General features: G+C 35.8%; 58 protein-coding genes (1 of these 58 running past the window's edge). 15 read left to right on the top strand and 43 right to left on the bottom strand.

Going from position 1 to position 57,671, the window contains the following annotated elements:
• The 7 genes from proC to rpe all read left to right on the top strand — a co-directional run.
• A protein-coding gene (proC, locus tag G525_RS0100300; protein ID WP_027124347.1) for a pyrroline-5-carboxylate reductase crosses the window boundary here: on the top strand, positions 1-685 show its 3' portion. 119 nt of this gene lie to the left of the window's left edge; only the last 685 of its 804 coding nucleotides appear in the window; its start codon lies beyond the left edge, outside the window; it ends in the stop codon at positions 683-685.
• A gap of 2 nt (positions 686-687) precedes the next feature.
• Entirely contained in the window at positions 688-1,458 is a 771-nt protein-coding gene (gene proB, locus G525_RS0100295) for a glutamate 5-kinase (RefSeq protein WP_027124346.1), read from the top strand.
• A gap of 27 nt (positions 1,459-1,485) precedes the next feature.
• Positions 1,486-1,755, top strand: coding sequence for a hypothetical protein (locus G525_RS0100290; RefSeq protein WP_027124345.1), 270 nt, complete (start codon positions 1,486-1,488; stop codon positions 1,753-1,755).
• Positions 1,724-2,923, top strand: coding sequence for a glutamate-5-semialdehyde dehydrogenase (locus G525_RS0100285; protein WP_027124344.1), 1,200 nt, complete (start codon positions 1,724-1,726; stop codon positions 2,921-2,923). Before G525_RS0100290 ends, G525_RS0100285 begins: the two co-directional genes overlap by 32 nt.
• 111 nt (positions 2,924-3,034) lie before the next feature.
• Positions 3,035-3,409, top strand: coding sequence for a hypothetical protein (locus tag G525_RS0100280; RefSeq protein WP_027124343.1), 375 nt, complete (start codon positions 3,035-3,037; stop codon positions 3,407-3,409).
• Between the two features lie 304 nt (positions 3,410-3,713).
• Positions 3,714-4,577 (top strand): sigma-70 family RNA polymerase sigma factor, encoded by an 864-nt coding sequence (locus tag G525_RS0100275; RefSeq protein WP_027124342.1) that lies wholly within the window; start codon positions 3,714-3,716, stop codon positions 4,575-4,577.
• 882 nt (positions 4,578-5,459) lie between these two features.
• Positions 5,460-6,122: a ribulose-phosphate 3-epimerase gene (gene rpe, locus G525_RS0100270; protein ID WP_027124341.1), complete on the top strand. Its 663-nt coding sequence runs from the start codon at positions 5,460-5,462 to the stop codon at positions 6,120-6,122.
• Positions 6,123-6,226: 104 nt separating this feature from the next.
• Here the strand turns inward: rpe and G525_RS0100265 are convergent, their stop codons facing one another.
• The 42 genes from G525_RS0100265 to G525_RS0100060 all read right to left on the bottom strand — a co-directional run bounded on the left by G525_RS0100265 (position 6,227) and on the right by G525_RS0100060 (position 48,884).
• Entirely contained in the window at positions 6,227-6,643 is a 417-nt protein-coding gene (locus G525_RS0100265; RefSeq protein WP_027124340.1) for a CBS domain-containing protein, read from the bottom strand.
• Positions 6,644-6,740: 97 nt separating this feature from the next.
• The gene (locus tag G525_RS0100260; protein WP_027124339.1) at positions 6,741-9,077 is read right to left on the bottom strand and encodes a GumC family protein; all 2,337 of its coding nucleotides are present in this window, start codon (positions 9,075-9,077) and stop codon (positions 6,741-6,743) included.
• A gap of 2 nt (positions 9,078-9,079) precedes the next feature.
• Positions 9,080-9,841, bottom strand: a complete 762-nt coding sequence (locus tag G525_RS0100255) for a polysaccharide biosynthesis/export family protein (protein WP_027124338.1) — start codon at positions 9,839-9,841, stop codon at positions 9,080-9,082.
• A gap of 86 nt (positions 9,842-9,927) precedes the next feature.
• Positions 9,928-11,049, bottom strand: coding sequence for an MraY family glycosyltransferase (locus tag G525_RS19945; RefSeq protein WP_051209665.1), 1,122 nt, complete (start codon positions 11,047-11,049; stop codon positions 9,928-9,930).
• Between the two features lie 480 nt (positions 11,050-11,529).
• Positions 11,530-12,201: a sugar transferase gene (locus G525_RS0100245; protein ID WP_027124337.1), complete on the bottom strand. Its 672-nt coding sequence runs from the start codon at positions 12,199-12,201 to the stop codon at positions 11,530-11,532.
• 3 nt (positions 12,202-12,204) lie between these two features.
• Positions 12,205-13,416: a polysaccharide biosynthesis protein gene (locus G525_RS0100240; protein WP_157491841.1), complete on the bottom strand. Its 1,212-nt coding sequence runs from the start codon at positions 13,414-13,416 to the stop codon at positions 12,205-12,207.
• 246 nt (positions 13,417-13,662) lie between these two features.
• Complete coding sequence (locus G525_RS0100235) at positions 13,663-14,079, bottom strand: endonuclease domain-containing protein (protein ID WP_027124335.1); 417 nt, start codon at positions 14,077-14,079, stop codon at positions 13,663-13,665.
• A 735-nt stretch (positions 14,080-14,814) separates the two neighbouring features.
• On the bottom strand, positions 14,815-15,963 hold the full coding sequence (locus tag G525_RS0100230) for a LegC family aminotransferase (protein WP_027124334.1): 1,149 nt from the start codon (positions 15,961-15,963) through the stop codon (positions 14,815-14,817).
• 56 nt (positions 15,964-16,019) lie between these two features.
• On the bottom strand, positions 16,020-16,682 hold the full coding sequence (locus tag G525_RS19940; protein ID WP_157491840.1) for an ElyC/SanA/YdcF family protein: 663 nt from the start codon (positions 16,680-16,682) through the stop codon (positions 16,020-16,022).
• Positions 16,683-16,784: 102 nt separating this feature from the next.
• Entirely contained in the window at positions 16,785-17,510 is a 726-nt protein-coding gene (locus G525_RS0100220) for a sugar transferase (protein ID WP_051209662.1), read from the bottom strand.
• Between the two features lie 56 nt (positions 17,511-17,566).
• Positions 17,567-17,911 carry a holo-ACP synthase gene (acpS, locus tag G525_RS21535; RefSeq protein WP_051209660.1) on the bottom strand — a complete coding sequence of 115 codons (345 nt, stop codon included), beginning with the start codon at positions 17,909-17,911 and terminating at the stop codon, positions 17,567-17,569.
• Positions 17,912-17,940: 29 nt separating this feature from the next.
• On the bottom strand, positions 17,941-18,558 hold the full coding sequence (locus tag G525_RS0100210; protein WP_027124332.1) for an MBL fold metallo-hydrolase: 618 nt from the start codon (positions 18,556-18,558) through the stop codon (positions 17,941-17,943).
• Positions 18,545-19,945, bottom strand: coding sequence for an AMP-binding protein (locus tag G525_RS0100205; protein ID WP_035478709.1), 1,401 nt, complete (start codon positions 19,943-19,945; stop codon positions 18,545-18,547). The genes G525_RS0100210 and G525_RS0100205 overlap by 14 nt, the downstream gene beginning before the upstream one ends.
• A 9-nt stretch (positions 19,946-19,954) precedes the next feature.
• Positions 19,955-20,701: an SDR family NAD(P)-dependent oxidoreductase gene (locus G525_RS0100200; RefSeq protein WP_027124330.1), complete on the bottom strand. Its 747-nt coding sequence runs from the start codon at positions 20,699-20,701 to the stop codon at positions 19,955-19,957.
• A 4-nt stretch (positions 20,702-20,705) separates the two neighbouring features.
• Positions 20,706-20,948 carry a hypothetical protein gene (locus G525_RS0100195; RefSeq protein ID WP_027124329.1) on the bottom strand — a complete coding sequence of 81 codons (243 nt, stop codon included), beginning with the start codon at positions 20,946-20,948 and terminating at the stop codon, positions 20,706-20,708.
• A 5-nt stretch (positions 20,949-20,953) separates the two neighbouring features.
• Complete coding sequence (locus G525_RS0100190) at positions 20,954-22,024, bottom strand: 3-oxoacyl-ACP synthase III family protein (protein WP_027124328.1); 1,071 nt, start codon at positions 22,022-22,024, stop codon at positions 20,954-20,956.
• An 11-nt stretch (positions 22,025-22,035) separates the two neighbouring features.
• Complete coding sequence (locus tag G525_RS0100185) at positions 22,036-23,070, bottom strand: hypothetical protein (protein WP_157491839.1); 1,035 nt, start codon at positions 23,068-23,070, stop codon at positions 22,036-22,038.
• 8 nt (positions 23,071-23,078) lie between these two features.
• Positions 23,079-23,708, bottom strand: coding sequence for a NeuD/PglB/VioB family sugar acetyltransferase (locus G525_RS0100180; protein WP_051209658.1), 630 nt, complete (start codon positions 23,706-23,708; stop codon positions 23,079-23,081).
• 79 nt (positions 23,709-23,787) lie between these two features.
• Positions 23,788-24,537, bottom strand: a complete 750-nt coding sequence (locus G525_RS0100175) for an SDR family NAD(P)-dependent oxidoreductase (protein ID WP_027124325.1) — start codon at positions 24,535-24,537, stop codon at positions 23,788-23,790.
• 4 nt (positions 24,538-24,541) lie between these two features.
• Complete coding sequence (locus tag G525_RS0100170; protein WP_027124324.1) at positions 24,542-24,766, bottom strand: acyl carrier protein; 225 nt, start codon at positions 24,764-24,766, stop codon at positions 24,542-24,544.
• 164 nt (positions 24,767-24,930) lie between these two features.
• Entirely contained in the window at positions 24,931-26,073 is a 1,143-nt protein-coding gene (locus tag G525_RS0100165; protein ID WP_027124323.1) for a glycosyltransferase family 4 protein, read from the bottom strand.
• The gene (locus G525_RS19930) at positions 26,070-27,008 is read right to left on the bottom strand and encodes a hypothetical protein (RefSeq protein WP_051209656.1); all 939 of its coding nucleotides are present in this window, start codon (positions 27,006-27,008) and stop codon (positions 26,070-26,072) included. Before G525_RS19930 ends, G525_RS0100165 begins: the two co-directional genes overlap by 4 nt.
• Positions 27,002-28,081 (bottom strand): glycosyltransferase, encoded by a 1,080-nt coding sequence (locus G525_RS0100155; RefSeq protein ID WP_157491838.1) that lies wholly within the window; start codon positions 28,079-28,081, stop codon positions 27,002-27,004. Before G525_RS0100155 ends, G525_RS19930 begins: the two co-directional genes overlap by 7 nt.
• 7 nt (positions 28,082-28,088) lie before the next feature.
• Positions 28,089-29,195 (bottom strand): hypothetical protein, encoded by a 1,107-nt coding sequence (locus G525_RS0100150; protein WP_027124321.1) that lies wholly within the window; start codon positions 29,193-29,195, stop codon positions 28,089-28,091.
• 202 nt (positions 29,196-29,397) lie between these two features.
• Positions 29,398-30,528 carry a hypothetical protein gene (locus G525_RS0100145; protein ID WP_035478707.1) on the bottom strand — a complete coding sequence of 377 codons (1,131 nt, stop codon included), beginning with the start codon at positions 30,526-30,528 and terminating at the stop codon, positions 29,398-29,400.
• A gap of 141 nt (positions 30,529-30,669) precedes the next feature.
• Complete coding sequence (locus tag G525_RS0100140) at positions 30,670-31,437, bottom strand: ATP-grasp fold amidoligase family protein (protein ID WP_169514416.1); 768 nt, start codon at positions 31,435-31,437, stop codon at positions 30,670-30,672.
• A gap of 294 nt (positions 31,438-31,731) precedes the next feature.
• On the bottom strand, positions 31,732-32,976 hold the full coding sequence (locus G525_RS0100135; protein WP_027124318.1) for an EpsG family protein: 1,245 nt from the start codon (positions 32,974-32,976) through the stop codon (positions 31,732-31,734).
• Between the two features lie 45 nt (positions 32,977-33,021).
• Positions 33,022-34,062, bottom strand: coding sequence for a polysialyltransferase family glycosyltransferase (locus G525_RS0100130; RefSeq protein WP_027124317.1), 1,041 nt, complete (start codon positions 34,060-34,062; stop codon positions 33,022-33,024).
• 1 nt (position 34,063) lies between these two features.
• Complete coding sequence (locus G525_RS0100125) at positions 34,064-35,509, bottom strand: lipopolysaccharide biosynthesis protein (protein WP_027124316.1); 1,446 nt, start codon at positions 35,507-35,509, stop codon at positions 34,064-34,066.
• On the bottom strand, positions 35,502-36,179 hold the full coding sequence (locus tag G525_RS0100120; protein ID WP_027124315.1) for an acylneuraminate cytidylyltransferase family protein: 678 nt from the start codon (positions 36,177-36,179) through the stop codon (positions 35,502-35,504). The genes G525_RS0100125 and G525_RS0100120 overlap by 8 nt, the downstream gene beginning before the upstream one ends.
• Complete coding sequence (locus G525_RS0100115) at positions 36,180-37,229, bottom strand: nucleotidyltransferase family protein (protein ID WP_027124314.1); 1,050 nt, start codon at positions 37,227-37,229, stop codon at positions 36,180-36,182.
• A gap of 108 nt (positions 37,230-37,337) precedes the next feature.
• The gene (neuC, locus tag G525_RS0100110) at positions 37,338-38,450 is read right to left on the bottom strand and encodes a UDP-N-acetylglucosamine 2-epimerase (RefSeq protein ID WP_027124313.1); all 1,113 of its coding nucleotides are present in this window, start codon (positions 38,448-38,450) and stop codon (positions 37,338-37,340) included.
• A complete protein-coding gene (locus tag G525_RS0100105) occupies positions 38,447-39,463 on the bottom strand; it encodes an N-acetylneuraminate synthase family protein (protein ID WP_035478705.1) in 1,017 nt (338 codons plus the stop codon). Before G525_RS0100105 ends, neuC begins: the two co-directional genes overlap by 4 nt.
• A 2-nt stretch (positions 39,464-39,465) precedes the next feature.
• A complete protein-coding gene (locus G525_RS21530; protein WP_027124311.1) occupies positions 39,466-40,404 on the bottom strand; it encodes an ATP-grasp domain-containing protein in 939 nt (312 codons plus the stop codon).
• Positions 40,401-41,240 (bottom strand): pyridoxal-phosphate dependent enzyme, encoded by an 840-nt coding sequence (locus G525_RS0100095; RefSeq protein WP_027124310.1) that lies wholly within the window; start codon positions 41,238-41,240, stop codon positions 40,401-40,403. The genes G525_RS21530 and G525_RS0100095 overlap by 4 nt, the downstream gene beginning before the upstream one ends.
• Positions 41,233-41,697, bottom strand: coding sequence for a GNAT family N-acetyltransferase (locus tag G525_RS0100090; protein WP_027124309.1), 465 nt, complete (start codon positions 41,695-41,697; stop codon positions 41,233-41,235). The genes G525_RS0100095 and G525_RS0100090 overlap by 8 nt, the downstream gene beginning before the upstream one ends.
• Before the next feature lie 304 nt (positions 41,698-42,001).
• The gene (locus G525_RS0100085) at positions 42,002-42,883 is read right to left on the bottom strand and encodes a 3'(2'),5'-bisphosphate nucleotidase CysQ family protein (RefSeq protein ID WP_027124308.1); all 882 of its coding nucleotides are present in this window, start codon (positions 42,881-42,883) and stop codon (positions 42,002-42,004) included.
• A 550-nt stretch (positions 42,884-43,433) separates the two neighbouring features.
• Positions 43,434-44,006, bottom strand: a complete 573-nt coding sequence (locus tag G525_RS0100080) for an acyltransferase (protein ID WP_027124307.1) — start codon at positions 44,004-44,006, stop codon at positions 43,434-43,436.
• A 149-nt stretch (positions 44,007-44,155) separates the two neighbouring features.
• The gene (locus G525_RS0100075) at positions 44,156-45,112 is read right to left on the bottom strand and encodes a Gfo/Idh/MocA family oxidoreductase (protein WP_027124306.1); all 957 of its coding nucleotides are present in this window, start codon (positions 45,110-45,112) and stop codon (positions 44,156-44,158) included.
• Between the two features lie 456 nt (positions 45,113-45,568).
• Positions 45,569-46,612 carry an NAD-dependent epimerase gene (locus tag G525_RS0100070; RefSeq protein ID WP_027124305.1) on the bottom strand — a complete coding sequence of 348 codons (1,044 nt, stop codon included), beginning with the start codon at positions 46,610-46,612 and terminating at the stop codon, positions 45,569-45,571.
• The gene (locus G525_RS0100065) at positions 46,596-47,987 is read right to left on the bottom strand and encodes a UDP-glucose 6-dehydrogenase (protein ID WP_027124304.1); all 1,392 of its coding nucleotides are present in this window, start codon (positions 47,985-47,987) and stop codon (positions 46,596-46,598) included. Before G525_RS0100065 ends, G525_RS0100070 begins: the two co-directional genes overlap by 17 nt.
• A 435-nt stretch (positions 47,988-48,422) precedes the next feature.
• Positions 48,423-48,884 carry a transcription termination/antitermination NusG family protein gene (locus G525_RS0100060; RefSeq protein WP_027124303.1) on the bottom strand — a complete coding sequence of 154 codons (462 nt, stop codon included), beginning with the start codon at positions 48,882-48,884 and terminating at the stop codon, positions 48,423-48,425.
• Between the two features lie 601 nt (positions 48,885-49,485).
• On the opposite strand from G525_RS0100060, the gene G525_RS0100055 reads away from it, so the two are divergent.
• The 8 genes from G525_RS0100055 to G525_RS0100015 all read left to right on the top strand — a co-directional run bounded on the left by G525_RS0100055 (position 49,486) and on the right by G525_RS0100015 (position 56,290).
• Complete coding sequence (locus G525_RS0100055; protein ID WP_027124302.1) at positions 49,486-51,690, top strand: T9SS type A sorting domain-containing protein; 2,205 nt, start codon at positions 49,486-49,488, stop codon at positions 51,688-51,690.
• 308 nt (positions 51,691-51,998) lie between these two features.
• Positions 51,999-52,163 carry a hypothetical protein gene (locus tag G525_RS22350; protein WP_169514415.1) on the top strand — a complete coding sequence of 55 codons (165 nt, stop codon included), beginning with the start codon at positions 51,999-52,001 and terminating at the stop codon, positions 52,161-52,163.
• 109 nt (positions 52,164-52,272) lie between these two features.
• Positions 52,273-53,313, top strand: a complete 1,041-nt coding sequence (locus G525_RS0100045; RefSeq protein ID WP_027124301.1) for a phosphoenolpyruvate carboxykinase (ATP) — start codon at positions 52,273-52,275, stop codon at positions 53,311-53,313.
• Positions 53,314-53,361: 48 nt separating this feature from the next.
• A complete protein-coding gene (locus G525_RS0100035) occupies positions 53,362-54,405 on the top strand; it encodes a nucleotidyltransferase family protein (RefSeq protein WP_157491837.1) in 1,044 nt (347 codons plus the stop codon).
• A gap of 64 nt (positions 54,406-54,469) precedes the next feature.
• Positions 54,470-55,039 (top strand): porin family protein, encoded by a 570-nt coding sequence (locus tag G525_RS0100030; RefSeq protein WP_157491836.1) that lies wholly within the window; start codon positions 54,470-54,472, stop codon positions 55,037-55,039.
• 424 nt (positions 55,040-55,463) lie between these two features.
• Entirely contained in the window at positions 55,464-55,748 is a 285-nt protein-coding gene (locus G525_RS0100025) for a rhodanese-like domain-containing protein (RefSeq protein ID WP_027124298.1), read from the top strand.
• A 1-nt stretch (position 55,749) separates the two neighbouring features.
• A complete protein-coding gene (locus tag G525_RS0100020) occupies positions 55,750-56,064 on the top strand; it encodes a rhodanese-like domain-containing protein (protein ID WP_027124297.1) in 315 nt (104 codons plus the stop codon).
• A 7-nt stretch (positions 56,065-56,071) separates the two neighbouring features.
• Complete coding sequence (locus G525_RS0100015; protein ID WP_027124296.1) at positions 56,072-56,290, top strand: hypothetical protein; 219 nt, start codon at positions 56,072-56,074, stop codon at positions 56,288-56,290.
• Positions 56,291-56,579: 289 nt separating this feature from the next.
• On the opposite strand, the gene G525_RS19920 is transcribed toward G525_RS0100015, so the two are convergent.
• A complete protein-coding gene (locus G525_RS19920; protein ID WP_035478702.1) occupies positions 56,580-57,176 on the bottom strand; it encodes a hypothetical protein in 597 nt (198 codons plus the stop codon).
• Between the last annotated feature and the right edge of the window lie 495 nt (positions 57,177-57,671).

The raw sequence follows: 57,671 nt of genomic DNA, 5'->3' as shown, positions 1-57,671 counted from the left end.
AGAAACATTAAGGCAACAGCCGCAGTTTGATGTGTATAATAATCTTGATGATTGCCTTCCAAAGGCCGATCTCGTATTTATAGCCGTCAAACCATTTCATAGTGAAAATCTATTCAAGATCATGAAACCTATGCTTAACGATGATCAGATTTTTGTGTCGTTAATGGCTGGTGTTACTATAGAAACTATTCAACAACAGTTGGGCAAAAGCAAAGTGGTAAGAACCATGCCAAATTTGCCAGCTCAAGTTGGTAAAGGTGTAACATCTTACACTGAATCAGAAACGGTTTCAAAAATAGAATTGCTAATGGTGAGAAATCTATTGGACACCACAGGAACTTCGATCCATGTAGCCACAGAAAATTTCATTGATGCCTCAACCGGAATCTCTGGAAGTGGACCTGCATATGTGTTCTACTTCATGCAATCAATGCTGGAAGCCGCCTTAAAAATGGGCTTTTCAGATTACGATTCTAAGGTTCTTGTAAGCAATACTTTTGAAGGGGCTATTGAACTCTTTAATCAGAATGATATTTCACCAAAATCATGGATTGCCAAAGTCGCCTCAAAAGGCGGCACCACACAAGCTGCCATAGATTCTATGGACGACAATAATGTAAAACAACTTATCGAAGACGCCGCTTATGCCGCCTTTGATAGAGCTGTTGAATTGGGAAAAAAATAATAATGGAAACAAAACGTGTATTAGTAAAAGTTGGTACCAATGTACTGACTAATAAAGATAATAGAATTTTAGGTCCTGTTTTAAAGGAATTGGTAAGACAAATATCTGTTTTAAACGAACGAAATATCGAGGTCATCCTGGTGTCTTCAGGATCTGCCATTGCAGGAAAAGAAATTTTGGGCGAAACCAGTATAAAAGACCCGTCGATAAGACGACAAGTCTATTCATCAGTGGGACAACCCCGAATGATGCGTCATTATTATAGTCTGTTTCATGACTATGGCATGCGATGCGCACAGGTTTTGGCCACTAAAAGAGATTTTGATATTGGAAAGCACCGTGAAAACATGATCAACTGTTATGAAGGTTTGCTTTCAGAAGGGATTATTCCTATCGCCAATGAGGACGATGCGACGTCTTTGACCATGTCCATGTTTTCGGATAACGATGAGCTCGCAAGTTTAGTCTCTGAATTATTGGATGTGGATCGTTTAATTATTCTTTCAGATACTGATGGTCTGTATACAGGACATCCAGATGATGAAAACTCCACGCAATTGAAGGAAGTGAAAGTAAATCAGGCGGTAGAGCAATACGTCATGGCTTCCAACAAAAAAGAAGGTGAAGGCCGTGGTGGCATGGCGTCAAAATTAAAGATTGCAAAACATACTGCTGAAAAAAACATTCCAACCTATATCGCCAACGGAAAAAGAGCAAATGTTATTGTTGACATTATTGACAATAAGGAAGTTGGGACGAAATTTATTCATTAAAAATGTGAGGAGTTTGAAACGGGAATCATGAAGTTTGAAAACACCAAATTCTCAAAACACGCCCAAATTAAAAAGGCTGCTTCCTTCCTTTCGAAGGAAGGTGGCTCAATTCTAGAAAAGGAATTGAAGTCGGAAGGATTACAGTTCAGAATCCCAGCAAGAGGAATAATTGACGAAAGCGAACAAGAACCAGTTAACTATCCAAAGCCAAACCATAGAGCATCATGCTCTAATTCAATCATATTATTAAAATTAAACACGAACTATGAAACTATTAAAAACAGATATAAAAAATAAAGTTTTACAATCAATGATGAACATCCTTGACAGAGAGCGTAAAACTATTTTAAAAGCAAACCAAAAAGACTTGGATGCCTTTGACAAAAATGATCAAGCTCTTTACGACCGATTGGTTGTAGATGATTCCAAAATTGATGGAATGATCACTGCGATTAAGGAAGTAAAGGCTCAAGAAGACCCTGTAGGAAAAGAAATTTCAGACCTAACGTTGGACAGTGGTTTGAAAATCACCAATAAAACAGCGCCTTTTGGAACAATTATGATTATTTATGAATCACGGCCAGATGTGACTATCGAAGCGGCGGTTTTAGCCTTCAAAGCAAATAATAAAATTCTTTTAAAAGGCGGAAAAGAGGCCTTAAACAGTAATCTTATTCTTGAAAAATGCTGGCATGATGCTTTAGAGGAAAATGGTCTGTCAAAAGATTGGATCAAACTCTTGCATCTTCAGCGGGAAGAAACCCAAGAGTTTCTAAAGAATCCACCGGAGAAGATTGATTTGATTGTGCCTAGAGGTGGGGAACGTTTAATTAAGTTCGTCAAGGATCATGCTACTTGTGCCGTTTTGATTAGCGGGCGAGGCAACAACTTTTTATATGTTGCCAAAGATGCCGATTGGGAGAAGACCGTCAAGGTTATCGTAAATGCCAAAACAGATAAAATTTCAGGATGTAACGCTTTGGATAAGGTATTGATCGATAAGAACATTCCAAATTATGAAGCAAAGCTGAAAGAACTCCAAACGGTGCTACATAGCTTGAATGTTGAATTACTTGTTGACCGTAAGGTAGGAAAAGTGCTAACCGAAGAAGCTAAGATTGAAAATGATGAGACTTGGTATGAGGAGTTTTTAGCAATGAAACTCCTGATTGCGGAAACTAAAGATGAAGACCAAGCCATAGACATGATCAACACCTATTCTGGGGGACATTCCGCTTCCATACTCACTGAAGACAAAAGTCTGGCCCAAAAATTCATGGAACAAGTAGATAGTGCTGCAGTATACCATAACGCCTCCACACGTTTCACTGATGGCGGACAAATGGGTGTAGGTGCCGAATTGGCCATTAGTACAGATAAGTTGCACCATAGAGGCCCATTAGGTTTAAAACAATTGGTCACCAATAAATATTATGTATTTGGGGATGGACATGTTAGGGTATAATGAGAGATGAGGGTTCCGGTTTGAGGAATTGGTTTTAAGATGACTGTAGATTAAAAAGTTAAACCTTCACAAAAATTTGTATTTGTCCATATTTTAATTAAATTATAGGTTATGGTTTACACAGATAAAGAAAAGTATTCGGACATTTTAAGTACGTCTTTGACCTACTTAGAGAACAGTGGTTTTGAAAACATCAAAGCTGACGCAGAGGGTTATGAAACCCCAAAATCGTATCACAAAAAAGGCAGTGATATTGATGTTACCCCAGACATTGTTGCAGAAAAAGAAGGCCGAAAACATTATTTTGAATTAAGCCTAAAATCCGACAAGCCACGCCTATTGAAATCCAAATGGCTATTTTTAAACACCCTAAGCGCAATGAATTCCTCACGTTTCAAGATAATTACCACACGGGGACATTATAAATTTACCAATGAGATGCTCGACGACATTAATTTAGCGGATAAAAAACTGATTAAAATATAAATCTAATAGTGCCTTAAGACGAATCTAATTCTTAATCCCTTACAATAAAAAGGGTGTTGAGTGTAGTATTCTTTTATTGGTTACACTAAGTTTACTTAACATAGTCGCTCATGATCTATTCAGGAGCGATTCATTTAGTCTCACCCCCTACCGTGATCTATTTGCTACTGGAAAAGGACGTGGAATTCCTGGAAATTATTTATTTCAATAATATTTTTAATTTCTTGTAACATTTTAGGTATGCTTTACGTATAACCACTTACCATAAGGAATATCACTATTATAAATTAGAGAAACATTTTAAATGAGACAACTCAAAATTACGAAGCAAGTTACCAATAGGGAAACCGCTTCGCTAGACAAGTATCTTCAAGAAATTGGAAAAGTTGACTTAATTACCGCAGACGAAGAGGTAGAATTGGCACAACGCATTAAAGCAGGAGACCAACTTGCTTTAGAAAAATTGACCAAAGCCAATCTACGTTTTGTCGTTTCGGTAGCAAAACAATATCAAAACCAAGGCTTGACTTTACCAGATTTAATCAATGAAGGTAACTTAGGTCTTATCAAAGCAGCACAGCGTTTTGATGAAACGCGTGGTTTCAAATTTATTTCTTATGCCGTATGGTGGATTCGTCAATCCATTTTACAAGCGTTGGCTGAACAATCCCGTATTGTGCGCCTGCCCTTGAATAAAATTGGCTCCATCAATAAAATCAACAAGACCTTTGCGTTTTTAGAGCAAAGTCATGAGCGGCCGCCAAGTGCTGAAGAGATTGCCAAAGAATTGGACATGACCATCAATGATGTGAAAGAGTCCATGAAGAATTCTGGCCGTCACGTATCCATGGATGCGCCGTTGGTTGAAGGTGAAGATTCTAACTTATACGACGTTTTACGTTCTGGAGAGTCACCAAATCCTGATCGGGATTTGTTGCACGAATCTTTGCGTACCGAAATTGAACGTGCCTTAGAGACCTTGACACCTCGTGAGGCGGATGTCATCCGTCTATACTTTGGTTTGGGTGATCAACATCCGATGACCTTGGAAGAAATAGGTGAAACTTTCGATTTAACACGTGAACGTGTCCGTCAGATTAAAGAAAAAGCAATTCGTAGGTTAAAACATACCTCACGAAGCAAAATATTAAAAACCTATTTAGGGTAGGTTATAAAATTCTAAATTACAAGTACCAAATTCCAAACTATCGGTTTGGAATTTGGTATTTAATTTTTGGAGTTTGAAGACAACAAACAGTTAGAGATTTCTGCTTTGGCCGGAATTTAGCTGTTCGTTTTTTGATTGATGAAAGAACCCTCGGCTGATTACCGGGGGTTTGTTTTTTAATCCAAGAATCCCATCTCTACTTATTATTATCTATTGAGTAATAATATATCTGAAGACTGCCTACTGCAGACTGTCTGAACGTCCGCAGCATTTCGCGGAGGCGGGAGAACTGCACATAGAATGACAACTATTGAACCAAAGTACAGATTCTGATGAAGCCCCAATCCGGCTTTTTTTGTGAATCTAGGAATACGTTGTGGAACTTTAGGTCATAGCTTTGTCAGTTGGTAGCATGTCAAAGTTCAGAAAAATCTTTGATTCTGTTTAAACAGTTCATAGTTTATAGACATGGAAAGCAAGAAATCTGAAACCTGCTTGCCCGTCTAACCGCTCGGCTGAAGCTTTAGCTAAGATGTGGACACGCAAACACCAAATTCTAAATTCTGACCAAAACGATATCGAGTTGTTTATGAAAATTAAGCAACAAAAACCCTGTACTATAATTCGAAGGCAAGTCAGGGTGTTTTATTGGCTGTATCCATACACTATCTATGGCGTATCTATAGACTACCCATGTATTCGACCCGTTTTTTAATTTTGTTTAAATAAGCAAATGTTATTTAGGCATGAAGAAACTTGAAACAAAATTCAGACAGATTGAAAACTGAAGACTCCCAACTGAAGACTGAAGACTGCCGACTGCATACTGCCAACTGAAGACTTATTTTATCTATATTTGCAAAAACTTTACAACTACACTCTATGTCTTTAAAACTTATAGCACCTTCAATGTTAGCGGCTGATTTCGGGAACCTACAACGCGATGTAGAAATGGTCAATAATAGCGACGCCGATTGGTTTCATATTGATGTCATGGATGGTCATTTTGTACCGAATATCTCCTACGGAATGCCTGTGATTTCAGCCATTAAAAAACATGCGACTAAACCTTTGGACGTCCATTTAATGATTGAAAAACCTGAACGTTATATTGAAGAATTTGCAAAAGTTGGGGCAGATATCATTACTGTCCATTACGAGTCTACCGTTCATTTACATAGAACATTACGTCAAATTAAGGACGCAGGCTGTAAAGCAGGTGTTGTCCTTAATATCACGACCCCTCTTGTAGTTTTGGAAGATATTTTACCAGAATGCTATATGGTTTTATTGATGTCCATAAATCCTGGATTTGGCGGTCAAAAATTTGAAGAAGTAACTTACAAACGTATTAAAAACCTTCGTAAGATGATCGTTGAACAAGGTTTAGAGACCCGTATCGAGATTGATGGCGGCGTTACAGACCAAAACATCCAAAAATTGGTCGAAGCCGGTGCAGATGCCTTTGTAGCGGGGAGCCACGTTTTTAAAAGTGACAATCCAACAGAGACGATTAAAACGTTGAAGGTTCTAGCGAATTCGTAAGTCATTCGCTATCAAAAACAGTTAACACATATAAATTAAAACAGCCAAACAAATTTGGATTTAATCCCAAAATTGTTTGGCTGCTTAATATTCGTAACGTTATATTATAGATAGATAAGCAAAAAGTTAATCAAATCCGTGCTGGTCACGATCCCCACCAATTCATTATCATCAACTACCGGTAAGGCGTGAAATTCTTTTTTGGCCAATATTTGGGCCACCTCCTTGATACTGCTGGTGGAAGACACCGAAACCACATTTTTTGCCATCACTTGCTCAATCGTAAACATATTATAGACCAAGCTTTCAATTTCACCTTCATCATCAACAGCATCCACGAAGCTAATACGCAATAAATCGGTGTAACTCAACATCCCAATGATGGATTTTCCATCAACTACCGGGATGTGTCTTATCTTATGCTTTTTAAATAGATGCTCTGCTTTCTCAAGATCATCATCCTTTTTCAGTTTGATGATTTTGGTTGACATTATGGAGGATACAAGTTGGGTGTTTGTCATGGCTTTTAGGTTTATGATTCACATTAAAAGTACCCAATTCATTTCACAGAAATGATGATAAATATCACCTCGCTGCTTAAGAATTAATTACCATTGGCTAGTTATTATTTCCGTAACCGTAATTGTAACCATAGTTATAGCTATAACCATAGGACTTGCTTGCTCCTACCCCGTTGATGACATAAGCCATGTTTTTCAATTTTCCACTCTCTGATAAATCCTTCGAAAATTTTAAAAGATTTTTCTCTGTAAAATCCGCTCTTGCAATATAAACAGTTGCATCAGCCAATTGAGATATTAACATGGTATCCGTAACCAAAATTGTTGGCGCCGTGTCCACAATGACATAGTCATATTCTTCCTTGGCTTCTTCAATGAGTTTTGTAAAACGACCATTGGTAAGAAGGTGTGCTGGATTGGGAGGGATGGTTCCTGATAGCAAAATATCATGGTTGGGATGTTTATCAAAACCATTGACTAATGCATCCCTCCAATCAAAGCTAGTATCATGCAAGTAATTAGATAGGCCAGGCTTATCCTTATCTTCATTAATTTGCGTATGAATCTGTGGGTTTCTTAAATCAGCACCAATTAATAATACCTTTTTATTGATACTTGAAAGCGCCAATGATAAATTAATACTCACGTAAGTCTTTCCTTCTCCTTTTATAGTCGAAGTACAATAAATTACTTTCCCTTTCCCGTCATTCTTTAAGGGCAAGATATAATCGACATTAGAACTCAATATGCGAAAGGATTCTGCTAAAACCGATCTTGCATTGGGATCATCAAAAACAATATCCTGATCTTTTTTCATATCAGGAATTTCTCCGATGATTGGTGTCCTTTTGTTTATTTTGGTGATGTCTTCTTTACTATGTAATTTAGTATCCAATAAAAAAATGAGATACAACAATCCAAAAGGGACAAGCAGCCCACCAACGAAAGCTCCTAAATAAATAATTCTGGATTTAGGAGATATGGGCGCATTCCCCGTCAAAGCATACTCAACCACCTTAATAGACGGCTCAGTAATCGCCAGATTAATTGCTGCTTCTTCTCTCTTTTGTAATAATAACAAATATAGACTCTCTTTTATTTTTTGTTGACGATCTATGGCTCGCAAAAGTTTTTCTTTTTCAGGAATCTGAGCCACCTTTCCACTAAATCGGTCATTTCTGTTTTCTAATTGTTGACTAGAGGCTTCCAGTTGACTTACGTAATTATTGAGAGACCGATTAATGTTTGCTTTAAGTTCTTCAACTTGTGTTACCGCCTGTTTAACAATAGGGTTATTCGTCCCGCCACTGTTTAAAAATTTATCTCTAGTTAAAACAGCTGTATTGTAGGTGGCTATCAATTCATTAATGCTTCCATTATTAATTCCAATATTTGCTGGCAACAAACCAGATTCCGTCTTTCCTGTAAGGGAATTTTTTAACAGCTGAGATAGTGCTAGTTGACTCTCAATTTCAAATACTTCTTGCTCAGACTGTGTACGTTGTTGCAAGCCCAATTCAGCATCCACTTTAATGTCTACTAAATTATTACGTTGTTTAAAGTTTTGACGTCCCAATTCAATAGAATCTAACTCCTGGGCTAAAAACACAAACCGATCGTCAATAAAATCTAAAGTTCGTTTTGAAATTAATTGTCTATCATTTATTCCATCTCTATCGAACACGTCCATTAAGGTGTTTACGATATTTTCTGAAAGCGTTTTACTTTCACCTTTGGTGCTTATTTTAAGTAAATCACTTTGCTTACCAATAGGTTCAACTACAATTCTAGATTTTAAAGCCAAAGTAACATTTTCCAATGGTCTAAAAAATATGATATAAGTTTTACCAATAAAAGTGCTTTTTGCACCTTGATTATTTAGGTCTATTTCAAAAGGTAAATTATGCACTTTACTATATGTAGTAAAGTTATCAAAAGAAGACAGCACTTCCCCATCTTCATTAATAATTTCGAGTCCTTTTTCCTTGATTTTAAGTTTATAGGAGACGCTGCTTGCTATGCTATCTGGCTGAATAATTTGCTTAAAATAAAAGGGTAAGCTTTCAATTTGTGTGGTTCTTATCGTTCCTTCTTCATAGAAGCTCGTATTCAAATTTAGACTTCTCACCACCCTAGTCATCATGATGGACGAAGTCAAAATCTCAATCTCATTTTCTAAATTAATATTGGATCTTTTAAATATAAACGCCGCCGTAGGCAGCTCCAAACCATCGGATTTATCCAAAATTTTAATTTTAGAATGGGTCTGAAAAATTCTTGGAGAAAATCTTACATACAAATAAGCACTTATCAATGCAATTATTAAGCTCAAAAGAAACCAAGGCCAATATCTAAAATACCGTCTAATTTCTTGTTTTAAGTCAAGACTGTCCTCTTCTTCAAACGCGTGTATCTTATTATATGAATCCTCCATAATTATCGCGTCAATAAAATTGTTATACTTAATGCCAACGACACAATGGTGAGTACTGTTCCAACATTGCCAATAAATCCAGCTGTTTTGACCTTAGGATTATTAGGGTTCACCACAATGAGGTCATTTGGTTTAATAAAATAGTATTCGCTATTCATAAATTCTGCTGAGGTCAAATCTATATGGGTCACCTTTCGAATCCCATCCACCTCTCTAGTCATTAGAATGTCTTCGCGCTCGCCATTAATTGTCAAATCACCCGCAAAACCTAATGCTTGCATTATAGTCATATTTTCTTCAGTATAAGTAAAAGTCCCAGGCTTATTGACTTCACCAAGAATGGTTACTTTGGCATTAATCAACCGTACATCAACTCTTGCATCGGATAAATGACCTTCAGACACCAATTTATGGCCTATAAATTCCGAAAGCTCTTGTGTTGTTTTATTTTCAGTAGATATTTCACCTAAGACAGGCAAGTTAACTTTATTATTTAAGGTAACAACATACCCCTCTAATTGCATAATCTCCAAACTTGTAGCTTTTACTCCTGCAGATACAAGCTTATTATATGGAAGTGCTGCCTCTGGTGATAAACTTTCAATAGTGATTTTCAAAATATCATTAGGTTGGATGCTTGGCGTTTGATAGACAATAGCTCCGGTCCCATTCGTATCAATATCCTGCAAGTAGTGAATTTCCTTTTTTGTGACACAGGAATTCAGCATAAATAATGCCATCAAAAGCAATAGGATGTGTTTCATTAAATTGATGTTGAAATGTTTAAAAAATAATTTCTAAAAATGAAATGCAAAAGTAAGGCGTTTTATTTAGAAATGACACTAAATTCTTATGTCTGTTCTGGAATATTAGATTCGGATTTAATTTTTAAAACCCAATGGTAAAGAAAGACGATAGAATACAATACTGTTCCAATAACAAGCAAAAGAAATAATTGTAAATGAATATCAAGGTCTTTAAACAAAAGTGCCAAAACAAACAAGATTGAATTGGTGATAACAATGCATGCCGTAGTTTGTTTGTGCGAATAGCCTAATTTAATAAAACCATGGTGTAAATGGTTTTTATCTGCCCTAAAAGGACTTGTCTTATGAATGATCGCACGGATAAAGAAAATACGCAAAGTGTCCAAAAGAGGAAAAAACACGATCGCTAAGGCTAAAACAGGGGCCGAATTATAAAATGGTGAGGCACGGTAACCCTCAGCGCCACTAAGAAAACGCACCACAAAAAAAGCAATCAGAAACCCAATGATCATAGAACCGGTATCGCCCATAAAAATTTTTCGTTTATTAGAAAAATTTAAACGTAAAAATGGCACCAAAGAACCAATTGTGGCCACAGCGATGGTAATCATACTTACATCCTCAGTCTTCCAAAATAGATAAGCAAAGGCAGCACTGGCAAATAATGCCAAACTCCCTGCTAAACCATCCACCCCATCAATAAGATTATAAGCATTAATAATTAAAATATAGACGAATAATGTAAACAGAACCGAGAGCCAATATGGTAAAGTTGTCACACCAAAAACTCCGAAAAAACCAACAATCCGAGTGTCAGTAAATATAATAAGAACACCGGCGACTAATAATTGCGCCATAAATTTTGTTCTTGGCGCTAAAACTAATAGATCATCTTTTAAACCCAAAAAGAACAAAACCGTCAGGCCTCCCAACAGTAACATTAATATTTTAGTATCCAAAAGCCCACCAATGGTTGTAATCACCACAGCCAAACTAAAGAAAATAGCAATACCTCCTAGGGTAGGCGTTTTAATGGTGTGGGCACTTCTTGATCCTGGCTCATCCATCAATTGTTTGACTTCAGAAACTTTTAATATTGTCGGAAACGTAGCCCAAGAAACGACAAATGCCATTGCAAACGCCAACGCTAACCATATTCCTAAATAATCTAAAGGATTAAAATAAGCAAGAACTTCTTGAATCATGACTATATAGGTTTAACTATCAATAGATAAAATAGTGGGGGAATTTTGGCAAATATACATGTAATGTCTTACCTATCACAATCTTTTAAATTATAAACTCAATCTTTTTTTTCAATACTATTTTACGATATTGTGAAAATTAAACTTATTAACATCCTCATATTGACGCAAATGATAAAAATATTTCACTCTTATTTGAAATTATTTGAAAAATTAATAGCTACCATTAGCAAACCTACTAAGGTGCGCGTACATTTATAAAAAACACATATCGCTCTTTACAAATTGAATACTAATCACAACGGTTCACCAAGATGAACTATTTCGATCCAATGAAACTAAACATCAAATTAGGATATTTTTTAATTCGAAGCGGTGCTTTACGTATAAAGACAAAAAATTTCGCTGAAAACCGGTAAGAGTTCAATTATTCATTGCTAATGGACAGCTGCGCAACTTTAAAATTTGAGTGCCACAAATTTAAAACGGTCGTTTTGGTAAATCTTTGAACCATTTATAAACGATTTCATTGGTTGGGTTTATAATCACCCATGCCGTAATGGCTATCACTTTGATATCTGTAAAAAAGGATTCGTGTTCTTGATACCATTGTTCAACTTTACCTTTAAAAGGATAAATTTGGTTCTTATAAAATGCCCAAGTGTCTTCTCCTTTATTTTTTACTTGCGTAATGAGTTCTTCCTCATCTCTAAAAATAATAGAACCTATCCCTGTTAAACCTGGTTTGACATTATAGATTACCTTTTGGACCTCTTTGGGATAGGTTTCAAAACTAATCCGCATCAATGGCCGTGGTCCCACAATACTCATATCTCCTTTAAAGATATTGATCAACTGGGGCAGTTCATTAATTTTACTTTTTCTTAAAAAACCGCCCATCGGAGTAATGCGCGGGTCCTTTTTAGTAGTAAGAACACCGCCTGACATATTGGGACTGTCTTTAAGCATCGTTGCAAACTTCCAAATCAAAAATGGTTGGTTTTTAAATCCTACACGTTCTTGCTTGTACCAAATATACCCTTCACCAGTAAATTTCAGTCCAATCATTATCGGAATTAACAAGGGTGCCAGTATCACTAACGCAGCTCCTGACACCACAATATCACACCCTCTTTTAAATCTTCTATACATCAATTACATTTTTTGATCTAAACTCTTCCCTGTTTCAATATGCTCAAAATCTGGAAGCTGCTTTTTCAACAAACCAACAATCGCTGTTTTATCATAATTTCCTGAAGCCATTAAGTCCTTCAAGCCTAAAATCGTTTTGTTAATTTCTGGGATTTTCAACTTTCTCGCATTTTTTATAACGCCTAAGCTTGAGAAGGTCTTTTGATCAACCACATCGCCATCTGTATAAAACTCTTCGTATAACTTTTCACCAGAGGTATCCGTATCAAAAAAGTAAACGGGATAAGGGTCACCTTCTTTGGTCGTAAGTGCTTTTGTCTTTGCTTCCTCATCCGATTGACAGGCTGCAATGGCTCTACTGGAGGCTTTGAAAAAATCAATCGTAATATCTTTGAAAAACACCATCTGTTCTTCGGCTAATTTTGGAAAAAAGATATCCCCCGAATTACCAAGCATACATGCCAACATACAAATTTGACCACTTTCTTCGGGTGAAACAAAAAAGCGTTTTACATCTGAAGGGCATGAGATGGGTTGATTTTGAAATAAACGTTCAATATAACCAGCCAGTAAAGACCCATTGGAAAAAGCCACATTTGCAAAACGTGCCGTGGTAATTTGTAAATCGTCGCTATACGCCATAATAACTTCCTCCATGAGTTTTTTACTAGCGCCCATCACATTCACCGGATTCGCTGCTTTATCTGTAGATACACAAAAGAAATATTCTGGCTTATAATCCATTAATAGGTCTAAAAATGCTTTAGCTTTATACACATTGTTATCTATCATTGCTTCAATAGAATATTTATCCTTTTCACTGCGCACATGTTTGTGAGCCGCAAAATTAGCGACAATATGGAATGGGCCTTCTGCCACAAACATTTTTTCAAAAACAGGATCTCCAAAACTCATTGGGTAGGTTTTGAATATGGCAGGAACAAAGGTATTGGCATCTGAACGTAAGGTACGCGTCAACTCAGTTAATCCATTTTCATTCGTGTCTACCACAAAAAGCTTTCCCGGCTTAAACTTTAATATGGCCTTGATATACGAAGAACCGATAGTTCCGGCGCCTCCTATGACCAATACTGATTTACCAGCGATTTTTTCGCTTAAAAGGGCTGAGTTTGCTTGAATATCGTTTTCAAAAAGACTCGTTTCTCTTTTTGTAATATAGGTGCTTATAAAATTTGGAATGTCTATGATGTTCATTGTGTGTGTTTTTATGAATTTTGAGTTTTTGTGAATTTTGAAGATCTATACTTTTTAGGTTTAACCCTCCAGATGCTGAAGGAGTGTGTTAAAAAGCTTTTTATGTTATCTACTTACCCCCACCTAAAGGGGTGTAAAAAAAACTTGCTTTTTTATTATATGTTCTGACTTACCTCCCCGGTCCCTAAAGTGGTGATGAAAACATTCGACTTTTTTAAACTCCCACCTTTCGGAGTAGCTAGGAGGTTAAATTCCTTTACGTCTAGAGCTGTTGATTTTATCTATTGTTTCTTTGATTTTTGTTAAAACGGTATCTATATCAGTTAACACCTCTTCGTTTGTACACCGTATGACAGTTAAACCTTGAAACTTCAATAATTCTGTTCGTTTTTCATCAAGATCCTCCTGCTCTTTAGTTTCATGATAGGCCCCGTCTATTTCAATAATCAATCCTAATTCGTGGTAATAGTAATCAACAATAAAAAGATGTATCGGATGTTGGCGTCTAAACTTAAATCCTTCAAATTTTTTATTTTGTAAATAGCCCCATAATATTTTTTCTGAAGGAGTCATCTTATTACGCAAAAGTCTTGCTTTAAGGAAAGCACTTTTTGGTGCTCCTTTAAACAAACTTTCATCATGATAAGGATTGTCTTTTTTCACTAAAGTATTAAATTTAGACTTGGACTTTAACTTCGGCAACAATATTCTTTAGGTTTGGCTAGACCCCCGGCCCCTAAAGGGGTGAAACTGCATTTTTCTTTTTTAATATAGATATGGGCTAGACCCCCCGGCCCCTAAAGGGGAGATAAAAAAATGGGTCTTTTTAAACTCCCCTCCTTTAGGAGGGGCTGGGGGAGGTTAAATTAGGATAATAAATTGCTATTAGAAAACTTTGAATTCTTATTCTTACCCTCAGCCCCTAAAGGGGAAAAAAGGCATTTGGAGTTTTATAACATATTTTGGGCCTGACCCTCGACCCCTAAAAGGGGAGATAAAAAAATGTGTCTTTTTAAACTCCCCTCCTTTAGGAGGGGCTGGGGGAGGTTAAATTATGATAATAAATTGCTATTAGAAAACTTTGAATTCTTATTCTTACCCTCAGCCCCTAAAGGAGAAAAAAGGCATTTGGAGTTTTATAACATATTTTTGGGCCTGACCCCCGACCCCTAAAGGGGGATAAAAAAATGTGTCTTTTTAAACCCCCTCCTTTAGGAGGAGCTGGGGAGGTCAAGTTATGATAACAAATTGATATTAGAAAACTTTGAATTCTTATTCTTACCCTCAGTCTCTAAAGGGGAAAAAAGGCCTTTGGAGTTTTATAACATATTTTGGGCCTGACCCCCGGCCCCTAAAAGGGGGATAAAAAAATGCAACTAGCTATAAGAATAAATTTCTCTATCCTTCGTAAAATGTCTTTATCGTCTCCACCACCGTCTCCAATTGCTCTTTCGTTATCCCAGCTGAACTCGGGATACTAATGCTGTTGTCATAAACAGATGCTGAGACATCATTTTTAGTAATGTAAATCTCATCTTTAAACATATCTAACTGATTCATCGGCATCCAAAATGGACGGGATTGTACGCCATTGGCATTTAGATAATCTAATAATTCTCTCATACGAGACGTGCTAAAGGTAAACAACCAACAATTAGGATCGGTGCCTTCTGGGATCTCCTGAAATTTAATATCTCCAACACCTTCCAAATGAGTTCTATAAAAAGCATCCATAAATTTCTTCGCTTTTAGAGTTTCTGGAAAGGTTTCCATTTGAGCAACTCCAATGGCAGCAAGAACATTCACTAATCGGTAATTAAATCCAATGGCATCGTGGATATAATCCATGGCGCTGACTTTGGCCTGGGTCGTTAAGTGCCGTGCTTTTTTGGCGATGTCCTCATCGTTTGTCACAATTACGCCTCCTCCTCCAGTGGAGATGATTTTATTGCCATTAAAACTAAAAACACCAATTTTCCCAAAAGTTCCCGCATGCTTATTTTCAAAAGTGCTGCCAAGCGCTTCCGTACTGTCTTCGATAATCTCCAAATGGTATTTTTGAGAGATTTCCAAGAGCCGATTCATATTTCCAATATTCCCGAGGACATGCACAGGCATAATGGCGCGAACACGTTTTCCGGTCCCTTTATCAAAGCTAAAGATTTCATCATTGACCGACTTCAGTTCTGTTTGCTCTTCAAAGTAGTTTTCTAATAGATTCAAATCCATCTGCCAATTGTGAGCATCCACATCAATTAGAATAGGATGTGCTCCCGTATATTTAATGGCATTTAAAGTTGCTATGAATGTAATGTTTGGTGCAATCACGTGATCGTCCGCTGTAATACCCAATAAAATTTGGGCAATATGAAGTCCTGCCGTACCATTCATACAGGCCACACCATATTTTGCTCCAGCATATTTGGCAATCATCTCCTCAAATTGGTTGACGTAACTGCCCGCTGAAGAAATCCATCCGGTAGTTAAACAATCCTGCACATATTTGGACTCATTGCCCTCTATTTTTGGTATTGATAATGGTATCATTAATTGTGTTGTTTATATGTTTTATAATTTTTTGCTGCCAATTTTATTCAAAAAAATTACTCTTTCTTAAAAACCCTATAGTACAGTAGTTTAAGATGCGCTATATGAACCCTATTCATAAGTTCAATAGAGTTAAAGGAAGGAAATGTGATTCCATTATAACGCTGTCCGTCTTGTTTGTAATCATAGCTTGACGGAGCTGCGATGACATTCAGACCTTGATCTCTAAATATTTCAACAGCTCTTGGCATATGGACCGCACTGGTAACTAAAATAAGCTGTTTATCTGTTCCAAATTCTGTTTTAAACGCCTGAGCTTCTTCCAATGTATTCATCGGCGTCTTCAACATTTTAATATCTGAAGAATCAACGCCCAGAGAAATTGCAGCAACTTTGGCAATTTCCGCTTGACATTTATCCAGTTTTTTTGAAGCTGCAGAAGTCACCAATACAGCATGATTTAAATGCTTGTTAAGGCGAACCCCTTCAATTAAACGTTTCAATGGTTCCTGTCCTAAATTCATGGTCGGAGGTAATTTTGAATCCATGGTTGCACCCGTGCCCAATACATGTATATAATAAGCTGCGTTATTATCTAGTCCATACAAGTTAATCGGGTTGTAGGCGCTTTCAATAGAAGCAATGAGCTTTTTTGGCACGTAACTCGTAGAACAAATCAAAAATGCTATAATTCCTAGAACAACAACTAATGTAACCAACTTATGTTTGATATTTTTGAGCTAGAATACAGAAATTCCCCAAATAAAAAAGTACAAAGATATATTGGGCAATTCTTTTAAAACACTAACCATCTGATTAATTTACAGATTCTTTATGCCATTCAAAGTTAAGGATTCAGGTTTTGATGGTAAATTCTTAAACCATTTATAGACTATCTCAGAATTACTATTGACCAAAGACCAAAATGTTAAAAAGAGAATTTTAAAATCGACTACAAGGGAGCAATTATTATAATACCATTTTTCAAGTGTACCTTTATAAGGATAAATATATGCTCTATAATAGTGAACTGGATCTTTTCCAAATTCCTTATAAACCGTCACCAACCGCTCCTCGTCCCTGAAAATCAATGATCCGAGTCCTGTAATGCCCGGCCTATTTTTATAAATTAAATTTTGAACTTCAGGTGTATAATTCTGAAAACTTCTGGTCAAAAGTGGTCTTGGTCCAACCAATGCCATATCTCCTTTTAAAACATTTATGATTTGAGGTAACTCATTAATCTTTGTAATGCGCAATAGCTTACCAACTTTAGTAATTCTCGGATCGTCTCTCACAGTCAAGCTTTTGTTTCCCATAGTGGGACTATCTTTTAACATGGTAGCAAACTTGTAAATATAGAACGGCTTATTATTTAGACCCATGCGTTGTTGCAAGTAGAAAACCTCCCCTTCACCAGTTAATTTAAGTAGCAACATGATGATCAGAAAAAGTGGTGACAAACAAAGAATACCAATAAGAGATATTAGAAAATCAAAACTTCTTTTAATTAGTGGATAAACTTGTGTTTTTTGATCTTTGCTCATTTAATATTCTGATTAATTTTGATTGTCTCACGTAGAAAACTCTAAACATTTTAAATTTACATAGAGGTTATAAGTGCAACGGCGGTGGCATATTCCTTGGCATGTGCAATACTGATATGAATTACTTTTGACTCCCGTTGTTTGAAGTTTAGGAATACATAAGGTTCACCAGACTTTTTGTGTTTAATCGTAATATCCTTTATGAAGATTTCTTCTGAAGGATAGATGGCCTTTAAAACAGCCTCTTTTGCACACCAAATTCCAGTTAATGTCTGTGATGGATTTGGTTTGGTAAGCGCATATTCCCATTCATATTTATTAAACATCTTTTCAAGAAGTCTCTTTTTATTTGAATATAATTTTTCAAACCTCGCAATACTTTCAATATCAATACCAATCATTTCATTAATTCATCAAATAACCATTGCACTTATTTAATAAACGAATTATCTAAAAAAGAGGCGTCATGACCGGGATATATTGTGGTATGAGATTGTAAATTCTCCATGATTATCTTTTTTGATTTTTTATAATCCAGTTTATTACTATGAGGGAAGCTTAATGGGGTTTTTACGTTATTTAAAATAGTATCTCCTGTAAAAACGCCGTTTTCAAAGAACAAACAAATACTTCCAGGACTATGTCCAGGAGTCTCCATAACTCTTAATTGAAATCCACTAAAATTCAACATGTCATTATCTTTGACAATTATGGCTTTACTTTTCACAGCAAATGTTTCAAATTCCTCTATATAGCGTGAGTAATTTTGTTTAGGGTCGCGCATATTTATGGCACATGCTTCAGAGCAATAGAGATTAAAATCATAGTAATCTTTCAATGCGTCCACGCCGTAGCAATGATCAGCATGTTCATGTGTGAGAATAAGACCTACGATATTTTTATTGTGATGTTTTAACCAATTGACAAATTCTGTTGTTGGATAATTCCCCAAATCAATAATCAACACATCGTGTTCATCGATTTGAACCACATAGGTATTTGCGTTCTTATAAGGGTTGACAAATCTGAATATTTTAAATGTGGTCATTAAAAATCACTTTTCCAGTTTCATTTCTGGGAATATCTTCAACATAAACAACTTCAAATGATTGATGAAAAAGTCCTGTCTTGGCCACGATAAAATCCGATACCTTTTGAGTCATATCGGCTCTCGTGATTAAAACGATCATTTTTTGATCATTCCCACCACAAGCACAGTCTAGTTCAAATGAGTCATTTATCAACTTTTCAATCTCATCCAACGCAACACGTATGCCAAATAATTTTAAAAAACGACTTTTTCTTCCGACGATAAAATAATAACCATCAGCATCTCTTTCAACTAAATCGCCGGTATGTAAAATACCGTGCCGGTCGTCATCTAAATTTAAATCTTCCAAAGAGTTTGCATAGCCTAGAGTGACATTTGGACCTCTATATACTAATTCTCCAGCGGCTTCACCTTCAAAAGATTCATAACCTTGATCATCTATAATGGACAGCATACCACCAGGAATGGCCTTCCCAATACTTCCTTTTTTGGAAGTTGACATAAAAGGTTCCACAAAGGTCATTCTGGCACTACCTTCGGTTTGTCCATAGGTAGGAATAAACTCTACATTATTATTTTCGGCATATTGAAGACAGTCATCATATAATTCTTTAGATAATTTACCTCCACCTTGAGTAAGAATTCTTAAAGACGGCATTTTCATTCTAAAAAATCGTAACTTTTTTAAGATTTCAAAACTATAAGGTACGCCTGTTAAAACCGTGGGGCTACTTTCTTTTAGCAAACTCCAAAACTTAGCATCGGTCATTGCTGACTTCGTAAAGACTATAGCTGCACCAACTTTTAAATGACTGTGAATAACCGAAAGCCCCATTGTATAATACATTGGTAAAAAAAGAAATGCTTTATCAGTAGCCACTAATCCAAAAAATTGGGACACATTTTTAGCACTCATTTCCAAATTATGATAACTGTGTCTTACGAGTTTAGGACTTCCTGTTGAGCCTGACGTAGGGAGCAACAGCGAGAGTTGGTCGAATAACCGATGCGCGGGAGAGTTTAATTTTAATAATTTGTAATTTCCTCTCACTTCTACGACTTCTCCATCAAAATAATGGCAGATTCTTTCGGGGGCCACAATATAATTTGGTTGGTATTTTTTAATTAAGGAACTGATTAAATCCCGCTCGGTTTGTGGACTTAATAATAAAGGAACTGCTTTGGCATGCATACAAGCCATGTAAAGACATAGAGAATCCACAGAGTTTTCAGAAAAATGAAACACGAGAGATCGCGACGATATAGTACGTTGTAAGCCATTACAATAGAGCACTAAATCTCCATAAGAAATTTCATTTCCATCATCGTCAATGGCCGCAATGTTTGCCGCTTCCTTTGTATCAATTCCCAAAAAATAACTCATATCCCGAATTTATAATTCCGTACTTCCATCAACTCCTATAATTTGTCCAGTAACATAGCTTGACATATCAGAACTTAAAAACAAACACATATCGGCAATTTCTTCCGGTTCTGCCAATCTTCCCATTCCAATATTATTTAGTTTTTCCTGGAAATTTTTTTCAAAAACATCTTTAAACCTAACAGTCCCAACCATGCCAGGTGCTACTGCGTTCACTCTAATTTGCAAAGGTGCTAATTCTTTTGCGGCAGATTTTGTCATCGCAATTACGGCTCCCTTGGTAGTTGCATAAGATACTTGTCCACTTGCGCCCCTATCTGCAACTATACTCGCCATATTTATGATTGAACCCGATTTTTGACGTGTCATTATTCTTGACACTATTTGTAATAAGTTAAATGCCCCAACCACATTCACATCAATCATTGATTTAAAAGTACTCATTTGGACCATCGGAATCATTTCATAGGTCACCATCCCCGCATTATTGATAAGCACATCAATTCTTTTTTCAGCAGTTTTAATGGCCATCACACGTTTTCTTGCGACGTCCAAATCTGTGACATCAAAATAAACAGGAACAACTTTGGTCTGGTACTTTTCAGATAGGCTATCTGTCCACTGGTCAATGCATCCAACTGAACGAGCGTGAGCATAAACAATGGCGCCATGTTTGGCAAAAGCTTCTACAATAGCATGTCCGATACCCTTATTGGTACCACTTACCAAACACACTTTGTTTTCTAATAATTTCATAGTGTTATGCTATGGTTACATCATATTTTGCTAGAATAGATTTACCAATTTCATAGGACTTGAATCCTATAATGTCTTCAGGTTCCATCATAATGTCAAAAGTATCTTCCATAGTTGTCACCAGACTCAATTGACATACAGAATCCCACTTCTCTACTGTATCAGAATTAAAATCAGTGTCCAAAACATTTTCTTCAACTTGAAAAGTTTCTGTAAAAATGGCGTTATAAGTTTCTAATGTATTCATAAATATTAGGTTAAATTATCATATGCATCTGTGTACACAATTGGTAATATTACATCTGAATCAATCGTTATGTCGGCACAAGCCCAAGATAAACCAGCACCAAAACCTGACATAAATAACTTTAATGTCTGTGGCTCTAGGTTTGAGAAATGATCGGCCAAAACTAGTGGCACAGAATTACTACTATTATTACCAAAACGATCTAGCGAAATTGGTATTTTCTCCATGGGTATTTTAATTTTTCTAGAGAGCTGTTTCAGGATATAGTGATTGGCCTGATGTAATGTAAAATAGTCATAGTCCGCTGGTGTCTTATCCAGTTCCTTTAAAAATGTCTTGAATAGTTTGGGTACATCTGTCAAAGAAAATTCAAAAACGTCCATGCCTTTCATATGGGTATCGTAATCTGATCTTAGAATACCATCACTCCAAACGACGCGTTGCTTTGGAGCATCAAGATTTCTATAGGCTCCTGATGGCGTTATAATACTTTTAAAACGTTTTCCATCGGACTTTATCGTAAAATGAGCTTCAACATTCTCTTTAGTCTTCTCCAGCAATAAAGCTGAACCACTGTCCCCAAAGAGCATAATCATCGTTCTATCAAAGGGAGAAAGTGTTTTATGTGAGGTATCAGCAGTGATTAAAAGTGCTTTTTGAGCATCTGAATTCTGTAAGAGGGTATGAATTGAGTGCAAAGCCACTATGAAACCGGAACAGGCCAAGTTGATATCCAAACACAAACAATCTTTTGAAAGCTCCAATCGATTATGTATTAAATAGGAAGACGCTGGAGTTCTAAAATCTGGTTTTTGACTGATAAAAACTAAAATTCCAATCTCCTCTTTTTTAATTTCCGTATTTTGAAACAAATTTAATGCAGCTTCATAACCCAAATCAGATGCTGTTTGCTCTGGAATGGATCTACAAACACTCTCTACGCCTGTTGTTTCAATAAATTTTCGTATGATGTCTTCTCCAAAAGTTTCCGTATAAGACTTTACTTCAACCTTTTGGGTAGGCAAAGCTACTGAAACACCAGCGATTTTAATATTTTTAATTGTACTTTTCGTCATGTTATCAGAAATTACATTTCATGTGTTACAAAACCATTATCGTAATATATATCTGAATAAATGGATTCTAAAATTGCGGATTCATGTACTGCCAAGCTAGCAATATTTATAGAAAGTCCCTCTCCAAGTGAAACTGATATCACTTGACAATCTGTCACCTGCTTATTTCCACAGATCTTAGAAATCATTAAAGGAATTGTTGCCGCCATAGTTTGTGGGCCAAACGTACTGCTTAAATAGATATGGTCTTTATAAGGATCAGATTGAAATAATTCTACCAATCTTTTTTCCAACTCAGCATCTAGTAAATTAATTAATATAATGACGTTTGAATACGTTTCAGAATCCATCAGTTCGAGCACTTTTGTTTTGACACGCTCCATCTCCGGATGTATCGCTGAAAAAATACTTGGAAAATCAATATGTAAATGCGCCGCTGTTTGCTGCGATCTTTTAGAATTAAGATTTTCAAATACCGATTTATTATTCCTAAAACCTCCGGAAGGCAGCATAAAATAGGACCAATGCGCACTTAAGGTCAATGTAGATATCGTGGTGCCATTTGAGGTGTCTTTCTTATTAAAGAGCATTGATGTAGCGCCGTCTTGAACATTTAAAGCACCTATATCTTCCGTCGTAAACTGCTTTGAAACCGTATCCCCAAAAACAATCAAGGCATATTTCTTTGAGGAAACACTAAGCAGTGATCCTCCTAAATTTATAGCAACTTCAAAACCCGCATTTCCGGTTGGCGCATCATATACAATGCAATCTTCTGATATTCCTAATCTGTTTTGTAAGACCATGGCTGTGGCAGGTCCTCGATAATCTGGGGTTTTGGTAAGAAAAATCAATACACCTATTTCATCCCGCTCCACTGGTGTTACCTCTATAATTTGTTGTGCTGCTAAAAAGCCTAAGTCGGCTGTTGTTTGCTCCTCAACAGCGATGGCTCTGTACGCACCTTTCTCTCCCTGATTAGTTTTTGGTAAAGCCGTGCACATCCCAAGCAATTCAATACCGTTATAAGTAAAGTTTCTCATCATTTCAGTTTTTAAAAGGAGAGTCTTTTTGCGGGCACTCCAAACACGGTAGTTCCTGTTTTTACTTTCGTCAATACAACACTACCCATGCCTACTACGGCGTCCTCTTCAACCACAACATTTTGTATCAACTTTGCACCAGCGTTTATGGTCACTCCATTTCTAACGTCTGCATAGCCCGCAAAAAACGCAAAGGAATTGATTTGACAAAAACCCCCAATTCTAACATCATGCCCCATTATCACAGAGCTTTGTAGATACGTAAAGTCGCCAATACTAACATCACTTGAAATGACACAATAAGATTTTATACCCACGCCACTACCTAGCTTCACACTTGGCGAGATAATGGCAGTAGGATGAATCAAGTTAATAAACTTACCCCCTTTTTTAAGGATATTTTGAACCGCCTTTTTTCTAATTGAGACCTCGCCTATGGCGCAAAAGAATACATCGCCCTCTTCAATTTTATAATCCTTACTGCTTGACAATATTTTTGGATAGCCTAATTCTTCAACATTAGTTTGTTCGATACTTAAAAACCCTTTGATCTTAAAATTGGCATCATTCTCATAACATACATTTGCTAAATCAAACACTTCTCTAGCCAATCCTCCGGCGCCAATAATTACTAAGTTCATTATTTTTATAATTTAAGATTTCTGTTAGGATCACAAGGATTATGAAAGTACTATAAATTGCAAGATAGAGGTAAGCTCATTATTTTAAGGAAAACCCACCGTCCAAATTTAACAATGCACCAGTCATCCAACTTGCTTGGTCGGATAAAAGATAAACGCATAAATAAGCCACATCTTCTGGCTTACCATATCGCCCTAACGGGTAGTTTTTTTGGTGCGCGTCCAATTCTTCCTTTGAAATTCCGCTCGTTTTCAAAATTCCTGTAGGTACAAAGCCTGGCATTATTGCATTGACCCTTATCTGCTTAGCGGCCAATTCTAATGCCAATGATTTTACAAAAGCATTAACTGCTCCCTTTGTGGCATTATACACTGCATTTCCAATGGTTGCCTTTTGAGTGGAGATGGAAGAGATAAAAACCAACGACGCCCCTTTTTTTATCTTTTTTTTACGGATCAGCCTTTGCATCAATCTAATTGAACTCTGCACATTTATCTCGAACAATTCATCGACAGTAGCATCATTTATAAATGCAATTGGTGCCAATTTCACGGCACCAGCATTCAGCACAACACCATCCAAGGGTTCTAAGGACTCTACCAAAGCATCTAAATCCGCAGCGGAAGATAGATCACATGGAATTGTGGTATGTCTAACACTATCAGTTAAAAGATCTTTTAAAACCTCATTTAAACGTTCTTGATTACGTGCGGAAATTGTCAATTCCGCTCCTTGTAAACCTGATGTGAGAGCTACTGATTCTCCTATGCCACCTGACGCTCCTGTGATCAATATTTTTTTACCTTCTAAAGAAAACAAATGTTGCATAACACTATTTTTTCGACTGGATGCTGTCCCAAAGCTCTTGTAAAGTTTGTAATTCTTTAAATACGCTATTTTCAATAATGACTTCGTATTCAACATCAATCATTGCAACTACCGATAAATTAGCGATAGAATCCCATTCTTCGTAGTCTCTGAATCTGTCTGACATTTTCAATTCTCTATCTTCTATATCTAAGGTTTCTTTAAATAATTCTAAAAATTTTTCTTCCATTACATTCATTTTTTGTAACTGCAAATTTACTAAATAACTATGAACTCAAAGGCATGATACACATCAAATGTGCTCTAAATAAGAATCTATTGATCTTTACAAAGTTTGTCTGCCGAAAAGCTCTAAAATTTCTTTATTATGATTTGATAACTGGTTTTATAATTTTAGATCTGATAAAGATTGTGCATACTTTCCCAAATCACCTCTCTATCAAAATTACGAGCCCATGTTATACCGTTTAGTCCATATTCTTGCCGCAGATTGACATCAGTCATCAATTGTCTCATAGCATCTTCCAACTTCACTTCGTCTTTTACCGGAATTAATATGCCATTATACCCGTCAGAAACCGCATCGATAGTCCCCGTGCCCATTGTGGAAATTACCGGGATGCCCATGGCGGCCGCTTGAACCAAAACATTCCCGAAGCCTTCCCACCAAGCTGGCAATACAAAAACGTCCATGACCATAATTAAAGCAGGAGCTTCTTCCTGAAGAACGCGACCATAATTTATAATGGCCGGGTGAGCATCAATTTTCTGAACTAAAGCAGGATCTGCTATTTGTGTCATTTCAAAAGGACCAACCAAAAACAACTTGACTTCAGGATTTGTTTGGTATATCTTGTCAAAAACCTCATAAAGTTCGTTTATGCCTTTTCGATCTACAATTCTGCCCAGAAAGCCAAAAACAAATGAATTCTCCAAGCTGTATTTTTTAATCAATTTTGCTTTTACCTCGGCATAGGCTTCAATTTCAGGGTTGAATAAACCGAGATTCACCCCATTGCTACTTCCTTTATTGATAACTACAGTCTTAGACTTTTTAAACACATGATGCGCCAGGCCTAATTGTAAAACAGAGTTACTGATACAGATGACCTTATGCGCTAAAGCAGCCGTTATTTTTTCCATCCCTATCAAAATTTTTCTTTTTGCACCTTTTTCATGTTCAAAACGGAAGCCTCTACAAGTATAAAACCGCTTCTCAACACCCGTCACATAACCTGCGATCATTCCCAGCAAGGAGACTTTTGGGGTTCCTAAATTAATAATATCCGGTTTTACGGTTCTAAATATTTTAATTATAGCCCATAAGGTTTTTAAATCCTCAAATGGAGAGATGTCTCTTTCAATATCAACAATCAAATGCTCACAGCCTTCATCCCTACAAAATTTAGCGGATCGTTCGCTATATGGCCCTAACAAATAGGTTTGATAGCCTAAAGATTTAAAATACTCAAGTTGTCCTTGTAATAAATTGACGGTGCCTTCGTAGGTGATGCCTATGACTAGTTTTTTATTCATTTATCTATATATTCTGTCAAATCAATGGAGTAGTGTGCACAAACATCTTTTAACTGTTGATCATTCCCGCCTGAGAGCACATTCTCACTAACTAATTTTTCCATTTGACTGTTCCTGATGCTTAATGGATCTTTGTTATATTTTGAATTGGTAACTACTTTAGTCCTTTTCTTTAAGGCCATACACTTGAGCCAAATATCATCTGCTAAAAAGCATATGTTTTTAAACACCTCTTTATCCAAAACCTCATCATGTAAACTGTTTGGAGGGTATAACGTTCCTCCGCCGCCTGTAGCCAACAATAAGTGGGAGGCGTCTTTACAACTCACATTATGATCCCATTGTCTATAAGGCTTAATTTTATGGGTAGCATCAAATCGCATTTTATGGGCACGGTTGGTGACGATATGTTGGGGATGCTTTTGATGGAGTTGGTATAAATTTTCCAATAACCCATCATCATAATACAAATCATCATCCACCGTAATGATGTGGGCATCGGGATAACGTTCCAGTGTATAAAAGTATTTTTTGTGTGCCCTCAAATCCTCCTCACAAAATTTGATTTCCAAGCCCCTAACTTTTAACTTGATTAGAGATTCAGGAATCTTTTGATCCGGAAACTGATCGATCGCTAACCATAATATAATTTTATCTGGCTTAAAGGTTTGTCTTAATAAACATTCTACAGATATCCAAACGTCATTTATTCGTCCTGGAAAAGAAGTCAGCGAAACAATATAAAGCGCATTCCGAGGCTCCGTATTAATCCCCGAAGTCATTTCGTTTTGGGTGGCTAACATTTTTTTCGGAACCGTCCGGTCCAAAATCTTTTTACAGAAAATCCCTAAAGCACGATTGATGCCCTTCCCAAATTTTCCTAAAAAATCGAAGTTAGGTAAGGCGTAATATATTTTATAAACTTGATTTAACATGTGCTCAGTTCCATAAATTTGAGGTAGCGCTCCCCTATCCTATTTATATTTAAATGCTCTCCTATTTTTGAGGCATTGGCCCCGATTTCCACTCTCAAATTTTCATCTTTAATTAACGCCTCAATTTGTTTGGCAAGACTATTACTACTTAATTCATTACAGACCACGCCCATCTTGGGTGCGGTAAAAATATCCTCATGCGGAATGGTATCATAACAAATACTTGGCACCCCAGCAGCCATAGCTTCACATAGGGAGTTTGGGAATCCCTCTATCACTGAGGGAAGCACATAAATGCCCGCTTTTGCGTATAATACATCCACATCCTTTACATCACCCAAAAACTCTACTCTGTCTGCAATACCAAGCTGCTGTGCAAGCGCTTTCATCTCGTTTAACAAAGGACCTGATCCAGCCATAACCAAACGCCAATCTTTATTCTGTTCTATTTGTGCAAATGCTTCAATTAAATAATGTGGTGCCTTTTCCCAGGCAAAACGACCTACATATAATATGATGTTTTCGCGTTTTTGATGGGTTAGCTCGATTTCTTTTAGCGCGTTCGGGATGACTTCTATTGATAATCGATCATTAAACTGCTCTTTCTTGTAGTTTGCTGCACGTGTGGTTTGGGCAATAAAACCTGCGCTCTTAGGATATAGCCAAACCTTTAAAAAAGGGATTGGGAATTTAAATTGATAATCCGGACTCGTTCGGTCTGAGATATAAACCGGGACGTTTTCATTTCTTAAGGCCAACAAGACAAAGGGATTAAAAACATCTCCAAATGACAATACCGCCTTGGGCAATTCATTGCGGTAATTTGTTCGAATAAATTTAACTAGCTGATAATAAAAAGTGATCTTGTTTATAGGGCCCCCTTGTCTTTTAAAGGTAGGCTCTACAAGCTTAATGCGCGGATCCAATTTATAAAATGCTTTTCCCGATAGACAGGACACAAAAACAACCTTAACACCTTGATCCACAAAATAGTTTGCCAAATTAGTTAAGGCGCGTTCGATCCCGCCCATTTTTAAGGATGGAGAAACAATGAGAAGTTTTTTAGCTGTCAAAAGTTGATTAGTTATAATAAGTTGTCAATTCATTAGAAGCAATAAATTCCGCTTCTGGCCACTTTTTTAAAATCCTTGACAAAAGTAAATGTAGTTGTTCAAGATTGTTAGCTCTATTACTCGGATCAATGCCTCCAACAAAATTTATACGATGCGTCCCTATAACCGCTGGCTTATTCCAAAAAAACGCCACTTTTACACTCTCCAAACATTTATCTACCCAATCTATTTTTTGGTTGAGTGCGGGTTCAAAAAGACAGTTTCGAATAAAATAAGTATTCGCATCGTCCTTCTGCCCCATATAGCGAAGCTGCCGATTAAAGTGATTGGTATGGGCAACAGGTATATTTTGATATTTTGAGCCTTGAAAATTGTTGATTCCTACCTCATTAAAAATTGTTTCAATAGGATCATCCCACACATAACAAGGACAAATGGTCGTTTCAGATTTTTTATTAAAAATAGTTTCAAAAAGTTCTAAACCTTCTCTTATCGATTGTTCAATGACTTTTAAGTCCTCTTGTGAATAATAATCATAAGTAGCCATGATATTATTTCTCCTATTGCTAGGCGAAGCATCTTTTATAGAAAAACAGTCTCTTTCAAACGCGTAATGAAAATCACGATCCTGTTCCTGAAGGTAGCGCATCCACAAACTAACATTCAAATGTTCCCGAGCATGAAACTGAGGAGTGATGAGCCGCTCTTGAATGCCGTGTTGTAAGATTTCAAAAGCTTCAGATGATTTTGGAGTTTTATTATAAGTGTCGGTAAAGAGCTCATATTTGTACTCTTTGAAATTATTCTCTTTAATGGCATCAAAATCTGGATTCGCCATTACCATATTTGCGGTTAAGATGGGACTATGGCCTAAATGGTCTTTAAAATTTCCTAACACCTCAAAAAGTGCCCTAAAATCCTCTGCATTCTCTAAACAATCGACAGTATCAAAAGGATCATTTTTATTTAATAATCCTTTCTCAATTAAAGCTTCTGAAACCTCACGATTAGGGATTCTAATGCTTCCCCAGTCATCGGATTCGATCACGATAAGTTTCTTAGATATTGATTTACCTTTAAAGTTTATAATGTTCTTCTTCAAAAACTCTTTCATTTCTAAACCTGTCTACTCGGTACTAACTTGGGAGGATTCCCTTCAATGATGATTATACCCTGTAAATTTTTTCCTAATAGCCCCATTGCGTTCTTAGTAACATGATATTACGCTTTACTCTTATTACGAAAACCTTTACCAATTGTTTTAGTTCTCTCATTTCTATTTAAGGAGACGTCTTTAAATAAATTGTAAAACAACTTTAATTGATTACATCTTTAATCATTATTTCCGCCAATTGTGCAGAGCTTATGAATCTGACATCAGGCCATTTTTTTAAAACTGATTCTAGTAAAATCTCTAACTTTTCTAAAGATCGCTCTCTATTCTCCTCAAAAATGCTGCCTATAAAATTCTCTCTGTGAGAGCTAATCACTGCAGGTTTACCCCAACGAAAAGCAATTTCAATTTCTGCTAAACATTTTCCTACCCAATCAAAGTTTTGATCACGGGCTGATTCAAACATACAGTTGCGTCGCCAATGGATTTGATTATATTTATTTTTAGTACCCCAATTTTTATTCACAGTTTTATATTTACCTCCTGGGATAGGTATAGTCTGTTGACCAGAAACAAGCTGCACCCCTTCTTGCTTTAGCATTGGTAATATATGATTGCCCCAAACACTCCCTTGGGCCATAAAAGTGACGGAGGGCATTCCAAAAATTTCTTTAAAGATTTTAAGGCCATCCCGATGGATAGCTTCTAAATCTTTATGTTCCTTATTATCTTTATAATCAAATCCCTTAAAGTAGTCCGCTTTATAAGGCCTTAGACAATTAGTAGACCTAGTAGAGATAATTGCCCTATTTTTAAAAGCAATTTGTTCTTTCTCAGAATCAGAATTTATAGCTTCCATATACCGTTTGACATGAATATGCTCTCTGCCATGATATTGAGGGATATAAAGCCCATCCTTCATGCCTTGTTCGATTAATTTGGGAACGTTCTCGGTATGTTTATTCCGAGCATAGGTTTCAAGAATAGTTTCATAATGATACTCTGCTTTATTGTTCTCTTCAATTTTTTCAAAATCCGGATTGGCAACTACGTGGTAGGCCGTTAAAACAGCTGGATTCCCCTCAATGTCTTTAAATTTATTAAGCGTTTCAAATAAAGCAATTAAATCGTCTTCAGATTCTAAAGAGTCATTTTTATCAAAACTAAATTTATCTACGGCTATATTGTTTTTAATTAATGTATTGTAAACTTCACTAGATGGCATTCTAACTGCGCCCCAGTCATCACTTTCAATAATTAAAAAATTTTGTTTGGTTTTCCATCCAAGCGCGTTAATGTAATTTTTTGCAATTTTCTGTTTAAAGGTCAGCATTTTCGATTTTTAAAATGATGCATCAATTTCTAATATTTTTTTTCCGCTCAAAACATGGTGTAGAAGAAAATATTCAGAATGTGAAATCATCAAGTAATATTACACTCAGTAATTCTTCTAACCATTAGATCTCATTGAGATCTAACCTTTTATTAAAGGAATTTTATTTCCATAATATAAATCCCACTTATCCGGAGTGAACTGTTCGTAGCCTCCACCATGATGAAACGTTAGTTCACCAAAAAATATATTATCCTTAATAACGTAAAAGTCTACTCTAACGTATGGAAACGGCTTAGCGAGGGTCTCGGCTAAATCTATTAACAATTCAAGATTTTTAGGACGATCCACACTGCGTCCACGGGGCGTTTTGGGGTTTCGATGCTTATCCAACATACTAAACGTAAATGGTAATAACTCCCAATTTCGGTCATAAATATTCCGTCTATGGGTGCCGAAACGACCAAGATCTACCTGTAGAAATTCAAACTTCCCATTAAAACAGTGTAGCTTATAATCTGAAGGGATACTCCCATCTTCATCAGTTAGCATTTTTTCCACGACAATTCGAGGCTCAATGTTTTCATACTGCCATTCCTTATCTGTATAATAATAATTTAAATGTAACCACCATCTACAGTCCGTTTGAATCACCTGCCAATCTACCTCCTTTTTATTCCTAACAAAATGCGTCGTCCCAGAGGTATGATTTGCTTTAATAACAATTGGATAATCTGGGAAATTTTCTGGCTTGACTTCCTTATAATTTCTTGTATGGAACACTAACGGCACTAGGTACTTCTCACCTATAGTTTCTCTAATATAGTTCCGAACCTCGAACTTATCAGCACATTTTACAATCAATGGGTTTTTATAATTGATTTTATACCATTGGATTTTTTCAGTCATAGTTTTAGGCGACTTCAAATTTAAGTCATGACCTACAATTTCCTGAAAATTCTTTTGGATATAATATCGATCCGGTAGCAGACGGTATTTAATAAAAATATAGATCTTATATGATATTAAATTAACTACAAAACCTAAAGAAGAAATATATCGCAGCCTTTTTATATTTTCAGTTACATACATTCGTTCAGATTTTTTTTTAAACAATTAAGTATGAGCCTTTCTCTTTAATTTAATTAACCAAAATTTATAAGAGAATGTGATTTATAAAATTATTTTTAATACGTTATATATTTAAAATAAATTGTAAATATTAACTCCCTCAAACTCCATTAAATTAATAGCAGGGGATATAGTTAAACGAATAATATCGAGATTGTATGACAGCGATCTAAATTGAATTAAAATAGAGATTAATAATATAATTGCATATATTTTTCTCCCTACTTTCTTATATCGATTTTCACGTGTAAATGCAAACAATACGACTAAATAAACCAAAGCAAAAAACTCGAAAAACTGCCGATACCTGTTACTGATAGAATCAAAATAAATTTCATTATATAATGATATAATTAAAAATATCATGACAATTAAGGCTAACCGGTTTACAACAAGGTTAGATTTTAACTTTAACATAGATAAAAAAAACAATATCATGAGGAAATAGTAGTTCGAATATTGATTGAATTGAATATACCAATTCCAATTTTGTGTGTGCTGCTCTCTTTCTTCAATATAATCTTGATTAGTATAATCCTCAACTTTTTCTGAAATAACCTCATTATTTAGGATTTGAGAAGTTTCTTGGATATTTAAATTATAAAGAACCAATGCAAAAACAATTACAATTAAAAATTTAAAATATGTATTATTTATTTTATTTAATGCAAAGAACAAAAGAAGGCCCAAAAAAGCTTGTATCAAAGCAATGTGTATTAAACAAGAAAGACCTGCCAGCAATACGTAAATCCACCTTGAATTGAAACTATATTTTAAAGAAAAATATATAAAAACCATAAATGCGGTTGGAAATCGTATCCCATTAACACCGGCAGACAATGAGTATATAAATACGCAACCCAAGAGAAAAACAATATAATTTTTATAATCTACATGCCGTACTTGATCCAAAATCAAATTTAAGATACCAATAAAAAAAGAAAAGTATAAAACTGCTTGCACCCCCATAAGTATCTTAAAGGAAGCTCCGAACGTCGATACTAAAAACATCAAAGTCACCAAATAAACATCTTTAAAACGTGCTTCTGTAGTGTAAATAGAGGATATCTCTTGCACATAGTCATTTAAGCTAAAGTGCTTAACATAATCATAATATTCAATATAACGTTCTGTATCTGAATTTGCATGTGGTATAAAGGAATATCCAAACAAAAAAGCAAACATCAAAATCAAAAAACGATAATTCCGGTTAGTAAAGTTTTTGATGGCATATAGAAAAGGAATAATTGGCGATATCCAAAACAATAGAAATAAAACTCCTTTATTATTCAAGATTTTTTGTGACGCACTATTCATTTTAATTTATTAAATCTATTCTGTGAGAAATAGTAGGTTTTTTATTTATATCGGAAATTCCATTTCAGAGGGACTATTGACCAAAGTAATATGGGGAAGAATAGTTAACTTAGATTGATCCATAGCTTTTGAACCTTGATTTTTGTAAATGGGTAAATTGAAATATAAATTGCAAGAGGGATTATTGGTAATTAACACAGTTGACCATCCCGTAAACAGAATCGATTTTCTCAACTTTAAAATAAATAACTCAGCTGGAATTTTTGAATCTATCATTACTACTCTTTTTAAACTCAGATATTTTTTTCTTTTCTGATCATTGGTTTGTGGATGCAGTTTAATATAAAGTGTTTTATCTGGATACAATTCTATTAATTCCCTTAAGAATTCCATTTCAACCTTGTCAAGGTTTTCTTTGAATGGTTGATTGAAATAATAAATACTCTTCTCATCTATAGGAAACAAATTTTCCTTTAGGTCGAAAATCTCACCGGCTCTGTTTAAAGACACTTCATTGAATTCCGGTATTGTGATAATATCAAATTTTGGCTTCTTTTTCTTATGCTTAAATTTGTCAGGATTTGTTAAGTAAATTTCATCTAAGAAATTAGAAGAGGCATATTGATAATGCTTAGACCACTGAAAAATTGTAGGTATAATATTACTCCTAATTAAATTTTTATAAGCCTCAAATGTATCTCTCAGCATAGACAGCGTTTCATGTTTTTTTTTGTAAACTGCATATGGCTTATATCCATCTGGTCCTAAACCTATCACTGTGTTAAAATTCTTCTTGTAGTAGCTGACAAGATTACAATTGAATAACGAATCCTCCTGAAAGAATATAAATTTATCACATTTTATTCCCTTGAGAATTGGATACTTTTCTTTTTCATTAGCATTCTTTAAATATTCAAATTGAATATTATCAATTCTCTGCAAAGGGTTAACATTTTTTAGCCTTGTTTCTGTTTGAATCACAAAGATTATATTTTCCACCTGATTTCCTGAGTACAAAGTAGAAGCTATATGGATACTTTGCAAAAGATGGTATTCAGTATGTGTCAGAAAAAGATTGGTTGTCATTTTAATTCTTTCTAATTAAACTCTTAAGATCTGATATTGCTTGTATCTTTAATAAAAAAGAAGCGCTTAGGTAAATTATAAAATAGAAAACTCCTGATAAAATAATTCTGGTAAAATCTGAAAATTGGAACAATACATAATTACTAAGCCCAAAAGTGAGTAAGCCTGCAAAACAACCAACAAGAAAGCTAGGATAGAGATCTTTAATTTGATAATGGAGCCCATAATTTATTAACCGTCCTGAATAAAATGCATTAACAATGGTCACTATAATATTTACGGCTACTAGACTAAACAACAATCCGTAAATACCAAACCAAATTGCCGAAAATGCACCAACAAGCAATAAGAAATTCTCTAACATGGATAATTTGAGCACCAAATCGCTTCTACCTTTAACTTTGCAGATATTAAGATTATACTTATGAACGGGATAGAAAAGTCCTGCTATTATTAAAAGTTGAAAATAAGGTACTATCGGCAACCATTTCTCAGTCAGAAGCCAATTAATAAGAGGTTCAGCAATAATCCCCAAGTAAATTAAAATTGGTGAAACTACAAATACAAGCATCTTCATCAAGCGGCTGTATACAGATTTTAAATGGTTTTGATCCTCACCTATACTCGATAATAAAGGATAAGCAACACGGTTGAAACCTGAGATAAAGAATCCCGATGGCATTTCTACCAAAGATTTTGACCGAGTATAATACCCCAGTTGAGCTGCAGAAAAGAACTTACCTATAATTACTTTATATAAATTATCAAATAAGGTATTTATAATTTGAGTAAGTGACAATTTGTACCCGAAGTTAAAATGATATTTTAATTTATTTTTATCGAATATGAAACTTGGCTTCCAATTACTATATATCCATAACTGAATGGTTGCAAATCCGGCATAACTTAAGTCTCTTACAACCAAACTCCAAACTCCATAGTCATTATTTGCCATCCAAATGCTAATTGCAGCACTAAGAACCAATGCCGGCAATTGTAATTTAAATTGTGTTTTAAAATCAAGATCTTTATTGAGTTTTGTTGATTGAACAAAAGAAAATGCACTTACTAACAAAATCAGCCCTAACACCCGAATTAGATTTGTTAGAATAGGCTCATCGTAAAATTGAGCAACTAAAGGAGCCGTAAAAAATAGCAATCCGTACATGAGGACGGATGAAACGATATTTATAAAAAAAACTGTAGAATAATCAGCGTTATCCACGTTTTTAGCCCTAATTAAACTCGCTGAAAACCCACCATTAACAAATTCTTTACTAATGATAATAAAAATGGCAATCATTCCTATTAAGCCAAATTCTGAAGGCATAAGTATCCTGGCCAAAATTATAGAAACACCAAAGTTAATAACCTGATTGCCGCCTTGTATTAAGAACGACCACCCCATGCCAGATTTAGCTTTTTGTTTAAATGATTTTTTAGTCATTTAAAATACACTCAGCTATTTTCCAATCCAATGGAGTATCTATATCATGTGATGCTATTTCATCCATAACATATTTTTTAATTTTAGAAAATTGGTTGGTTGGTCTTTTTTTTAATGATTGAATTTTGATAATATATATAGACCCATTCGTTTCCCATACCTTTGGGCATTCTTGTCTAGTTTTGAAACTTCCTTTTTTTGAGGTTTCTAAAAAACCTTGTTCATTTTCCTCCTTTAAAACATAATACGGATTGGAGCTCGTTTCTTTAACGGCGGTTACCATATCAAGATCTTCATGATAAAGTTCTAATGCCTGTCTAATATGTTGTCCCGTTCGGAAAGGAGAAGTTGGCTGTAGAAGAATTAAAGTTTCATAGCGACGACCATTTTGTTCCATAAAATCAATCGCATGAAGTAAAACTTCGTATGTACCAGCGGTGTCAATTGCTAAATGTTTTGGTCTTAAAAAAGGAACATCCAATCCTAAATTAATTACAGTCTCTCTGATTTTTTCACTGTCAGTACTGACAACAATATCTTCATCTGCAAACACCTCTCGAGCAGCATCAATAGTATACTGTATCAAAGGTTTCCCATTTAATAATTTAATATTCTTACCCGGAACTCCTTTCGAACCTCCTCTTGCGGGAATAATTATTAGTGGTTTCATTTAAAATCGTATATGCTTAACATCATTTTGGGCCTTTTCAAAATCTTCATGTTTTCCTATATCCAGCCAATAGCCATTTATGGGATAAGTGAGCATGTTTAAGTTCATTTCCAATATCCGCTTCATGAGATCAGTAATATCATAAAATTGATCCTCTGGAATCATTTTCAATAAATCCTTTTTAAGGATATAGATGCCTGCATTGGAATAATAAGTATAACGAGGCTTTTCTTTCAGAGAGAGAACTTTATTCGATTGATCAGCTTCTAATACACCATACGGTACATCAACATGATAAGAAGTTGCCGCAACGGCCATATCAGCATCAGAATCTTTATAAGTCTTATAGAAGTCTTTAAAGTCAATATTCGTCAACAAATCACTATTCATCACAATAATATCATTATGCTGAAATTCGTCGACCAACAATATTGAACCAATTGTCCCCAATGGTTTGATCTCTCGGACATATTGAATGTTTAATTTTTTATTATGTCCATTCCCAAAATATTCCACAAGCTGATCACCCAAGTAATTTATGCTTAGTGTTATATTCTTAACTCCTACTTGTTTTAATCTATCAATATTATATTCAATAATGGGTTTTCCACCGACTTTTAATAATGGTTTCGGAGTGGTTTCGGTTAATGGTCGAAGACGTTGGCCCTCTCCACCTGCCATAATAATGGCATCTGCAGGAATTATAGTAGACTGTTCTCTGAAATTAATAATATCAACAATTTGTTTTTCAGAATTTAGGACTGGAATTATTTTAAAATTTCGAGCCTTAAATCTTTCAAGTTCATCCATTACAAATTCACCCTCTACAATATAAGAAGGATTTGACTGAATAAATTTCATCAAGGAATCTTCAAAACCCAAACCTTTTATAAAGCCTCTTCTTAAATCTCCATCTGTAAGTGATCCTATCAGTTTTTTCTCGTTATCTGTAACAAATAATATGGCATCACTCGCAAGAATATCTAACTTGATCAAGGCTTCTCTAACACTTGTATCTTTTAGAACGGTATGTTTTTCTATTGAATTCATTAATTTAGATTATAAAATCTTAATATTGTCATCTTCTTCGAGGCTTTTTTATCTTCCGCCTTTCATGCTATAATGTAACATGAAAGTCATATTAGATATATAGGTGAGTTAAATTCTTGGCAAAATATGTTCAGATAATAATTTACGAATTTTAACTAATGCATCGCCGTCACCATAGATATGATTACATGTCTTTTCAGTACTGCTTTGATTTAAATGCTGTTCCAACAAATTAAGAATGAGTGTTTCATCACATGGTAGCGTTATTACAGAATCATCTATTTCTCTGCCCTCTTGTCTAGAGCCAATGTTAAATACAGTTTTATTGAAATAAGGTGCCTCTATAATCCCACTACTGCTGTTTCCTATTATCATCAAACATTCTCTTAATGCGGCATAATATCCAACAGCTCCAAGGTGCTCTCTTACAAAAACATTCTTGTTAGATTTCCATTTTTCAATTACGTTAAGTATTTCCTGATAACCTGGGTCATTGTTAGGATAGGTGAGTAAAACCTGCTTCCCATAAGAAAGAATCGTCCTGATGACCCCATCCATTATATCTGCAACATTTTCCTTAGATTGAGTAACAGAATGGAACGTGACCAAACAAAACTCACCACTTTTTAATCCTGTAACTATCTCTGCAACTGGCAATGGATTTCTTTTAAATTCATTAATTCCATCAATTGCAAAAGAACCTGTAAAAAATACATTTTCATCAACAATCACTGGTAAGCTTAATAGCCGTTCATAATTACCTTTAGATGTAGCGAAATGGTACGTTGCTAAGTTAGAAATGTTATATCTATAAATATTATCATTTGCCCCTTTGGTAAGCGTGCCTCCACCGGAATGTATTATGGAAATTTCACAAAAATGACAGGCAAGTGCGGCTGCATAAGACTCAAACCTATCTCCAATCAAGAACATGACATCAGGAGCTTCATCTTGCAAAACTTTACTTAGTGTTTCAATAATCTTAGAGAATTCCTTATAACCAGGCTCATTATCTTCATCGAAGGCCTTTATAACCGAATATTTACTAAATCCGTCATTTTCAATTTCTTTTACAGTATTGCCAAATTTTTCGAGTAGATGGATACCCGACACGTAAATTTGTGTGTTAAAAACACCTAATTCTTCAACATCTTTAATTAAGTTTTTCATAATCCCGTAATCAGAACGGGCACCTGTAAAAAAACCTATTGTCTTTTTCATAAAAAGTCTTCTTTCATAATTACTCGATTGCTTTCTATGTCTCTTGATAAAGTTTTTCCTATGACTTCACCCATTTGCATTGGACTAAAACCAAAGCCAGGACGCTTAAAACAAAGATCATCTTCTTCTATTTTATGACCTGCAAAAAGATCCTGAGTAGTAACTATGCTTTTACGAGCTGCTCTTTTAATTTCTATCTCCTTTTCAGAAAAAATCTTCTGTGAAGAACCTAACATAAGATCCACATTCCGAATAGACCTTACTAAAGAAGCAAAATCCTCAACAGTAGAAGAAGATTTATGATCAGGCCCTTCTGCATTCACATCGAACGTAACATGTTTTTCAACAACTGTAGCACCTAAAGCCACAGCAGCAATTGCAGCATCATTGCCAATGGTATGATCCGAAAACCCGACTGGAGTATTGAACTTTCTGTGCAATTCCAACATTACATTTAAATTCACATCTACTGCTGGCGTTGGATAATTACTTATGCAATGTAAGATGGTGATTTCTTTATTACCATTTCTTTTTAAAACTTCTGTTGCTTGCTCAATTTCTTCATAAGTAGCCATCCCAGTTGATAGTAAAATTGGTTTACTTTGTTTAGAAATATGCGTAAGAATGTCCAGCGTTAAAATTTCTCCAGAAGGTATTTTATAATATGGCATTTCTATGTTATCTGTAAGAAATCGAAGACTCTCCATTTCAAATGCAGTACATAGATAATCCACTCCATTTTCTTTACATACCTTACTTAATGTGATATGATCCTCAAATGGCAATTGATATTTCTTTGACATCTCCAATGGAGTTTTTTCAGCATCATTCTCGATTTGATATTTTGGTTTAAAGGCGTCTTTTGAATAAGCATTTTCTAATTTGCTAATTTGAAACTTCACAGCATCAACTCCAATATTCGCTAAATCTTTAATTAATGAAATAGCCCGTTCCAAACTACCGTTATGGTTTGGACCAACTTCAGCTATTATATACGTTTTTTTTTCTTTCATTATTAGTTTTCTTTAAAAAATAATTTTAATCCTTTAAATCCTGTTATACTTTTTTTGAATTCTGGAATATATTTATTACTACCTAAGGAGCTTTCAATTATGAATTTCAAATAATTAACTCCGGATAAATGTGTAAATGGATAACCTCCTCCAAAACGAGGATTAAAGTCAATAAAGTAAATTTCCCCTGCCTCATTTTCTAGAAAATCAATATCCATGTTTCCCACGTGCTTAAAAGCCTGACTTATGTTTTTTGCTAAATCAACTAACTTTGCGGACTCAAAAGTTCTCGCCTTATCTGTTTCTCCAGCACGCATACCAAGCTTTTCTCTTACGCATGAGTGAACATAATTTCCATTATAATCATTCATTATATCCATGCCGTATTCTTTACCTTCAACAAATTCTTGAAGCATATCAATACCGGGAATAAAGGATGAAGCACGACCCTCCATTACTATTTCCAAACCCACACTGCCACTACCTAGAATTTGTTTTTTTACATATGGAGGCTTAACCCCCTCTAAAGTGAAGTATGATTTAGGCATTCGTATATTGTGTTGAATGCAAAATTGATAATTTTGTATTTTATCTAAGCAGTTTGAAATGGTATTCTCATTTGAGACCCAGAGTTTAACACCTATTGCTTCAAACAACTTCTTTTTTGAAGCCAATATGGGAAGTTCGAAATCCATTAGAGGAACTAAAACATCAATTTCGTGCTCTTTACAAGCACTTAATAGAACTTTACAATAATTTTCCTCGTTCCCTGACACCCTTGGCGTTAGTATACCACGAACCCTTGGATCTACATGCATAGCAGCTGTATCAATAGAAGTATCAGAAACAAAAAGGTTGAAATTATAACCTTCTTCAATTAATTCTAATGCATACTCAATTAAATAAGTTCTTCTACCTGCATTTGTAAATAAAATATTCATAAAAAATTATTTAACATACCTCCTGTATTAATTATTAATGTGTTTTTCAAGTTGTGCCTGTAAAAGCACTCTATAGACTTTGCATTATATATTGGATCAACTAAAACTCCTGTATTAACAAAAAACTTTTTCCGAGCCTCTTCGGTAGCTTCAGTTCTATACTCATACTTGCCTGCATAATCATCAATTATGCGCAACTGGCTATAATCAACACCTCCATCAAGTTCTTTAAGTGCTTTTTCGCATGCACCTTTATTTCGTGATACCGATACTCCTATTACTTCAACATCGCAACTAGCATTTAAAAGTCCTCGATAGATCCCTAAAGCGGTTGTACCAGTTCCAAAAGGCAAAATAATATGTTTTACTTTGCTTCTAAGTTCACTATTTTTTTTAAAGAGATCTTCGAATAGATATTCATATTGTTTAGCAGCTTCCATTGTGTGCCCTCCTCCGGGTATCCAATAAAAAGTATTATATTCTTTTCGTTTTTCTTCAATAAATTGATACGCCATTTGCTTAGTGCAATAAATTAAATCCGCACCCAATCGCTCAGATAGTTTTAAATGTGGATAATCATGACTTTCTACTTTAGTATCTGTCAAAATAATTAACTTAACTGGTACCTGTAGTAACTTTCCATAATATGCTGTAGCCAAACAATGACTAGAGTATGGTGCACCAAAAGTTAGAAGACCTTGCAGATTGTCTTTTACACTTAAAATTCCTTTTAGTTTTCTGATTTTATTACCTGAAACAAAACTATTATTAAGATTCTCATCTAATAACATTGTACTCATTGATATCTCTCTAATATATGTATTTAACTCAATCATTAAATATCAATTTAAGAATAATACTTTCAATATTAGAATCTCTATTTTTAACCTTTTCAACTTCTAAAAATCCATACCGCTTAAACATTGTTAATGAATTATAATTTGTCTCCCAAGTTTGAGTTTCAATTCCTTTCATTTTCATCTTCTTACAATGAGAAATCATTTCTTCAATCACTTTACTCCCTAATCCTTTCTTTAAAGAAGCAACAAAACTTAAAAAGCCAAAATCAAATTTTTCTGGAGTGCAATAGAAAGCGCTGGCTGCTTGTATTTCGTCATTCTCAAACACAACAAAAACATGAGCTTCTTCATATAACTTCTTCGCATAATCTTCAAGTACAACTCTCTCACTTAATGGCGGCTCGAAAAGATGGTCCACTTTGTAAACAAAACCCAGAAAATCATTATAGAAATTATCCGCATATTCTGAACCTACAACTCTTATACTCATCATATCACTAATAGTTTGACTGACATTTCTCTTTATGAAAATACAATTCTGATATCATACTACACTCATGTTCTCACAATTTTCGTGATTGAATAATTTTCAATTTGCTACGAACTTCAACAAGATGTAGTCCTATATCTCAATTAATCAGGACTTTAAAAACTGACAGTGAAACACGGCTTCGCCCCTAACAGTCACACCAAATAATTTTAATGTAATGAAAATCAACTATTTAACATAAAAACCTTATCGTCAAGAAAACGTTTTAAAAGTCCGCAAAATTACAACAATAATGAGAATATCCCATTTAAAAAGGTTTTTGTTTTTGCACAACAAACCAATTGTTTAAGGATTGCTTTCTATTGTATAGCATTGGTTTTTTTGTCTCCCAATTAATAACTGCAAAATCAGCCTGCTCACATATCGCTTGGCCTGCAGCAGTATCCCATTCCATGGTAGGTCCAAATTTTGGATAGCAATCGGCCTGCCCTTCTGCAATCAGACAAAATTTTAACGAACTACCCTTAGAAACAACCTCAACGGCACCGTGTTTTTGTTGAAGTTTATGGATATACGTTTCTGTGGCCTCAGAAGGATGTGAGCGACTGGCCAACATGGTAAAGGTTTTGTTTGCTCTAGGTAAAGGGAGTTTTAAGGCTTTAACAATCAAATCATCCACATTAAAATTATTGAGATCTACTCTTACCTTAAATGAGCCAAAAGTCGAAATTGAAGATGAAATCGAACTTGAAGTTGTCTGCCCGTCCTCAAGACGGGAACTTGCTTTCCCGAACGCTGTATGGGAAAAATACAAATCTCCAGATACGGGAACGAAAATAACGCCCAATACGGGTTTTTGATTCTCGATCAACGCAATATTGACCGTAAACTCGCCATTGCGCTTGATGAATTCTTTGGTACCATCGATGGGATCTACGATCCAGAGGTATTTCCAATCTTTCCTCACGTTGTAAGGGATGGATTTGCCTTCTTCTGAAAGTACAGGAATGTTTGTTGCTTTCAGATAAGACATGATCACGTTGTGGGCGGCGGTATCTGCCTTTGTTAATGGCGTGCGGTCATCTTTAAGTTGCACTTCAAAATCTTCAGAATGATAGATGTCCAGGATGACTTTTCCGGCTTCGAGGGCGGCGGTGATGGCGGTTTTTAGGAGTGAGGTTTGAGGCATGAGGGAGCAGGGTTAACGATTTTTGATTGAAGATTGTTGATTGAAGATTGTTGAAACCTTATGAAACACTGAAGACACTAGTCTTAAATAACCTATTAATTGCGAAAGGTAGGATCTTCCTTCTTTGTGGGTTTTTATGTTTTCTTTGGAAATCATTGAGCCCTAACTTTTAGATGACTCAAAAGTTTTCCCCGAAACAGCGCAGATCTTCGCAGATTGTTGTGATCCTATAGGTATTAAATTGAATAAATAGGTTCTTTTACTTTTGTCCATCAACAGCTATTTTACCTACTTATATTAAACTCAGCCTTGCGTTCACCTTGCGCTCTTTGCGGTTGGATTTCAACGCACAGGTCGCAAAAGGAATATCCACGTGAAAATATATCCCTGAGGCAGCTTACTTCATTAATCACAGTTGATTATTCATTCGTAGAACTTGGGTTTTATTTAGGGCTCTCTTAATGAGCTTCTCATTGGGTTTAGAGTATTGCATTTGCCTTCTTAATTCGTTGTACTTGATATTTAATACTAAATCCTCTTGAAGCCTTTCTTATAAATCGAAGACCATCTTATCTTTTAACTGATACTGCTCCCCAGTTTCTGGACATAGTGCCAAATGATTCGCATTAAATTTTAACCGATGACCCGCCTTACTGACCCAACCAATTTGTCGCGACGGATTTCCAACTACTACAGCAAAATTGGGCACATCTTTAGTCACTACGGTACCTGCACCAACAAAGGCATATTGGCCGAGTGTATTTCCGCATACAATAGTCGCATTGGCACCAATAGACACACCCTTTTTTAATAATGTTTTTTTAAATTCATGCTTTCTGATAATAAAACTTCGCGGATTGATCACGTTGGTGAATACGACCGACGGCCCAATAAACACATCATCTTCCACCTCTACCCCTTCATAAATGGAAATGTTGTTCTGAACCTTTACGTTATTGCCAATACTCACATTAGGGCCTACCACGCAATTTTGCCCGAACGAACAATTGTCACCAATTACCGTATTTGATAAAATGTGACTAAAATGCCAGATTTTAGTGTTTTCGCCAATGGTGACGTTGTTGTCGATATAACTGGATTCGTGGATGAAGAAGTTGCTCATGGAGTGTGAGGGATTCGGTGTGAAGGATTAGGGATTAGGTTTGTGGTTTATTTGATTATGACTTGTGGGTTTAAGAGGTTGTGGGTTTTCTGTTGTCTGTTATGGGTTGTCGAGTATCTGTTGTGGGTTGACAACTCATACCTGATAACTCATTCCACCAATTTACAAAACGGATGGAAATCTCCTGTCAATCCAATGGGATCAAGGTTTCTAATTGCAGATACCGTATTTATGGAAGCATAAGCCTCATCGAGTCCAAAGCCGTTACCTTTCAAGATCTCTTCATAACTTTTGGTATGGAGGTCCGTAAATCCGCCACTAAATTCTATCTGCTCATTGTTGATCTTAATGGACCGGTAGGTGGTTCCTCCGATAGTCTTTATCGTATCAGGAATATAATCATAATTCACCGATAGGAACCATCGGACGTTGGCATGTTTTAATTTCAAAAAACCAGCATTAGTATCTGCTGTTTTTAGATGAACGGTGCTTTCTTGTTCCTCACCAAAAATCCAACTCAACATATCAAAAAAATGCACGCCAATATTGGAAGCAATGCCTCCTGATTTGGACTCATTACCTTTCCAGGACACAAAATACCATTTCCCCCTTGATGTCAAATACGTCAAGTCAATGTCATAAACTTTATGTGGATCATTTTCCAATTCCTCAGTAATTCTTTCTTTTAAGGCGATAAGCGTTGGATGCAACCGCAATTGCAAGATATTATGGATTTTTTTTCCGGTCTCCTTTTCAATCACTTTCAATTGATCAACATTCCAAGGATTGAGCACCAAAGGTTTTTCTGAGATGGCATCTGCACCACTCCGTAACGCAAATCGGATATGCGAATCGTGCAAGTAATTTGGTGAACATATAGAAACATAATCTATTTTATTACCACTGTCCCGGCGCCACTTATCCACAAAACGATCAAAACGTTCAAATTCTGTGAAAAAACTGGCCTTAGGAAAATAACTATCCATCACACCAATGCCGTCATAAGGATCTAAGGTAGCCACCAAAGTGTTACCAGTCTCTTTAATGGCTTTCATGTGTCTGGGTGCGATATAACCTGAGGCACCGATAAGGGCGAAGTTTTTCATTATAGCTCTTGCTTGTTTGTGTTTTTGGAAACCAAATTTTTTTTAGACACGAATTTCACTACTAGCCACGAATAAACAAAGTTATAAGGGTTCAAATCCGTCAGTTGATAATTCAAAATTAATTGCACGAATGGAAATATCTAAAGATTAAATAATAGCCTGATTTCTCAATCATTGTGAAAGCTTTATTCTGATCTAAATATTTTTAGTTTCTCAAAATTAAATTAGTCGTCGTGGCATTGAACTTTGCGCTTTTGTGGTTGGATTTAAACGTTAAGGTCGCAACGGATAAATTAGAAATACTCTGAAGTGTTTCCCTCAGATTACGCAGATATTCGCACATCCGTAGTTATGCGCAATCAATTATCGAATTAATTTAACGCCTCCATTTTATGGTCTATTTTCTAGCCTCTATTTCTATAGTCTATTTTCTATCTATCTTCTACAGTCTACCCTCTATGCCCCATAAAACTCCCGATACCATTCCACAAAAGTAGCGATGCCTTGTTTGACTTCAGTAGTCGGTTGGTAATTAAAATCAGTTTTCAGACGGCTGACATTTGCGAAGGTTTGTTTGACATCTCCAGGCTGCATAGGCATCATCTCCTTAAGAGCAGTTTTACCCAAAGCTTTTTCTATGGCCTCAATATACTCTAAAAGTTGCACTGGCTGACTGTTACCAATATTATAGAGTTTATAAGACGATTTATTGTTAGAAGATTCCAAAAGTGTTGCCATAATACCGGCGACAATATCATCTATATAAGTAAAATCACGCGAAAGATCTCCATTATTAAAAACCTTGAGAGGTTTGTTATTGATAATGGCATCCGTAAATAAAAACATGGCCATATCAGGTCTTCCCCACGGTCCGTAAACGGTGAAAAATCGCAGACCAATGGATTCGAAACCATATAAATGCGTATAGGCATGTGCCATCAACTCATTGGCTTTTTTAGTAGCCGCATAAAGACTAACAGGATGATCGACATTGGCAGTTTCCTCAAATGGAACCGCATCACTATTCCCATAAATACTAGAACTACTGGCATAGACCAATTTCGGAACCTTATAATTTCGGCAGCATTCCAAAACATTTAAAAACCCAGTCAAATTGCTATCGGCATAGGCTTCAGGGTTTTCTAACGAATAACGCACTCCTGCTTGCGCCGCTAAATTGCATACACTATCAATAGAATGCTTTTCAAAAAGCTCTGGTAAGGCATTACGATCTTCCAGGTTCATTTTTACAAAAATCATGCGATTTCCAAAAGTAGCGCTCGATATATAATTAAGCTCTTGTAGCGCATCTTTTTTATCAATACCCAATTGCGCCAAACGTGCCAATTTTAAATTGACATCATAATAATCGTTAAGATTGTCAAGTCCAACAACTCTATGCCCTGCCTCCAATAGTGCCTTGGAGACATGAAAGCCTATAAAGCCAGCCGCTCCGGTGACTAAGACAGTTTTTGGATGTGGTCTATTTTCCAATGGCATACACCTGAAATCCTATCGTTTCTAATTCTTCTTTATCCAATATACCACGGCCGTCAAATACAAATGCCGGCTTTTTCATGGCGTCATAAGTTTTTTGCCAATCGTAGGTTTTGAATTCATCCCACTCTGTCAACACCGCAATGGCGTGGGCATCTTTACACGCTTCGTGTGGATCGGATACCGTTGTTAAATAATGGGAGTTGCTGTCTTCAGAGCGAGTATTCAAATAATTGAGGTCGCTTTGCATTTGTTGCGCCGTTACTTTAGGATCATAAACCACAATACTGGCCTGCTCCTCCATGAGTTGATCTGCTACATAAATGGCTGCCGATTCCCTGGTATCATTGGTATCCTTTTTAAAAGCCCATCCCAAAAACGCAATTTTCTTACCTGAAATAGTATTATAAAGCGTTTGAATGATTTTTGAGGCAAAACGGCGCTTTTGATAGTCATTCATGATAATGACTTGCTCCCAATAATCCGCTACTTCGTGCAATCCATAGGACTTAGCAATATAGACTAGATTTAAAATGTCTTTTTGGAAACAAGAGCCACCAAAGCCGACCGAAGCCTTTAAAAACTTAGGCCCGATTCTGCTGTCTTTTCCAATGGCTATAGCAACTTCATTCACATCAGCACCGGTCACTTCACATAATTCCGAAAGTGCATTGATAGAAGATACCCGTTGCGCCAAGAATGCATTGGCCGTTAATTTTGATAATTCTGATGACCACAGGTTGGTGGTAAGGATATTCTCTGCAGGCACCCATGTAGAATAAACATTAACTAAAGCTTGAATAGCCTCAAGTCCTTCTTTGGTCTGTTCTCCACCTATCAATACACGATCCGGTGCCATTAAATCTTGCACAGCAGTGCCTTCTGCCAAGAATTCCGGATTGGATAGAATTTGAAATTGAACACCATTACCCGTGTTATGCAGAATACTTTTAATGGCTTGGGCCGTCCTTACCGGAAGCGTAGACTTTTCCACAACAATTTTATCTGTTTTGGCTACTCTCGCAATTTGTCTTGCACAGAGCTCAATAAATTTCAAATCGGCCGCCATCCCCTTCCCCTGTCCGTAGGTTTTGGTTGGCGTATTCACAGAAATAAAAATCATATCAGCAGCTTCAATGGCTGCGTCTACTTCCGTAGTAAAAAACAAGTTTCGTCCTCTGGCTTCGGCCACAACCTTGTCCAATCCCGGTTCATAAATGGGCAACTTCTCCAAATTTTCATCGTTCCATGCTGCAATACGTGCCGCATTAATATCAACCACAGTAACCTTTATATCGGGATTTTTTTGGGCAATTACGGCCATTGTTGGGCCTCCTACATATCCAGCACCAATACAGCAAATGTTCTTTATTTTCATAATCTATTAATTTGTCAATTTACCTAAAAATTTAAAGCTTCAAATTTAGGCTTTACAATTCTAATATGGTTCATTTTTAAGATTTTTTGATGTTGCCAAAAGATTTGACTATTGTTTTTGTGTCTGATTGTGAAAAGAATTGACTTTTCCTTACAGCCGCTGAATTTGATCCATTCAATTTTTTTTGATACCTCTTAAACTAAATCTGGAATTTTGGTTGATTATTATAATTTAAAATCTTACATGAATCTACATTTCCCCGTTAGACCCGTTTAAATGCTCTTGAAATTCTCAAGAAAAGCCACGGCTTCGCCCACAACAGTTACATTATAACGTAACCCTGTTTGATTCTAAACGTATAAAATTAATCCCAAGCTATTTAAAACATCTATAATGTATACGGAGATAAAATAACGAGAGGATCGCGCTGATTGATCATTTGATCTTTAATTTAATAACATATCCCAGATTGTGTAAAACTACCCAACATTGATTTCCCGAAATATATTTAACCGTACCTTTTTTAGCGGTCAACCCATATGTTTTTAAATCAATTTCCTGTCCTACCGCGATTCTTTCTGTTGACAATACTTGTTGTTTTCTGGTAGCAATTTCCTTGAGTACCTCCACTTCTTTTGCAGGAACCACGGCAGGCTCACCCAACCAAAAAAGATAACGCACCGCTCCGGGGACTGTAAAAACTTTTGCGCGGTCTTTTTCAGGAATGTTTATGAGTACCATAGAGGGCAACAGCGGCACAACAACTTTCTTTTTACGGTCGCTCCATTGTCTTATCTCCACTCGAGTGGGACAGCAGACATCAAATCCATCAGACTCCAAACGTTCAGCAACTTTAATTTCATATTTAGGCTTTGTAATAAGGACGTACCAAGGCATAGGTCTGTTTTTAAAATATTTAGACCCACAAATGTATGAAAGTGTCACTAAAAAACTCAATATTCCAAAATAAGGTTATCTACTAAAACAACACTCACTCCATAATCCGTTGAAATCTAAGAACTATTTAGTATTCACGCCGAGAATAGCATTGGCATTCCTAAGATTCATAAAATAGTGGAATTGACCTTTAATACCAATCCTAAAAGTGGCCTTCGTTCACTTTGCAATTTATCTCCTTACTATTGGTATTAAAAGGTGTTTCTTCTCTATTATGAGCACTCGTTAGAAATTATTTCTAAACATCTAAGATGCAATTCAGAAAATCCCGTAATCCTCTATATTTATAATGACTTGTTTACTTTTAATATTTTTCACAAAATTTTAAAAGTTTGAAATTGCCTTTCTCCGTCCAATGATAAAATCCCATCATTTTCTGCTGATAGAATACTTGGATTTTTTTATTTGTTAGGATACCGTATTTTTACACCTTCGTACAAGATTCGTTATAAAATTATGAAAATATTAAAATCTTAAAACCTAACATTGCCAAATTCCTTATATTTTTACAGCCGATTGCTTAAATCATTTTAAAAGATCCATGAAAATAATATTTACGATATGCCTGTCTGTATTTGTACTGTTTCCTACAACAGGGCAAACTATTGCGGCGTTTTCAGGAACTTCAAAGCCTGAAACGGCTACCGTTGAAAATTTATCAGCTGAAGCCTTGACCCGAGGCCCAGGACTCACCGTAGGAGGTGGAGATACCTTTAACAGCGGCAACTGGTCTACAGGCGCAAGTTTGAGTACCAACCACTACATCCAATGGTCTATTTCAGCAGCAGACGGTTTTATCATTCATATCAATAAATTCCAAATTAACTTTGATAGAGATCCTGACGGATTCTCTCAATTTGTTGCGGGAAATGGCCCGGCCCAAATAAGAATTAGGACGAGTTTAGATAATTTCAAGTCTGACATCTACTCTAATTCCAAGGTTAAAAATTCTGGATTATCTCCTATTGTCGAAACAAACCTTAACTCAGCTCCTGGTGGAACGATTACGTTTAGACTTTATGGTTTTGCTGCAACCAGTGGTTTAGTAGGACCCTTAGGAACTTTTGATATTGAAGGCGGGTTGGGAAAGGTACTTGGGCTTGACAACACAGGTATTCAGCTATTAGGAAAGGTAACTTACGATGGCCTGCTCTACAGCCATGGCAAATGGTCGCCAAATCCACCAAACGCGAACACCTCTGAACAAAATGCGATGATATTAAATGGCACTTATTCCGAGGCCAACAACGTTCAGACAAAAGATTTAGTGGTTCAACCTGGAGCAGGCTTAATTATTCAAAAAACCGGAGCTATTACCGTAAATGGGAATCTAACTACCTCTAATAACGTTGTTCTACAATCCGATTCCGAAAACTATTCCAGCTTGATTGTCACAGACACTGTTATAGGAACCGCCACATACCAACGTCAAGTCAATATTGAAACCTCTTTGAGTGCCACAGGCCACAATATACTCATTTCGGCCCCTGTCACAGAGGAGCCGTTTAATGTGTTTCGCGCTGCAAACCCCAATATTGTGAGCAACACCGCGAAAACTCTAGTCCTCTTTGGGCCACTTAACAAGCTTAAGGGCACCTATTCCACATATTCCAATACTGAAAAAGCCCCACTTACGGCTGGAACTGGATACAGGACAGCAACCATAAAAAACGGCCTCCTCAAATTCAATGGGGTGGTTAATACAGAAACTATTACCAAAAAGATTCTGAACTCTGGTCCTACCCATACCGCATGGAATCTTATAGGCAACCCCTATCCGTCTTATATGGATCTTTCCGAATTCCTAGCTAGGAACAATTCTCAATTCGCACCAGAATTAGCCGGCATATATAGTTTTGACGGAGCCTCCTCCAATGAATATACCATCCGGAACTTAGCATATCTTACCTTACATCCGAAGTCTAAACTAATGCCAGGTGAAGGCTTTTTGGTAGCTTCCAAAACAGATGGAGGCGACGTGACCTTTACGCCTAAGATGCGTAGCGTTGGAAGCTCCAATAACTTTAGTGTTATTAAAAACAAAATAGACAAACACGTCGGATTTTTAAGACTCAACCTCACCAATGGGATCTCAAACTATAACACCGATTTTTATTTTAATGACTACTCTACACCAGGATTAGATCCAGGTTATGATGCTGGTATTTATGAAGGCAAAGCGCCAGGGTTTGCCATTTATTCACATTTGACAGATCATAGCACCACAACGGACATGGCCATTCAATCACTTTCTTATGCGGATCTTTCAGATGACCTTATTGTTCCTATAGGCATCAACGCCCCTGCAGGAGAACGACTAACGGTCCGCGTTACGGAGTCCTTACTCCCTGAGGAAACTCACCTGTATTTGGAAGATAAATTAACGCATAGCTTTACCTTATTAAACACCGATGACTATACCATTTACCTTGATTCAAATATTTCAGGAACGGGACGCTTCTTTTTACATGTTATCAAATCAACGCTATCTTACGGAAGCAACGGAGCCGACGACATAAGAATTTTCACCACTAATGATGGTCACAACCTTTATATCAAAGGGGCAATTAAACAAAACACCGTAGTCACTGTTTTTGATTTACAAGAACGCCTACTTATCAGCACTCAACTTGATGCGAATACCACTAACAACCAAGTGGATGTATCTGTTTTGAGTAATGGGATGTATATTGTGAAATTGAGGACTGGTACGTTAGAGAAAATCAAGATAATTCTATTGAATTGATGTCTGGGCCGCCGAGCTTTGCTATCTAAAAATCACGAGAGGAATTCTAGCTTACAAACTCAGGACTTCAAGGGTATCATCCATCAAAGGTAATCATTGTATCGTCTTCTAATTTTTTAATGTTATTGAAAACATTCCGAGCATGGCATTTCTAAAATACTCTCATTCTTTTTTAGAATAGGGCTCTCTAAACACTAGAAAACAAAACTAATTAGACTGAAAAATACAATTCAACCACAAAATCTTCAACAAGGTCGGATTTTTGTTTTTTTTTTTTTTATTATTAAAAGGTTGTCTATATTTGTGCCATGGAGAAGAAAAATTTAAAAAACGAAATTACGAGAAAAGAGGCGTTAACTCGTATGGGTAAATATGCTGCACTTACTGCAGTGGGAACTTTTTTGATATTAAATCCTAAAAAAGCGCATGCTAGTTCACCACCACCAGATCCGAGTGGTAACCCATTTGAATAATGTTTTCAGTTTGAAAAACATCGTTTCTCCTAAATATTTTACGCAACTATCTGACAGTTGCGTTTTGTGGTTTGAGGCTTCTAATCAATATATTATTCTTTCTAAATATATGAAGGCCATTTTAGATCTTTATCTAGATTCTAATAACAAATTTGAGTTTTATAAACATCTAAAAGATTCGCTAAACCTCCCAGAAGAAAAATCAAAAGCCTTCTATTATGAACTAACTGAATTTCTTAAATCAGCTAATTCTTTTTCGACAACATCGCATTTAGATACATCAAGTATTCGATTAATAAAAAACACTGATTTTAGCGAAACTTATTGCTTTGGTAACTCGATTATTACAGTCTATTACGATTCTTTAGCAATTAAAAATCTAATTCACCCATTATTTGCACACACCAACGTTGCGCAAGACCATTTAACATCAGCTTTATTTGCTATTTTTAAGAAAGATGATGCCTTATATCTATTCAAGAATGGCAACTATATTGGTCATTATGCCAAAACAGACTACCATTTATTACAAGGTCAATTTGCTTTACAGCTCATAAATACATTATACGATAAAAATGAATCCGATTGGATTGCAACCTTTCATGCCTCCACTGTAACCAACGGTAACGAGGCCATTATGATCATAGGAGATTCTGGAAACGGAAAAAGCACTTTATCGGCTGTGTTAATGGCTCATGGCTATGATGTATTGGCAGACGATTTCACGCCCTTATTGGCAGAAGATAGAAAGCTGTATCGGTTCCCTTCAGGGATTTCAGTAAAAAAAGGGGCATTTAATGTGCTTAGACCTTTTTTTGTGGATTTTGATCAATTTCCATTATATGCAAGCACCTCTAAAAAAGTAAATATTAAATACATTCCGCCAATCAAAAGTTTTGGCCAAGGCATTTCCCATGTGCCATGTCAGAAAATTGTATATGTAAAATATGATCCCACTGTCGCATCAACATTACAACAAGTCAATACGGAAAAGATTCTAGAAACATTGATACCCGAATCGTGGTTGTCACCCTTAGCATCCAATGCAGAACTTTTTTTAGAGTGGATTAAGGAACTTAAATGTTTCGAATTAAACTATTCAGATAATACAATTGCGGTATCCCAATTTAAAAGGTTGTTCCATTCTTAATTTTCTTGCTGATTTATTACATTTGGAGTTATCCTAATAAATAAAGCATTGAAAAAAACCTCCACATACACTACCATGCAATTGATTGCAGATATCTTGAGCTGCAACAATAATCAAGAACTGCTTTCAAAACACCTTAAACATAATATTATTGATTGGGACGCTGTCGTTGTCATAGGGAGCAAACATTTAATGCTTCCTGCAATTTACTGTAAGCTAAAGGATAAAGGACTATCAGAACTTATTCCTACGGACCTTAATATTTATCTAAAAGAAATCACAAATATCAATCGGGGTAGAAATGAGACCTTATTATCGGAAGCACAAGAAATATCTAGAATTTTCCAAGAGGCACACATCAACCATGTATTTATTAAAGGAATAGCCTTATTAGCGGCACAAACTTATAATGATAACGCTGAACGGATGATTGGAGATATTGACATCCTAGTGGCAAAAAATCAACTTCATGCTGCTTTTGAAATTCTGATAAACCATGGATATACAGACACCGTTAACACCATCATTGAGTTCAAGAACCGTCGGCACCTGCCAAGACAAATCTCAAAAGAAAAATATGGTGCCATTGAAATTCATAGCGAAATCTTACGTCATGAACACAGACATCTTATTACTAATGAAGAGATATTAAAAAACAAGCGCATTATTAACGCGATCTCTATTCCATCGATAGAAGACTCAATTAAAATCAGCATCTTAGCATTTCAAATTAATGATAAAGCGCACCTTTATGGATACTTTGGGTTAAAGACCATTTATGACTGTTTGGCATTAAACCTAATGACAAAACCTCATCTGATTAAAAATTTATCTGAGGAAAAACATTTTCAATCCTTTATGGAGATGTCCAGTATATTTTTTAAAGAACTAGTGCCATATAAGTCGTCCATCTATTCACTCATATTAAAGCGTTATTATATTTTCAAATTAAAGCACCACAAATTAGGGTTTATAATTTCTTCGTTAATTCACACCTCAATAAACATAAATCTTCGATTAAACTTATTGCTACATAATAAAAGCTATAGAACTCACATTTTAAAAAACAAATTTCTTTTAACGAAAACTTAAAAAACTTAACAAATAAGCTTTGTAATTTAGAAGTAAAGGAGTATTTTTGGACAAAGTTTTTTTTATGAAAAAGATAATTATCTGTTTGCTAATATCCGTTATGGGATATACGGTTCACGCACAACGATTTAATAGCTATAGAAGCGATTGGAAAGCTAGTGTAGGTATTAATGCAGTTGGTAGCCTGGGAACTAGAAACCCTGTTGAAAGACTGGATGACTATGCTTTTAAACACCCTCTTGCGGTAGCTATCGAACATCAATGGGCTGAAGAATTTGCGGTTGAATTAGACATGAGCCTAAATGGTTTTGATAAAGGTGATGCCTTAGATAATGGCAACGTGATAAGTAAAGATCTTACCTATTTCTCCACTAATGTTAATTTCAAATGGTATTTTTCAGAATATCTTTTTGATTTGGAATGGCTTGATTTATACGCTATGGGAGGTGTCGGATTATTTCAAATTAGTGAAACTAACACCTCAGCTAATTTATCAGGAGGCGTTCAGTTTTGGCTGAATGAAAATATAGCTTTACGTCTTCAATCTTCTGCAAAGTTTGCTGCAAATGCTAAGAATCATTTATATGACAATAATCATTTTCAACATGTATTTCAGGTGGTTTTCCGTCTGTAATTCTGATAGACTGATTATTGCAAATTAATAATTTAGTATTCCCCGTGATTTACGAAAATCACGGGGAATTTTCGTTTTCAGCATTTTTCAAGGTAACAAAAACCCTTATATTTCTCACATTTCATCAGAGATCCATCTTTATAGCCATTGAAACAATTTTTTAAAATGCGCAAGACCTCACTCTATCATCTTAAAATAAGCAAATTGAAATAATTGACAAACCAACTTTAAAACCCTTCTTTACTCTGCCGTTATGAAGTCTAAAGTCTTTCCATTCATTTTTTAGAATAAACCTTTCAAAATTTATGTCAGGGTCCTATGTAACAAAAGTAACTATGGACAGAGCATTATAGTATTAAGTTTGCAATGGTAAGTCAGTAGGTAATCCTAACGGCTTTCAAATAGAATTAACAAAAAACCCATTATGAATACAGAAGACCTAATTAAAAGCTGTGAAGGGACTGTTATAGAAGTGCGTTCCCCCTTGGAGTTTATGGGAGGTAGTGTTTTTGGAGCTATGAATATCCCACTACATGACATCCCACATCGAATGGATGACCTTAAAAAAATGAAATCCCCATTAATTCTATGCTGCGCTTCTGGATATAGAAGTGGCCAAGCAGAGGCTTTTTTAAGCCGCCAGGGTCTCAACTGTCTTAACGGAGGCTCATGGATGGACGTAAACTATTTAACCGCACAAAACACTTGATATGATTACAAAACTTAAAGCCTTCTTAGGAATAAAACCAGCGCCAAACTATAAGCAACTATTAAAAGAAGGTGGTGTAATCGTAGACGTAAGAAGTAAGTCGGAATTTGCAAGTGGTCACATCAAAGGTTCAAAAAACATTCCTTTGCAAGCACTAAGTTCGAATGTTAGTTTACTCAAAAATAAAGAGAATCCGGTAATTACCTGCTGTGCCTCAGGAATGAGAAGCGCTTCAGCAAAAAATCTGTTAAAATCAAAAAGGTTTTCTCAGGTTTACAACGGTGGAAGTTGGTCTTCCCTCAATACTGAAATTTGAATAGGATATGCTAAACAGAATTTTCAATAATTGGACTTGGATGCGAGCAGCCTATTTACTCATCGGAATATGGGTAATTTTACAAAGTGCTTCCGAGGGCGAGTGGATTGGTATCGCACTCGGAACCTGGCCAGCAATAATGGGCCTATTTGGACTTGCTTGTGCCGGAGGAAATTGCACTACTGGAACTTGTGAATTAAAAACCACTGGAACTACCAATAAATAAAAATCTATCGCATTCCATGACCTACGATCTGAATTGACATACATAAAAATGTGCACGTTAGAATTGGACTTTGAGACGTACTGAGCAAATTGACCAGAGCTCATTTGAATATTCTAATTCAGAGCTGTTTAAAAGAAATTTTACTATCATAATTCAGTAATTCTTGTTATATGAAAGTGTAATCTAAAGGCGTTAGCCTGCTAAATAATTGATTCTTGCTAGGAATGTTCTCGGTCTTGTCTAAAATAATGAGATGGCTAATTAGGAAGCTTTACAGAGGAGATGAAATTCAGATTTGAACGTTTTGATTTATTTGAGTCCTTTCGGTTTCCATGTGCAATTTTTGATACAGTCGATAATCAAATTTAGGTTTGTAGTATTTCTCCATAAATGTACGTGACCAAAAATGTTTTCTGAAAGGAAATAACGGGTCCCGGATCATGAACTCCGGCACAAAATAATACCATTTAATCCCGATATTATCGTAATAATCTTTCACTTTTTTAGCCATACCCAATTCCTTTGCAGCTGCCAATAGGGCCATCCGTTGACATTTACTGCCGCCGTAATGTTTTGCTATTTGGGTACTAAAACCATGTTGGAATAAATGGTCTTTAACACGCTTATAATTTTGAAAGCGCGACCATGCATCCATCATTACCATAAAAACATGGGAAAAAGAAAACAAAAGACAAGATGCCCAAAATAATATTAAAATAATATCTGAACCACCAATGGCAGAGGCCAGACTTACATAAAAATAAACGGATTCAAGTATAAATAAAACCAAAGCTCCATACAGCAATTTATTCACATTCCAAGAAGAAACAAACAGTTGAGGCTGTTTAGGAAGATCATGCCAACACGGTGCTGATATCGTTTTCATATCACAATTTAATGTATTTGAGCCTAATTTTCTAAAAAATATTTCCGTACTCTCTCAAATTCAATCGAATAATGATATCACCCTACTGCTTTTAGGGTAGCCTTTATCTAATAAAACTTAAAAAGTGACTTTGTGGTCTTTCTCTAAGTTTCGAATCGAGTTGCAGATATTCATGAATTTTTCCTAAGAGGCCCTACTTATGGATCTTGAAAACCTATTCTTTCCATAAATTGATGATTCTCCTAACATAGAACTGAAGTCATAGCTTCTTTCGACAGGTCTGTGCACATTTTTTGAAGCTTCCAAGAATTATGTATGAAAACGGAACTACCTGAGATAGGTTTAGCTAAAACCCTTCAGAGCACCGCTTTGGTGGCAGTTCAAAAGAAAAAACGCTCAAGCGAGATTGGCCGGAGGGATTGGAGATCCCAAAGCGTTCCGCTTTGAAAATAGTTCAAACGAAAAAACGCTCAAGCAAGATTGGACAGAGGGATT

The organism is Gelidibacter mesophilus DSM 14095 (assembly GCF_000423005.1).
Taxonomy (GTDB): domain Bacteria; phylum Bacteroidota; class Bacteroidia; order Flavobacteriales; family Flavobacteriaceae; genus Gelidibacter; species Gelidibacter mesophilus.
This window is presented reverse-complemented; position numbering and strand designations above follow the sequence as displayed.

What these genes read in the sequence shown, in the direction of transcription:
- proB (WP_027124346.1), top strand. Translation starts at nt 688, where the DNA reads ATGGAAACAAAACGTGTATTAGTAAAAGTTGGTACCAATGTACTGACT.
- G525_RS0100290 (WP_027124345.1), top strand. Translation starts at nt 1,486, where the DNA reads ATGAAGTTTGAAAACACCAAATTCTCAAAACACGCCCAAATTAAAAAG.
- G525_RS0100285 (WP_027124344.1), top strand. Translation starts at nt 1,724, where the DNA reads ATGAAACTATTAAAAACAGATATAAAAAATAAAGTTTTACAATCAATG.
- G525_RS0100280 (WP_027124343.1), top strand. Translation starts at nt 3,035, where the DNA reads ATGGTTTACACAGATAAAGAAAAGTATTCGGACATTTTAAGTACGTCT.
- G525_RS0100275 (WP_027124342.1), top strand. Translation starts at nt 3,714, where the DNA reads ATGAGACAACTCAAAATTACGAAGCAAGTTACCAATAGGGAAACCGCT.
- rpe (WP_027124341.1), top strand. Translation starts at nt 5,460, where the DNA reads ATGTCTTTAAAACTTATAGCACCTTCAATGTTAGCGGCTGATTTCGGG.
- G525_RS0100265 (WP_027124340.1), bottom strand. Translation starts at nt 6,643, where the DNA reads ATGACAAACACCCAACTTGTATCCTCCATAATGTCAACCAAAATCATC.
- G525_RS0100260 (WP_027124339.1), bottom strand. Translation starts at nt 9,077, where the DNA reads ATGGAGGATTCATATAATAAGATACACGCGTTTGAAGAAGAGGACAGT.
- G525_RS0100255 (WP_027124338.1), bottom strand. Translation starts at nt 9,841, where the DNA reads ATGAAACACATCCTATTGCTTTTGATGGCATTATTTATGCTGAATTCC.
- G525_RS19945 (WP_051209665.1), bottom strand. Translation starts at nt 11,049, where the DNA reads ATGATTCAAGAAGTTCTTGCTTATTTTAATCCTTTAGATTATTTAGGA.
- G525_RS0100245 (WP_027124337.1), bottom strand. Translation starts at nt 12,201, where the DNA reads ATGTATAGAAGATTTAAAAGAGGGTGTGATATTGTGGTGTCAGGAGCT.
- G525_RS0100240 (WP_157491841.1), bottom strand. Translation starts at nt 13,416, where the DNA reads ATGAACATCATAGACATTCCAAATTTTATAAGCACCTATATTACAAAA.
- G525_RS0100230 (WP_027124334.1), bottom strand. Translation starts at nt 15,963, where the DNA reads ATGATACCATTATCAATACCAAAAATAGAGGGCAATGAGTCCAAATAT.
- G525_RS0100220 (WP_051209662.1), bottom strand. Translation starts at nt 17,510, where the DNA reads ATGAGCAAAGATCAAAAAACACAAGTTTATCCACTAATTAAAAGAAGT.
- acpS (WP_051209660.1), bottom strand. Translation starts at nt 17,911, where the DNA reads ATGATTGGTATTGATATTGAAAGTATTGCGAGGTTTGAAAAATTATAT.
- G525_RS0100210 (WP_027124332.1), bottom strand. Translation starts at nt 18,558, where the DNA reads ATGACCACATTTAAAATATTCAGATTTGTCAACCCTTATAAGAACGCA.
- G525_RS0100205 (WP_035478709.1), bottom strand. Translation starts at nt 19,945, where the DNA reads ATGAGTTATTTTTTGGGAATTGATACAAAGGAAGCGGCAAACATTGCG.
- G525_RS0100200 (WP_027124330.1), bottom strand. Translation starts at nt 20,701, where the DNA reads ATGAAATTATTAGAAAACAAAGTGTGTTTGGTAAGTGGTACCAATAAG.
- G525_RS0100195 (WP_027124329.1), bottom strand. Translation starts at nt 20,948, where the DNA reads ATGAATACATTAGAAACTTATAACGCCATTTTTACAGAAACTTTTCAA.
- G525_RS0100190 (WP_027124328.1), bottom strand. Translation starts at nt 22,024, where the DNA reads ATGACGAAAAGTACAATTAAAAATATTAAAATCGCTGGTGTTTCAGTA.
- G525_RS0100185 (WP_157491839.1), bottom strand. Translation starts at nt 23,070, where the DNA reads ATGATGAGAAACTTTACTTATAACGGTATTGAATTGCTTGGGATGTGC.
- G525_RS0100180 (WP_051209658.1), bottom strand. Translation starts at nt 23,708, where the DNA reads ATGAACTTAGTAATTATTGGCGCCGGAGGATTGGCTAGAGAAGTGTTT.
- G525_RS0100175 (WP_027124325.1), bottom strand. Translation starts at nt 24,537, where the DNA reads ATGCAACATTTGTTTTCTTTAGAAGGTAAAAAAATATTGATCACAGGA.
- G525_RS0100170 (WP_027124324.1), bottom strand. Translation starts at nt 24,766, where the DNA reads ATGGAAGAAAAATTTTTAGAATTATTTAAAGAAACCTTAGATATAGAA.
- G525_RS0100165 (WP_027124323.1), bottom strand. Translation starts at nt 26,073, where the DNA reads ATGAATAAAAAACTAGTCATAGGCATCACCTACGAAGGCACCGTCAAT.
- G525_RS19930 (WP_051209656.1), bottom strand. Translation starts at nt 27,008, where the DNA reads ATGTTAAATCAAGTTTATAAAATATATTACGCCTTACCTAACTTCGAT.
- G525_RS0100150 (WP_027124321.1), bottom strand. Translation starts at nt 29,195, where the DNA reads ATGAAAGAGTTTTTGAAGAAGAACATTATAAACTTTAAAGGTAAATCA.
- G525_RS0100145 (WP_035478707.1), bottom strand. Translation starts at nt 30,528, where the DNA reads ATGCTGACCTTTAAACAGAAAATTGCAAAAAATTACATTAACGCGCTT.
- G525_RS0100140 (WP_169514416.1), bottom strand. Translation starts at nt 31,437, where the DNA reads ATGACTGAAAAAATCCAATGGTATAAAATCAATTATAAAAACCCATTG.
- G525_RS0100135 (WP_027124318.1), bottom strand. Translation starts at nt 32,976, where the DNA reads ATGAATAGTGCGTCACAAAAAATCTTGAATAATAAAGGAGTTTTATTT.
- G525_RS0100130 (WP_027124317.1), bottom strand. Translation starts at nt 34,062, where the DNA reads ATGACAACCAATCTTTTTCTGACACATACTGAATACCATCTTTTGCAA.
- G525_RS0100125 (WP_027124316.1), bottom strand. Translation starts at nt 35,509, where the DNA reads ATGACTAAAAAATCATTTAAACAAAAAGCTAAATCTGGCATGGGGTGG.
- G525_RS0100120 (WP_027124315.1), bottom strand. Translation starts at nt 36,179, where the DNA reads ATGAAACCACTAATAATTATTCCCGCAAGAGGAGGTTCGAAAGGAGTT.
- G525_RS0100115 (WP_027124314.1), bottom strand. Translation starts at nt 37,229, where the DNA reads ATGAATTCAATAGAAAAACATACCGTTCTAAAAGATACAAGTGTTAGA.
- neuC (WP_027124313.1), bottom strand. Translation starts at nt 38,450, where the DNA reads ATGAAAAAGACAATAGGTTTTTTTACAGGTGCCCGTTCTGATTACGGG.
- G525_RS0100105 (WP_035478705.1), bottom strand. Translation starts at nt 39,463, where the DNA reads ATGAAAGAAAAAAAAACGTATATAATAGCTGAAGTTGGTCCAAACCAT.
- G525_RS21530 (WP_027124311.1), bottom strand. Translation starts at nt 40,404, where the DNA reads ATGAATATTTTATTTACAAATGCAGGTAGAAGAACTTATTTAATTGAG.
- G525_RS0100095 (WP_027124310.1), bottom strand. Translation starts at nt 41,240, where the DNA reads ATGATTGAGTTAAATACATATATTAGAGAGATATCAATGAGTACAATG.
- G525_RS0100090 (WP_027124309.1), bottom strand. Translation starts at nt 41,697, where the DNA reads ATGATGAGTATAAGAGTTGTAGGTTCAGAATATGCGGATAATTTCTAT.
- G525_RS0100085 (WP_027124308.1), bottom strand. Translation starts at nt 42,883, where the DNA reads ATGCCTCAAACCTCACTCCTAAAAACCGCCATCACCGCCGCCCTCGAA.
- G525_RS0100080 (WP_027124307.1), bottom strand. Translation starts at nt 44,006, where the DNA reads ATGAGCAACTTCTTCATCCACGAATCCAGTTATATCGACAACAACGTC.
- G525_RS0100075 (WP_027124306.1), bottom strand. Translation starts at nt 45,112, where the DNA reads ATGAAAAACTTCGCCCTTATCGGTGCCTCAGGTTATATCGCACCCAGA.
- G525_RS0100070 (WP_027124305.1), bottom strand. Translation starts at nt 46,612, where the DNA reads ATGCCATTGGAAAATAGACCACATCCAAAAACTGTCTTAGTCACCGGA.
- G525_RS0100065 (WP_027124304.1), bottom strand. Translation starts at nt 47,987, where the DNA reads ATGAAAATAAAGAACATTTGCTGTATTGGTGCTGGATATGTAGGAGGC.
- G525_RS0100060 (WP_027124303.1), bottom strand. Translation starts at nt 48,884, where the DNA reads ATGCCTTGGTACGTCCTTATTACAAAGCCTAAATATGAAATTAAAGTT.
- G525_RS0100055 (WP_027124302.1), top strand. Translation starts at nt 49,486, where the DNA reads ATGAAAATAATATTTACGATATGCCTGTCTGTATTTGTACTGTTTCCT.
- G525_RS22350 (WP_169514415.1), top strand. Translation starts at nt 51,999, where the DNA reads ATGGAGAAGAAAAATTTAAAAAACGAAATTACGAGAAAAGAGGCGTTA.
- G525_RS0100045 (WP_027124301.1), top strand. Translation starts at nt 52,273, where the DNA reads ATGAAGGCCATTTTAGATCTTTATCTAGATTCTAATAACAAATTTGAG.
- G525_RS0100030 (WP_157491836.1), top strand. Translation starts at nt 54,470, where the DNA reads ATGAAAAAGATAATTATCTGTTTGCTAATATCCGTTATGGGATATACG.
- G525_RS0100025 (WP_027124298.1), top strand. Translation starts at nt 55,464, where the DNA reads ATGAATACAGAAGACCTAATTAAAAGCTGTGAAGGGACTGTTATAGAA.
- G525_RS0100020 (WP_027124297.1), top strand. Translation starts at nt 55,750, where the DNA reads ATGATTACAAAACTTAAAGCCTTCTTAGGAATAAAACCAGCGCCAAAC.
- G525_RS0100015 (WP_027124296.1), top strand. Translation starts at nt 56,072, where the DNA reads ATGCTAAACAGAATTTTCAATAATTGGACTTGGATGCGAGCAGCCTAT.
- G525_RS19920 (WP_035478702.1), bottom strand. Translation starts at nt 57,176, where the DNA reads ATGAAAACGATATCAGCACCGTGTTGGCATGATCTTCCTAAACAGCCT.